Source organism: Nafulsella turpanensis ZLM-10 (assembly GCF_000346615.1).
GTDB lineage: Bacteria > Bacteroidota > Bacteroidia > Cytophagales > Cyclobacteriaceae > Nafulsella > Nafulsella turpanensis.
In genome coordinates, this window is the sequence record NZ_ANNU01000008.1 from 173015 (window position 1) to 216299 (window position 43285).

Annotated in this window: 35 protein-coding genes (1 of these 35 only partly in view); 19 read left to right on the top strand and 16 right to left on the bottom strand. The window is 46.0% G+C overall.

The features are described 5' to 3' along the window. From F752_RS0104560 to F752_RS0104580, 5 genes are all read left to right on the top strand, one after another. Positions 1-677, top strand: partial view of an MOSC domain-containing protein gene (locus F752_RS0104560; protein WP_017730551.1) — the 3' portion only. Its footprint begins 166 nt before the window's first position; only the last 677 of its 843 coding nucleotides appear in the window; its start codon lies beyond the left edge, outside the window; it ends in the stop codon at positions 675-677. A 27-nt stretch (positions 678-704) separates the two neighbouring features. Continuing rightward, entirely contained in the window at positions 705-1250 is a 546-nt protein-coding gene (locus F752_RS0104565; RefSeq protein ID WP_017730552.1) for a GNAT family N-acetyltransferase, read from the top strand. Between the two features lie 146 nt (positions 1251-1396). Beyond that, positions 1397-1939 (top strand): CopD family protein, encoded by a 543-nt coding sequence (locus tag F752_RS0104570; protein WP_017730553.1) that lies wholly within the window; start codon positions 1397-1399, stop codon positions 1937-1939. 190 nt (positions 1940-2129) lie between these two features. Beyond that, positions 2130-2798, top strand: a complete 669-nt coding sequence (locus F752_RS0104575; RefSeq protein ID WP_017730554.1) for an SCO family protein — start codon at positions 2130-2132, stop codon at positions 2796-2798. Next, the gene (locus tag F752_RS0104580) at positions 2791-3264 is read left to right on the top strand and encodes a c-type cytochrome (RefSeq protein WP_017730555.1); all 474 of its coding nucleotides are present in this window, start codon (positions 2791-2793) and stop codon (positions 3262-3264) included. Before F752_RS0104575 ends, F752_RS0104580 begins: the two co-directional genes overlap by 8 nt. 7 nt (positions 3265-3271) lie before the next feature. Here the strand turns inward: F752_RS0104580 and F752_RS0104585 are convergent, their stop codons facing one another. Continuing rightward, on the bottom strand, positions 3272-3709 hold the full coding sequence (locus F752_RS0104585) for a hypothetical protein (protein WP_017730556.1): 438 nt from the start codon (positions 3707-3709) through the stop codon (positions 3272-3274). A gap of 73 nt (positions 3710-3782) precedes the next feature. Further along, complete coding sequence (locus tag F752_RS0104590) at positions 3783-4277, bottom strand: hypothetical protein (protein ID WP_152425027.1); 495 nt, start codon at positions 4275-4277, stop codon at positions 3783-3785. A 424-nt stretch (positions 4278-4701) separates the two neighbouring features. Here F752_RS0104590 and F752_RS26195 point away from each other — a divergent pair, with 424 nt between their 5' ends. After that, positions 4702-4872, top strand: coding sequence for a hypothetical protein (locus F752_RS26195; protein WP_017730559.1), 171 nt, complete (start codon positions 4702-4704; stop codon positions 4870-4872). Between the two features lie 114 nt (positions 4873-4986). Then, positions 4987-6351, top strand: coding sequence for a tetratricopeptide repeat protein (locus tag F752_RS0104605; RefSeq protein WP_081604510.1), 1365 nt, complete (start codon positions 4987-4989; stop codon positions 6349-6351). Between the two features lie 71 nt (positions 6352-6422). Here the strand turns inward: F752_RS0104605 and F752_RS0104610 are convergent, their stop codons facing one another. Both F752_RS0104610 and F752_RS0104615 read right to left on the bottom strand, forming a co-directional pair. Then, complete coding sequence (locus F752_RS0104610) at positions 6423-6887, bottom strand: hypothetical protein (RefSeq protein WP_040664189.1); 465 nt, start codon at positions 6885-6887, stop codon at positions 6423-6425. Between the two features lie 125 nt (positions 6888-7012). Beyond that, positions 7013-7582, bottom strand: a complete 570-nt coding sequence (locus F752_RS0104615) for a helix-turn-helix domain-containing protein (RefSeq protein ID WP_017730562.1) — start codon at positions 7580-7582, stop codon at positions 7013-7015. 312 nt (positions 7583-7894) lie between these two features. Between F752_RS0104615 and F752_RS0104620 the strand changes: the two genes are divergently transcribed. The 3 genes from F752_RS0104620 (at position 7895) to F752_RS0104630 (ending at position 10822) form a co-directional block, all read left to right on the top strand. Next, the gene (locus F752_RS0104620) at positions 7895-8332 is read left to right on the top strand and encodes a hypothetical protein (RefSeq protein ID WP_017730563.1); all 438 of its coding nucleotides are present in this window, start codon (positions 7895-7897) and stop codon (positions 8330-8332) included. A gap of 71 nt (positions 8333-8403) precedes the next feature. Next, positions 8404-9792 (top strand): M28 family peptidase, encoded by a 1389-nt coding sequence (locus tag F752_RS0104625; RefSeq protein ID WP_026135519.1) that lies wholly within the window; start codon positions 8404-8406, stop codon positions 9790-9792. A gap of 4 nt (positions 9793-9796) precedes the next feature. After that, entirely contained in the window at positions 9797-10822 is a 1026-nt protein-coding gene (locus F752_RS0104630; protein WP_017730565.1) for a metal-dependent hydrolase, read from the top strand. A 147-nt stretch (positions 10823-10969) separates the two neighbouring features. Here F752_RS0104630 and F752_RS0104635 read toward each other — a convergent pair whose 3' ends face one another. Then, complete coding sequence (locus F752_RS0104635) at positions 10970-11224, bottom strand: hypothetical protein (protein WP_017730566.1); 255 nt, start codon at positions 11222-11224, stop codon at positions 10970-10972. Between the two features lie 119 nt (positions 11225-11343). On the opposite strand from F752_RS0104635, the gene F752_RS0104640 reads away from it, so the two are divergent. After that, positions 11344-12237, top strand: coding sequence for a LysR family transcriptional regulator (locus tag F752_RS0104640; RefSeq protein WP_017730567.1), 894 nt, complete (start codon positions 11344-11346; stop codon positions 12235-12237). Between the two features lie 86 nt (positions 12238-12323). On the opposite strand, the gene F752_RS0104645 is transcribed toward F752_RS0104640, so the two are convergent. The 6 genes from F752_RS0104645 to F752_RS0104680 form a co-directional block, all read right to left on the bottom strand. Beyond that, positions 12324-13265 (bottom strand): ribose-phosphate diphosphokinase, encoded by a 942-nt coding sequence (locus tag F752_RS0104645; RefSeq protein WP_017730568.1) that lies wholly within the window; start codon positions 13263-13265, stop codon positions 12324-12326. A gap of 480 nt (positions 13266-13745) precedes the next feature. Then, entirely contained in the window at positions 13746-14312 is a 567-nt protein-coding gene (locus tag F752_RS0104655; RefSeq protein ID WP_017730569.1) for a CAP domain-containing protein, read from the bottom strand. 124 nt (positions 14313-14436) lie between these two features. Beyond that, the gene (locus tag F752_RS0104660) at positions 14437-14985 is read right to left on the bottom strand and encodes a hypothetical protein (RefSeq protein WP_017730570.1); all 549 of its coding nucleotides are present in this window, start codon (positions 14983-14985) and stop codon (positions 14437-14439) included. Positions 14986-15040: 55 nt separating this feature from the next. Then, positions 15041-16705 carry an FAD-dependent oxidoreductase gene (locus tag F752_RS0104665; protein WP_017730571.1) on the bottom strand — a complete coding sequence of 555 codons (1665 nt, stop codon included), beginning with the start codon at positions 16703-16705 and terminating at the stop codon, positions 15041-15043. 128 nt (positions 16706-16833) lie between these two features. Continuing rightward, positions 16834-17373, bottom strand: a complete 540-nt coding sequence (locus tag F752_RS23460; RefSeq protein ID WP_017730573.1) for a flavin reductase family protein — start codon at positions 17371-17373, stop codon at positions 16834-16836. Positions 17374-17531: 158 nt separating this feature from the next. Further along, positions 17532-19751 (bottom strand): TonB-dependent receptor, encoded by a 2220-nt coding sequence (locus F752_RS0104680; protein WP_017730574.1) that lies wholly within the window; start codon positions 19749-19751, stop codon positions 17532-17534. A gap of 551 nt (positions 19752-20302) precedes the next feature. Here F752_RS0104680 and uvsE point away from each other — a divergent pair. The 4 genes from uvsE to F752_RS25185 all read left to right on the top strand — a co-directional run bounded on the left by uvsE (position 20303) and on the right by F752_RS25185 (position 28325). After that, positions 20303-21250 (top strand): UV DNA damage repair endonuclease UvsE, encoded by a 948-nt coding sequence (gene uvsE, locus F752_RS23465; protein ID WP_017730576.1) that lies wholly within the window; start codon positions 20303-20305, stop codon positions 21248-21250. A gap of 462 nt (positions 21251-21712) precedes the next feature. After that, the gene (locus F752_RS0104695; RefSeq protein WP_017730577.1) at positions 21713-23065 is read left to right on the top strand and encodes a sigma-54-dependent transcriptional regulator; all 1353 of its coding nucleotides are present in this window, start codon (positions 21713-21715) and stop codon (positions 23063-23065) included. Between the two features lie 174 nt (positions 23066-23239). Then, on the top strand, positions 23240-23797 hold the full coding sequence (locus F752_RS0104700) for a heme NO-binding domain-containing protein (protein ID WP_017730578.1): 558 nt from the start codon (positions 23240-23242) through the stop codon (positions 23795-23797). Next, positions 23784-28325: a PAS domain S-box protein gene (locus F752_RS25185; protein ID WP_017730579.1), complete on the top strand. Its 4542-nt coding sequence runs from the start codon at positions 23784-23786 to the stop codon at positions 28323-28325. Before F752_RS0104700 ends, F752_RS25185 begins: the two co-directional genes overlap by 14 nt. A gap of 84 nt (positions 28326-28409) precedes the next feature. Here the strand turns inward: F752_RS25185 and F752_RS0104710 are convergent, their stop codons facing one another. After that, on the bottom strand, positions 28410-31115 hold the full coding sequence (locus tag F752_RS0104710; protein ID WP_017730580.1) for an alpha-L-rhamnosidase-related protein: 2706 nt from the start codon (positions 31113-31115) through the stop codon (positions 28410-28412). Between the two features lie 194 nt (positions 31116-31309). Between F752_RS0104710 and F752_RS0104720 the strand changes: the two genes are divergently transcribed. Continuing rightward, a complete protein-coding gene (locus tag F752_RS0104720; protein ID WP_017730581.1) occupies positions 31310-33130 on the top strand; it encodes a M2 family metallopeptidase in 1821 nt (606 codons plus the stop codon). 50 nt (positions 33131-33180) lie between these two features. Here the strand turns inward: F752_RS0104720 and F752_RS0104725 are convergent, their stop codons facing one another. Then, positions 33181-33831, bottom strand: a complete 651-nt coding sequence (locus F752_RS0104725; protein WP_152425028.1) for a hypothetical protein — start codon at positions 33829-33831, stop codon at positions 33181-33183. Positions 33832-34020: 189 nt separating this feature from the next. On the opposite strand from F752_RS0104725, the gene F752_RS0104730 reads away from it, so the two are divergent. Both F752_RS0104730 and F752_RS0104735 read left to right on the top strand, forming a co-directional pair. Next, on the top strand, positions 34021-35508 hold the full coding sequence (locus F752_RS0104730; RefSeq protein WP_017730583.1) for a M28 family peptidase: 1488 nt from the start codon (positions 34021-34023) through the stop codon (positions 35506-35508). A 233-nt stretch (positions 35509-35741) separates the two neighbouring features. Next, on the top strand, positions 35742-38327 hold the full coding sequence (locus F752_RS0104735) for an ATP-binding protein (protein WP_017730584.1): 2586 nt from the start codon (positions 35742-35744) through the stop codon (positions 38325-38327). Between the two features lie 2 nt (positions 38328-38329). On the opposite strand, the gene F752_RS0104740 is transcribed toward F752_RS0104735, so the two are convergent. The 3 genes from F752_RS0104740 to F752_RS0104750 form a co-directional block, all read right to left on the bottom strand. Then, complete coding sequence (locus F752_RS0104740) at positions 38330-39700, bottom strand: sigma-54-dependent transcriptional regulator (protein ID WP_026135522.1); 1371 nt, start codon at positions 39698-39700, stop codon at positions 38330-38332. Between the two features lie 246 nt (positions 39701-39946). Then, positions 39947-40408, bottom strand: coding sequence for a hypothetical protein (locus F752_RS0104745; RefSeq protein ID WP_017730586.1), 462 nt, complete (start codon positions 40406-40408; stop codon positions 39947-39949). A gap of 418 nt (positions 40409-40826) precedes the next feature. Continuing rightward, complete coding sequence (locus F752_RS0104750; RefSeq protein ID WP_017730587.1) at positions 40827-42116, bottom strand: aminopeptidase P family protein; 1290 nt, start codon at positions 42114-42116, stop codon at positions 40827-40829. A 196-nt stretch (positions 42117-42312) separates the two neighbouring features. Between F752_RS0104750 and F752_RS0104760 the strand changes: the two genes are divergently transcribed. Then, the gene (locus tag F752_RS0104760) at positions 42313-43155 is read left to right on the top strand and encodes a DUF1206 domain-containing protein (protein ID WP_017730589.1); all 843 of its coding nucleotides are present in this window, start codon (positions 42313-42315) and stop codon (positions 43153-43155) included. The last annotated feature ends 130 nt before the right edge of the window (positions 43156-43285 follow it).

Genomic DNA, 43285 nt, shown 5'->3' on the forward strand with positions numbered 1-43285 from the left:
CCTCCATGGCTCTGCTCGATGTAAGCCTGCAATCGCAACACCTGGAGGTCCGTCACCGGACCAAAAACCTTCCGCCGCTGAATATTCCGCTACAGGTGGATCCACTGTCAGCCCAGATTCAGGCTCCCATCTGGGATGATACCAGCAAAGCACTTTTCGCTGGCCAGGAAAGCAGCGAATGGTTTAGCGAAGCTCTTGAACAGCGCTGCCAGCTGGTTTTTATGCCGGAAGATGCCGAACGGCTTACCAGAGGCAAAATAAGCGGAAGGGTGCAAAAGGTAAGCTTTGCCGATGAGTACCCGATCCTGCTGATTGGCCAGTCTTCACTCGACGAGCTCAACCGCCGGCTTGAGGAGCCTGTTTCCATGAACCGTTTCCGCCCTAACCTGGTATTCTCCGGAGGCAAACCCTTCGAGGAGGATGGCTGGCATGCATTTGCTATTGGCGAAACCCGCTTCTGGGCCGAAAAGCCCTGTGCACGTTGTGTAGTAACCACCATTGATCAGTTGACTGGTGAAAAAGTAAATAAGGAACCACTGGCTACCCTTGCCCAATTCCGGAAATGGAACCAGAAACTACTCTTCGGCCAGAACTTACTATTTGAAGGAGAAGGACTGCTTAGAGTCGGTGACCGCATACAGGTAAAAAGCCACAAAGAATCACCACTGCCGCTGTGATATTTTCTTCCTCTAAATACTTCACCTATGCATCTCATAACCCGCCACCTGTCTCTGGAAGAATTAAAGCCCGGTGATATAGCTGATGTCCATCAACTACATTCCCTGCCTGAAACAGATCATTTTAACACCCTGGGAATACCTGCTGGCATTGAAGAAACTCAACAACTGGTAGAGCAGTGGTTGAAGCTACAGCAGGAGGAGCCACAACAATCGTATGTATTCTGCCTGAAGGAAAAAGAAAAGCAGACTTTTGCAGGCCTTGGAGCTATCACCCTAGGAAAACCTAAGTACAGGATAGGTGAAATTTGGTACAAGGTTCACCCTAACTTCTGGGGCCGGGGCTATGCCACAGAAACCGCCTTTGCCCTCCTGAACTTTGGCTTTAACACCCTCCGCTTACATAGGATAGAGGCCGGCTGTGCCGTAGAAAATGTTGCTTCAGCACGGGTACTGGAAAAAGCAGGAATGCTTTGCGAAGGCAGCAAAAGAAAGGTTTTGCCGATTCGTGGGCAGTGGGTGGATAATTATGAGTATGCTATTCTGGAAGAGGATTTCCGCCAACAGGAATAGCTGCGATTGTATTTCAGCTTTTTCATCAAATCATATTCATCTACCAGGGATTACATTTCCTGAATACTCCCTGTAAGTGCGTAAAGAAGAGGAATTAGTTCGCTAATTCGCGCCTCCTTCGTAACTTCGCAGCAAATGAGTGACATATGCCCTTCCTCTACCTGAAAGCCCTGCACATCATCTTTATCGTTACCTGGTTTGCCGGACTTTTCTACATCGTCAGGCTCTTTATTTATATGATGGAGGCCCACGAAAAGGAAGCAGAGCCGGCAAAGTCTATACTGTTAAAGCAGTACCAAATTATGTCGAAAAGGCTGTGGTATGGCATTACCTGGCCATCGGCCGTCCTTACACTACTAATGGGCCTGAGCCTGCTCTTTAGCTTTGGCTATCAAAATGCCATGCCTGACTGGCTTTGGATAAAGCTGGCCTTTGTAGTTGGCTTGTATGTTTACCACTTTGTATGTCACCAGCAATTCAAAAAACTGCAGCGGGGCCTTACCATCTGGAGGTCACAGAAATTAAGGATATGGAATGAAGTAGCAACTCTTTTCCTCATCTCCATCGTATTTCTGGTTGTGCTACGAAGCACCCTTAGTATGGTGTATGGAATTATAGGTCTTATTCTGTTTTCTGTCCTGTTAATGGTAGCCATCAGGATATACAAGCAATTGAGAGAAAGCAAATAAATTAAAATTATGTAATTACGGAATTGTGCACAGAAAAGCGGAACAGTGACGGATGGCAGGACGTTTTTTCGAAAGGAGGTAACCGGACAAGCCCCAGCCGAACAGATATCGCGCTCCTTGCTTCCAAAAATAACGGGTTCTAATCGGCCATTTTAAAACCTGCACAATTCCTGTTTAATCATTAAATAGTATGAAATATATACACCCACTCCTGCTTATTTTCTTTTTGGCTGTTTTTACAGCCTGCCAGCCAGGTGATGAAGAGGCTGAGAGAGAGTTACCCATTATGGGGCACACCACTTACGAAGAAAAGGTGGTAAACGGAGAAACTATTACCGACACAATTTACCATACCATCGACAGCTTTGTTTTTTACGACCAGGACAGTAACCGTGTTACCCGCGAAACAGTTGAAGGTAAAGTATATGTGGCGGATTTCTTTTTCACCACCTGCCCATCTATTTGCCCGGTAATGGCCAAGCAAATGCTGAGAGTACATGAGAAGTTTAAAGGAGAAGAAGATTTTATGATTCTATCGCACAGCATCGACCCGGAGTATGATACTGTAGCGCTGCTAAACGATTATGCCGAACGACTCGGGGTAGAAGAAGGCAGCAACTGGCGTTTCCTCACCGGCACGGAAACCGATGTGTATGAGTTAGGCGAAGGTGAATACTATGCCACCACCCAGCAGGACTCCACTGCCCCGGGAGGCTTTTTACATAGCGGGGCCTTTTTGCTGGTGGACCGGGAAGGACGCATTCGCGGCCATTACGATGGAACCGTACCCACAGAGGTCGATAAGCTGATGAATGACATTGAGCTGCTTTTATATAAAGGGAGAGATACAAATGAATAAATTAAAATTGCGCCCCCTGCTCTTACTTTTCACACTCCCACTCCTCCTTAACTGCCAGGGACAGGAACAGCCTGCAGAAGGAAGCTTTACAGTGCCCGAAGAACTCGATAGCAAAGCGGCGCTAAAATTCAGGCAGTACGCAGTACAGGGCCAGATTCTGTATCAGCAACATTGTACTAACTGCCACCAGCAAGATGGTAGTGGATTAGGAGAGCTCATCCCTCCTCTAGCTCAGTCGGATTTCCTGCTGAATAATAAAGGACATGCTTTGTGCATCATTCGCCATGGAATGGAAGGACCGGTAGTGGTAAACGGGGTACAATACAACCAGCCAATGCCGGCCAATCCAGCACTTACCGATATTGAAATAGCCGAAATTGCCACTTATATTTTAAATAGCTGGGGCAATGAAGGTGGTTTTGTGAGTGTACAGGAAGCTGAGGAACGGCTCAACCAGTGTAAGTAGGGCAGGTTTATTCCTTAGCGGTCGCAACCTCTGCCTGTTCAATAGCCCTTCTGATATCCATTCGGATTAACTCTGCCTTTTTCTCTTCCTGCTCATAAAAATCCATAGCCTGCTCATGCTCCATCCCCTCGGGCTCATAGGTAATCTCCTCCTTCCAGGCCTGGTAGGCTGCTTCCGTCTCCTCCAGCTCAGTTAACAGGAGGCGATATTGATCTATTTGTACCAGCTTACTGCTATCAGTCCCGGCCGACCAGTCAGCAATACTGTCGCGCAATTGCATCTTAAGCTCACCGACTCTAAGAAGTATGCCATCCATTTCCTCGCTAAGCTCCTGAAGCTCCTGCTGCCGGGCGTCTTCAATCTCCTGCTGCTCATTACCGCCACAACCAGAAAGTAAAAGGATTAAAACAGCTACTACAAGAGGATATTTATACTTTTTAGTCATAATTCAAATCCAATAAAAAAAAGCAAAGAACATTTTCATTCTTTGCTTTCTCAACTGCCTTTTCATGAAAAGGTTATTCCTTCAATACCTTCCTTGCCTCTGCAATGGCCGCATCCATCTGTCGGGCCACTTCCTGCATGACCGCCTTTTCTTCCTTCAGGTAATTTATACGCTCTTCGCCCTCCAGGCCTTCTCCTTCTTTACCAAATTGCCTCATCCACACGCGCATGGCTCCGTCTGCATCTTTCAGCTCTTTAAGCCTGTTCCGGTAAATGTTGATCATTTCTTCCTGCTCCATGGGGTTCGCATTCGTATTTTCAATACTGTCCTTGAGTTGCTGGCTCAGCCTGCGAATTTCTCCCATCTTAGCCATGGCATCGTCATGAATAACCATTACCTCATTATACAAAGCCTCCTCCTCAGACAGCACCTCCGGAACCGGAACCTCCGGAACCACCTCTACTGGTGGAGGTGGTTCAGCCACATTTTCCTGTTTCTGATCGCAGGACATGAGCATCAGGCAAAGCAGTGCCGGTAAGAAAAGTGGAAGTAAGTTCTTTTTTTCCATGCGCAATTTTACACTTTTTAGATTTAAGAGTAAAGTTCAGGAAAAAGAAGGAAAGGATTTAGGCTATTTCTAATTTTTATATAACTTGATTAAGAGGAAAGAAGTAGCTAGGGGACCACCAAAAGCTTCACAAGTTAGCTTCTCCTGCCTAACAGAGAAGCAATTCATGTAATATTTATAATAAATATTAACTTTTATGGATATTTAGCTACACTCTGACACTAAACAATACACCCCTTTTTTCCTTTAAAACAACCCAATTACATGAAACAGGAACTGCCTTCTGGCGGAACAAATACTTATTAAATGGCAAAAAAGAGAAATATTACAGAGGTAGGGAGATCTTTAATATACCACCATTATTGTGTGAAATTGTATTTAATATTACATCATATTAAAATCACAACCAAACCAATATTAAGATATGAAAAGATTTTTCCTTTCCCTTTGCTGTGTAGCCCTTTTAAGTGTTGGCCTTTCTTCCTGTGCAGATGAAGCCGCCGAAATCACTCCGGACACTGAAATATCTTCTCCCCAGTTCGAAACTGATGATGTAGACACAGATAGAACTGGAACAAAGAAGCCTGGAGCCTAACGCCCTCAACAGATATAACATTGTTAATGTAATAAATTATTTGGTTTTTATTGGGAAAGCCGCAGTTATTTCTTCAAATTCACATATTGTTGAAATAATACTGCGGCTTTAACCATGAGAACCCTTCTCCTCCTCTTCGTCTTGCTTAGCTCCCTTTGCTCTTGCCTTCCGGAAGACGAATCTACTCCTGAACCTAAATTAGCTAATATAGAAGCTCAATTAGACTATTACTGGGTGCTCTATGAAAGCCATTTAGAGTCTTCTAATCCAGATAGTGCTCTTTATTTTATGCAGGAATTAAAGAAATTAGCAGAAGCCTCTTCTAAAAGAGAGTGGCAGGCTGCAGCCTATGGAGCAATGGCTGATATCCGTTATATTCAAGGATATTTAGGAGAGGCTGTATATCTTTATGTAGAAGCTACCAACTTTTTTGAAAAAGAAGGTATGCTACCACAATTAGCAAATGCTTATAATAGCATTGGAGACATTTATGCCGCTACAAAAGATTACAAAACTGCACTTTCTTATCTCTCTAAAGCAAAGGATATTTTAATCTATGAGGGTTCCTCTAAGGAAAAGGCGATGATTTATCGCAATATAGCTGTCTGCTACAGTGAGTTAGACCAATTTGCAGAGGCACAAGATGCACTTCAGCTTGCCATGAAAGAAGCTTTGGCAGAGGGAGATTATAAAATGGTAAGCAGGGTTCACAATTTATATGGAGCAGTTCAATTAGAGCAGAGAAATTATGAAAAAGCCCGAGAAAATTACCTTTTAGCTATTGAAAGTTCAAAAAGTTTAGATAGCGGCATCAAATTAGAAGCAGGAGCCATCAATAATATAGGCGAAGCTTATTTAAGAGAAGGAAACTTTAAAGAAGCTGAAGAGTGGCTTAACAGAGCTCTTGCACTCAAGAAAGAAATTAATGATCCTACCTTTACCCAGAGTACTCTGAATACGCTGGGCGAGTTACATATTGAACAGGAGCAATATGCCGAAGCGATTGCCCTCCTGGATGCAGGACTAAAAGAAGCAGATCTTAGCATTGTGGAAGAATCTACAGAAACCGGTTTAGCGCTGATGATTGAAGCTTTGATTAAGGCCAGCGCTAAGGGCAATGGACCTAACGAACTTGCCTCTCTTAATAAACGGTTCTCTACCTACAGCAGCAAGTTGAGCACCTATAACCGTAAACTCTCCGATTTACAGGAAGAGCTGGAGACAAGCAGCAAACAGCAGGCCGTACAGCTGGCAACAGAAAAATACTCAGCAGCGAGCAGGCTAGAAGCCTCCGAAGAAAGAAGCCAGCACATTAAGTTGATAGCAGCCCTTCTGCTGCTTGGTGCCGCATATACCATCTTCTGGCACACCCGCCAGAGAAAGCGCACCCGAAAGATGATCGATGCCATTGACGATGTTCTTAACAGGCGCCCAAACCCGCTCGTTCAGCAGATTCAAGGCAAGTTACCTAAAATTTAAGTTACACCTGAAGAGGCATCAGTAGATGGAAGTAATTCCTCAGGAGTACGCAGGAGAGGAATTATTTCTATCTACTCATCGGCATAACTTACAAAAGCAGCCTCTTCCAGTACATACATTAGCTCACCCAGGTTATCCTTATTAATTTTAAACTTACCCTTTATCTTCACTGGCCGGGCGGTAAATTCTATTTCTTCCTCCAGGAAAACCTCTGCCACTGTTTCCGGTCCTCCTCCACCGCAAAAGAAACAGGCATCTATTGGCAAAGAAGAAAGAATCAGGTGCTCCGGCTTAAACATCCCTTCAAACGGAATAATAAAACCCTGCAGGGTTACTTCTTTACCTTCCAGTGCTTTTATCTTTTCCGAAAACTCCGGCACGTACAACTCCCCATATTCATCTTCCTCTACTTTATACGTTACTTCCGAGAGGATATTCCAGTAATTAGGCTTTCCTCCCTGGGCCAGCACTCCTATAGCGCCAAAGCTCATAAAGAATAAGACTAAGCCTGCAATTACTGATAAATTCGTCTTCATGTCCACTCCGTTTCTTTTGCTGTAAAACTACAAGGATCCTGCCATACCACAAAAATCCTCCTCCCAATAACAAAAAAGGCTGCCCGGACATTCCGAAGCAGCCATTCTTTTAAATATTTTTATCTCTAACTATTCAGGCTCATCATAAAAGCCATTCTTTCCTTATTGCGAAAGTCGTATATCGAATAGCCTGTATGCTCCTTAAAAACACGAGCCAGGGAGCGGGCGCTACTGTAATGAAGCCGAGCTGAAATTTCCGAAACACTCATACTACTGGAATTAAGCAGGTGTTTTACGTACTCCATCTTTAAGCTGATATAATAATTTTCAATGGTCCGGCCTTCTATTTTACGGAAACGCTTACTTACTGATGAGAAGGGCTTTTTCATCTGCTCTTCCAGAAAATCAGATAGATTCGGCACAGCACCTTTCTCTCTGAGCATAGCCAGGTAGTTTCCCAGCAGAAACTTTACCTCTTCCGTAAGCTCCTTATCCTGCTTTTGCAACACTCTGAAACCTATCTTTTCCAGTGCTACTGCCAGATCCTTTGCTTTGATATTTACTGAATTAACAAAGGCTGCTGTTCCCAGCTCAATTTCCTTTACTTTCAGCCCTATACGCTCCAGTTCATTACTCACCGAAAGAATATCCCTCGGCGAAGTCATATTATGAATATAAATTAGTTCTTCCTGCATACCTCACTCTTAAATAAAATATAATATAAAAAAATGACAATTGTTTTGGCAGAACAGCCCTGATGAGGAAATAATTTAACTTCTGGAAAAAGAGAGGTAATAGACTCCCCATCAAATGACTGCACCTGCAAAAAATTGAAAACAGGGGGTAGCAGCAGAGGCTGTCCTTACCAGATGTTTTTCTTTCTTTTAACGCTCCTGGGAGGCAAAATTGTACAGGGGCCGTTTTAATTCTACCTTAAAATTAACTATTATTAGTGTTTCAACAATTAAATCCTTGTTTTTGCAGATTTTACCTGTTAGGCAACAGAAATGGTTAAAAAAATCATACTATTCATCTTCTTTTCAGGCTACTGCCTGAGCGCTTCGGCACAAAAAGAGAATATTTGGAAGCAACTGGAAGCGGTGAAATTCTCCACTGTTAATACAGAAGATGGCTTTCCTATGGATGTACCTACCTTTGGCCCGGAAGTAAAGGCCCTGGAAGGGAAAACCATTCGCCTGAAGGGATACATTATTCCCCTTAAAGAGCTGCAGGGACAGAATTACTTTGTTTTTTCCCGCTACCCGTTTAATCTTTGCTACTTTTGCGGAGCTGCAGGCCCGGAAACAATTATTGAAGTAAACAGTGCAGAGGAAATTCCTTTTACTGAAGACCTGATAGAACTGGAGGGACGCTTTGAGCTCAATGCCAGCGATCCTGACCATATGATGTACCTACTGAATGAGGCCCGCCAGCTTAATCCTTAGCAGTTTTGGCCCTGCTCTACAGGGCGAAGGTAAAGCAGGCAAGTATGAAAATAATTAAAAATTTAACACCCATGAAGTTATCTCTTTTTAAAAAGCTCCTCCTTGGCTCCTTTTTCCTCTATGCCGCGCAGCCGCTAATGGCACAAACAAAGGATGAGGCGATGCTGAAAGACATTTATAAGTACTCCCTCACCAAGGGCGAGAGCTATGAAATGCTGCGGGACCTCACCAAAAATATTGGTGCCCGCCTCAGTGGCTCCCCACAGGCGGCAGCTGCAGTGGAATGGGGCCGCCAGCTGATGGAGACCTACAACTTCGATACTGTTTGGCTGCAACCTGTAATGGTTCCCCGCTGGGTAAGAGGAGGGGAAGATATTGCCCGTGTACTCAATAGCAGCACGCACGGCACACAGGAACTCACCGTTACTGCACTTGGCAACACCACCGGCACAGGCCCTGATGGGCTGAAAGCAGAAGTAATTGAAGTGAAACACTTTGAAGAGCTGGAAGCGCTGGGCGAAAAAGGGGTGAAAGGCAAGATCGTATTTTTCAACTATCCTATGAAATCAGAGTACCTGCAGACCTTCCAGGCCTATGGCGATGCAGCGAAATACCGTACCTCAGGCCCTTCGGAGGCGGCTCAATTAGGGGCTGTTGGGGCTGTTGTTCGTTCGCTTACGACCAGTCTGGATGATGTGCCGCATACCGGTACCACCCGCTTCGGGCTTAATGTGCCGCAAATTCCGGCGATTGCCGTTAGTACACAGGATGCAGAAATGCTCAGCGAAATGCTGCAGAAGGATAAAAACTTAAAAATGTATATGGAAACGCACGGCAAGATGCTGGATGATGTGCTTTCCTACAACGTCATCGGCGAAATCCGCGGCAGCGAGAAACCTGATGAATACATTGTAGTGGGCGGACACCTCGACTCCTGGGATTTAGCCGAGGGCGCTCATGACGATGGCACTGGTATTGTGCAGTCGGTCGACGCCCTTCGGATACTGGATGCGCTGGGCTATCAGCCACGCCATACCCTGCGGGCAGTAATGTTCATGAACGAAGAAAATGGCCTCGCCGGTGGTCGCGAATATGCCGAGCAGGCAGAAGAAAAGGGAGAAAAGCATGTTGCTGCCCTGGAATCGGATAGCGGTGGCTTTACACCCATTGGCTTTAGCGTCGACAGCGGAGAAGGAACACTGGCGAAAGTACAGAGCTGGAAGCCTCTGTTTGAGCCTTACCAGCTGCATGAAATAAAAGCCGGCTATGGCGGGGCAGACATTAGTCCCTTAAAAAATCAGGGAACTCCCCTATTCGCATTCCGCCCTGACTCACAACGTTACTTCGACTACCACCATACACCCAATGATGTATTCGAAAATGTAAATAAGCGCGAGCTTGAACTAGGCACTGCCGCAATGGCTTCTCTGCTCTACCTCATCGACCAACACGGTCTGTAAGCAGGTGGATAGTCTTACCCAAATAGTTTTAGGGGCTGCGGTAGGCGAGGCAGTAGCCGGCAAAAAGCTGGGCAACAAAGCCATGTTCTGGGGTGCAGTAGCAGGCACCATTCCCGATCTGGATGTATTACTCAACCCCTGGCTGGATGTGGTAGAAGAGCTGAGCTGGCACCGCAGCCTCACGCATTCCCTGCTATTCGCAGTTATAGCCGCCCCACTGCTGGCCCTGCTGCTACGGAAGCTATACCCAAAAAGCCCGGCCGGTTTTAAAGACTGGCTGTGGCTCTTCCTGCTGGGCTTTGTCACCCATTCTGTACTCGACTCTTTTACCACCTGGGGCACGCAGCTCTTCTGGCCTTTCAGCGATTATGGAGTGGCCTTTTACAATGTTTTTGTGATCGACCCATTCTATACGCTCCCCTTTCTGATATTCCTGATATGGGCAGCCACCAAAAACAGGAAGGACCCGGCCCGGCAGCGCCTGAATACCACAGGCCTTGTAGTAAGCTCCGCATACCTCCTCTTTACTTTTGTAGCGCAGTCGGCCGTGGAAGGGGTGGTGGAGAGAAACCTGGAGGAGCAGCAAATAGATTATGAGGAACACATCGTAAAGGCCACACCTTTTAATGCCATACTTTGGGCAATAGTTGTTAAAACAGAGGAAGGATACTACAACGGCTTTTATTCGCTGCTGGACGATACAGATAATATTAACTTCCAATACTTTCCGAAGAACGAGGAATTGCTCTCTCCTTACCTCCCTCACCCTAAGCTGGCAAAGCTCCTGGAAATTACCAAGGGCTACTATTCTGTTAAGCCTGGCGAAGACGAGCTGCTGATTCGCGACCTGCGCTTCGGACAATTTAACGGCTGGCAGGACGAGGGCGGCGAATTTGTTTTCACCTACACACTGGAAGAGAAAGAAGGAGAACTCCAGATTGGGCAAAAAGAATTTAGCTTCCGTCCGGACGGTGATTATCTGGATGCTTTCCTAAGTCGAATAGCAGGAAAGCCGGCAGTTGTGGATTAAGCAAAGGGTCCCTTACTTGATCCACAGCACACCCCATTATTGTACAGCTGCATTTCAACAATCTTTTTGTAAGGCTAAAAATAGTAGCTTCCCTTCCATCTGTTCCATCACTTTAATAAACTACCTGACGCTTTCTTTACAACGCGACTAGCTTATCAGGTAGACTTTAACTAAAGCAATAACAGCTACCAACAAAAAGATGACGTTAAGCACCCAGCTTGCTGGTGCTTTCTTTGATACACCGTAAAAGGCCATTAAAAGACAGCCAAAGCTATACATCCCCAGGTACAGGAGTGACTGACTGCTAATAACATTAAAACTGTTCAGGCTGAAGGCCAGAAGTGCAAAGACTGCGCCTACCCAACCTACTACTTCCCACACATATTTTCGAAATTGCACCATTGCCTTATTTATTAAGCTTTACAGGTTTATAACTCTTTATTACTGCAAAGTAAGCGTAGGCAGATGGACTTAAAAATGCTAATATTGAGTTGACTATTGCGAAAACTGAATCAGTATAAATGGAACTTCAGCAGATAAAACACTTTCTGGCACTATCCCAGGAACTGCACTTCTGGAAAACGGCCGAGCGGATGTTCATTACCCAGTCCGCACTCAGCAGGCAGATTAAAGCCCTGGAAGATGAACTCGGTGTACAGTTATTCGAGAGAAGCAAGCGAACGGTGAGGCTCACGGAGGCTGGTTCCTTTTTAAGAGACCAGTGGTTACCCATGCTCGATGAGATAAATCGTATCCACATGCAGGCCAGGAAGATTCATGAGGGGGCTTCCGGCTTTGTTAGAATTGGTTACCCGGGTTCCATCGCCTACAGTTTTATGCCTGAGCTACTGACCAGCATATCCCGCATCCAACCTGAGCTCAAGATAGAATTAGTGGAGCCAACTGACACCAGCTTTGAGCAGCTATTACTGAATTATCAGGTGGACATGGCTTTCAGGCGTGATCCTGCTGAAAACCCCTCCCTGCAGTCGAGCTGCCTGTATTCAGAACCATTTGCACTTGTTGTGCCCCTGAACCATCCCCTGGATGAACAGAATTTTACAGGCCTACACGATTTGAAGAACGAGAAGTTCATCCTGTCTAACCTGGCGCAAACAACCTTCTATACCTCAAGCCTTCGGCAGATGTTAGAGGAGTACGAATTTACTCCCAACGTTTACATTGAAACAGACTTTGGTGGAATGAGTCTTGCGCTGGTCTCAAGGGGGCTGGGCGTTACCATCCTGCCCTATTCCTATTCTTTCAGCGCATTACCTAATGTACGCTTCATCCCGTTACCCTACAAAATGAACCTCTATGTGACATGGCGAAAAAACGACCACAGTCCTGTCCTCAGGAACATTCTACGTCAGGTTACGGAAACGGCCGGCAGATACATAGCGGAAGGAAATTAAAACAGTTTTTGTGGCACGGCGCCATAAGGCACTTTTTCAAAAGTGTAGCTGCACCGGCCAGGTAACCGCGGCCACTCAAAACCACGTTATTGCAAGCGGTGCTCTTCGATTTTTTTAAAGCTCTGGTTAGAGAGCAGGTTTTGAATGGCAGCCGCCAACAGTTTTGCACAGCTAATTACTTCTATTTTGGGGCTGGTAGCCGCATAGCTGAGGGTATTAGAAATGTATACCTGCTTAAGAGACGATTTCTCTATCTTCTCCCGGGCACCAGCGCTCAGGATGGCATGGGTACAATACGCACGAACAGACAAGGCGCCCTGCTCAGTCAGCAGATCTGCTGCTTTACAAAGGGTGCCCGCGGTATCGATCATATCATCAATAATAATTACATTCTTTCCTTTTGGATCGCCAATCGTTTCCATATGGCTCACCTGGTTTGGCTTCAGTCTTTCCTTATGAATTACGGCCATATCGCAATTAAGCCTATCTTTATAAATCTTTATTCTCTTCAAACCTCCAAAGTCCGGACTGCACAGGCACAGGTTCTCCAGTTTTAAGCTCTTAATGTGCTGTACATATATCTGGCTCATATACAGGTGGTCGACCGGCACCTTGTAAAAACCCTCAATAGAATCGGAGTGCAAATCAATGGTAATCACCCTGTCTGCCCCCGACTGCTGCAACAGGTCAGCTATCAGGCGGGAGGCAATTGCCGTACGAATATTTCCCTTGCGCTCCTGCCGGCTGTGAGGCAGGTAAGGTAAAATACAAATCACCTGTTCGGCAGAAGCCCGGCGGGCAGCATCAATGGCGAGGAAAAGCTCAAAAATATTCTCATAAGGCATATTAATTTGTGCCACCAGAAAAACGATATGCCCGCGTACACTTTCCTGAAAACTCACAAACTTCTCCCCGTCTGAGAAAGTCTCTGTTTGCAAAGAGCCCATTTCTTTATTCAGCTCCTGTGCTATGGAGTATCCCAGTTCTGTAGCGCTGGAAGTAGCAAAAAGTTTGTACGGTTTATTCATAAGGAAAGTGTTCAAAAATCACCATCATCTTTTCAAAATTAAACTAAAAAGCCCGAAGAATAAATATTTCGGTAAGGAATCCATAACCCCTCAACCGCTCAGCTGGCATTACAGAACGAATAGACAAAAGGTTTTTGCCACGAATACTATTCTAAGTATCTGCCTTTAAAGGAAAGTTAAAAGAGATGAAAAAGAATTTGGAAAAAAAATAATCGATTTCGGAACTCATTTACAGAATTATCGTTAATGACTATACAAACTCGATAAGAAATAATTTATCGAATAAGAATCTTTGGTTGAGGAGAGAGAGGAAGGCTATATGGAATATTATCTTCGGATAATAGGAAATATAGCCTTTTCTTCTTTTGTGTCTTTAGCTCATCAACCTCTTATTCCTCCCTCCTACTGCTTTCCGGCTTTTAACCCAAAAAAGGACCTGAATCGCTTCAAGTCCTTTTTTACTCACCATATTTTTTTAGCCTATTGCGCTAATGGCTCCGGAGAAAACACCTGAACGGCATATATTCTTTTTGTCTTTGGGTCAAGATTAACTGCTATTCCGCTTCGGCTAAACTCTTCTTTCACCAGGTTTTTAAAGTGCATAGGGGAATGCACCCATTGCTGTATAAACAGCAGGGCAGATTGCTCATATGTTTCTACGCGGTTAACGGTATAGCCTTTCTTTTGCACAAGAAGCACCTGAACCGGGTGTTCCGCGGCATTTTCGCCAGTCTGGTAACCTATCCCGCCGAAGAATTCTACCCTGTCCTGCGGGTCGTACTTCTTCTTATTTCCCTCCTGAAAGTGGGAAAGCATTCCTTTCTTTGCCAGATAAAGAGCATGATCTACAGCAGCCTGCTGCAATATTGCATCTGCTGCTAATGGCTGCTTTTTGTGAGACTGCCGCACACTATCTACCTTTTCTGCAATAAGCGTCTGCAGAAGGGTCGCATCAAAACTTTGTACATCAATAGGGGTTTGGGCAGGCAGGCGCAGGGCCAGCAACAGCAGGCAGCCTGCTACTATCAGTCCGGATATTTTTCTCATATAGATTCATTTCCTGTGCTAACACAACGGCTGGAATAAAAATTCGTGGAGGTAAGGATAGAGGATAGGTGCGCCTGGCACTCATCCTTTTTCCTTTGTGCCAGCAAATGGACTGATTTTAATTTTATTCGCTAATGATGGTTTCTACCTCTTCCATCTTTTTCTCGCTGTACGCTCCGGAGGTAGCATAAACAATCTTCCCTTCCTTATCCAGTACAAAAAAGTAAGGCTGGTCCCGCTCTTCCAGCTTAAGGGCATCACGATAGCTGTTTATTTCCCCTACATAAAACATAATATGGGGGTGTAGCCGCTCATCAACTTTTTTCAGAGCCTTTCTTTTAGCCGTGCCCGCAGCAGCTTTCTTTAGTCCACTAAACATAGGCACGAAGTATACATTAACATCGTAGGCAAAGTCAGCAAAAAGGCCTGCATTGCCTGCATCCTGCAAAAAGCGGGTATACACAGGGTTAAACCAGCTCTCCAGCTCATCGTCGCTTTTCTTGGAAAAAGCCATACCTACGAGGGTATACTTGCCCTTGGTATCTTCCGGAATACTTAGCGCCTGTTTATCGATGGTCTCCCCTTCTATCGACGGAAAGCTTTGGCCTGTCTGAGCGATTAAATCAAGGCCAAGAAAGCTCAGCAGACCTATGAAAACTATTTTTTTAATCATGGTGCAATAGATTTTTTACTTTAACGGCTTCTTTTCCCGGAAGGTATACAAAGCTTTAGTTTTCTGCCAGATACTGATGCACAAATTTAATGGCCATTGCACCTTCGCCTACCGCCGATGCAACCCTGTTCATGGCCCCTGCCCGAACATCGCCGGCTGCAAATATTCCTGCACCACAGGTTTCGAGCAGGTAAGGCTCACGTTTAAGTTTCCAGAATTTGGAGTAATCGGGGTACCGGACCAGGTCCCGCCCTGTTTCAATATACCCTTTTTTATTGGTGATGATGTTAAAGGGCAACCAGTGGGTGCAGGGCTTTGCCCCAATAAAAATAAATAGAGCACCTACCTCTTCTTCTGTCCAGTGCCGGTCTTCCTGGTTATTGACCAGCTTCAGGCCTTCGAGCTTCTCTTCACCAAGGGCTCCTTCCACTTCTGTATTTCCCCACACTTCAATATTAGGAGTACCCTCTATCTGGTCGATCAGGTACCGCGACATACTGGAACCAAGGTTTTCTTTCCGGATAAGGATAACGACTTTTCTGGCATACTGCGATAAATACATCGCCGCCTGCCCTGCGGAATTTCCACCGCCCACAATAAAGATATTTTTTTGCCGGCACATGGGCGCCTCTGCCATTGACCCGCCATAGTATATTCCTGCGCCGTTAAAGCCATTTAATCCATCAACCTTAAGCTTTCGGTAATTAACGCCTGTGGCAATGATAATGCTGCGCGTTTTTACCACCGTTTCATCGGAGAGCGTAATGAGCTTGTAATTTCCCTTAATCTCCACATCTTTCACCTCCTGCGGAGCAAGTATTTCCACACCAAAACGGCTTACCTGCGAAAGGGCCCTGCGGGTAAGCTCTGCCCCGCTTACTCCCCGTGGAAAGCCAAGGTAATTTTCGATACGGCTGCTACTGCCGGCCTGCCCCCCTGGCGAATGCTTCTCCACTACAAGGGTTCGGAGCCCTTCGGATCCACCATAAACCGCCGCTGCCAGTCCTGCAGGGCCGGCGCCAATAATTACCACATCGTACAGGCTTTCCGAAGCATTCAACTGCAGCCCTATTTTACGGGCGAGCTCCTGCAGATCAGGGTTACACAGGGCGCTGCCATCTTCAAAAATGATAAGCGGGAGATCCTGCTCGGAACACTCATATTCCTCCTGTAGTTCTCCTGCTGCCTTGTGTGACTGCATATCGAGCCACTGGTAAGGAATAAGGTTACTGGCCAGGAAGTTCTTTATCTCGTGCGAGCGGGGCGAAAACTGGTAGCCAATTACCTTAATTCCTTCGAACTCCTGCGTGTGGGTTGCCTGCCAGTCGGCCAGCAGCCCTTCCAGTACCGGGTACAGTTTTTCTTCCGGCGGGTCCCAGGGTTTTACAAAATAATAATCGAGTTGTACGTCATTGATGGCTTTAATGGCCGCTTCGGTATCGGAATAGGCGGTTAACAGCACCCGCCGGGCTTCCGGAAACTTCTTGAGTGCCTTGCCAAGAAACTCCACTCCATCCATTTCGGGCATCCGCTGGTCTGCTACAAAGAGAGCCACCGTTTCCTTTTTATTTTTAATATCCCCAAGGGCATCAAGTGCCTCCTGTGGATCTGTGGTGCTTATTATGCGGTATTTTTCTCCATATTCTGACCGGAGATCTCGAGTAACAGATTCTAACACCTGCTGATCGTCATCAACAGCAATTATATAGGGTAGCTTCATAAATCAAAAAAAAAAGAGGTCTTAGATAAAAAGATTTCCAAGCCTCTTTGTTTTTCCTCTCCTCATGGAGAAGGGTATTTTAATTTCTTTTTCTGTTCTGCTCCATCCATAAACGGAGCCTGCCAGCATTATCCGCCGTAGTGGTACTCTGTTTCCCACTCCATAAGAGGCTCGGCTACTGGATTTCGCATGCCAGTATTCACTACCTTCCCTATGAACAGTACATGGTCGGCTTCACTTTCCACCACTTCTTCCACATGGCATTCTATAAAAGCGGGTACATCGTTTAACAATGGACAGCCGGTTTCTCCTTCTGTATACTTGTAGCCGTTCAGGCGGCCTTCTTCCACTTTGGTATCCTTACTAAAAGGGCTAATCATAGGCTTATCGGCTTTTCCTAAAATATTCAAAGCAAAGACTTTGCTCCTGCGAATCGTCTCATTGAGATCGCTTTGCTTCTGCACAGCAACCAGCACCATAGGCGGGTCGAAAGAACACTGACTTACCCACGACACAAGGCCAGCCGCAAAATAATCCTTATCCCGTTCCTGAATGTCATTTGCATTGGCTTTGGTGGTGAGCACATAAAAGCCGTAGCTAATTTTTTTAAGTGTTTGCGTTAGTTCGCTACTATCTGTTACCAGTCTGTTATCGCTATCTCTTTTCATATTTATATCTTTTTGGTTCTTAGGGATTTAACGAACTGCACCCATCAAGGTTTGGCCGACTTTTATGGTAATGTCTGTAAAAATAGAAGAGGGCGCTCGCCTGCAACAGACCAACGCCCTCCCTTATCGGTTTATCACCTGTTAAATGAGGCTGCTCTTTAAAATTCCAATGCAACACGCCCTTTTATAAAAAAGGGAGTCCCTGGTGTAAAGTGAATCTCCGATACAGACTCCTCTTCGTAAGCCAGCCTTGTTTCGGTATTAAATTGTGTTTCATTCCATTCGGTATTGAACAGATTTTCGATAACCAGTCCATAGGTAAAGTTTCGGTAAGTATGGCTCAGGTTCATATCGACAACAAAATAGCCCTCGGCCACCACTGAATTATCTTCATTGGCAGGCCTGTCGGCCAGGTAACGGCCCCTCAGGCCGCCGTTCAGGCCCGATTTTCCGGTAACAGAAAAACCACCACTTGCGGTAAAGGCTGGCGCCAGTGGTATATAATTCTGGCCGTTGTCTTCTTCCAAGGCCCGGGCATGTGCATAGCTTAGTTCCGTATCGAAGAACAGCCAATTGAGGGCCTGATAGTGGATGCCAAGGTCAACCCCCATTCGCCGGGTTTTACCACTTGGCTCTACAACCCCTTCGTCGCCCACATATACAAACTCCTGTTCGAGAAATAAATGCCAGAGGGCAGCATTCATTAGCAGGCGGCCGGAAGGCTTCCAGTTAAGCCCTAAATCGGTACCATACGCAGCCGGCAAAATTTGCCTGCCCTGCCGGGCAACTACCACTCGGGTATCGTTCGAGTGGAATCCTATCCCATTTTTTAAATACAGCTGCAGATAAGGAGTGGGCGAATAACTGATATTCAGCTTCGGACTGGCAAATACCTCATTTTCTGACTGGCTAATGTATTGTAGAGAAAGATGGTCGATATAGAGAAAGTCAAAATAATCGAGACGAATAGCAGGATTTACTAGCCATTCGCCCAGTTCTATTTCTGCATCCAGGTAAGTATAAAAATTAGTTTCAATTATGTCGCCCAGACTGATCGCATCCAGAGTGGTTCGTCGGTTAAGTGTGTGGCTAAGCTCAATATCCTCCACCATATCGCTACGAAAGCCTATTCCGGCCTTAATATCGGCTCCGGTATTGAGCAGGTCCAACCTCTTATTGAACTCGCTTTCCACACCATATATGCTCCTGTTTTCCTGTTGCCTGATCTGGTCGCCGAATACCGGATCATTTAAAAAGAAGGTGAAGTTGGAATACAGTTTGAAATCATAGGCACTGAAGAAAAGTTTGTTTCGCACAAAAGTTTGGGGATCGATGATGTGGTCGAGCCGGGCAAGCAGGTTTACACGGCTGGTACTCCCGCCCTCTGTATCGTCTATTGCACCAAAGCGGCTTATTAGGTCACTTTCCACAGCCCTAAGCGGAATTTGTCCGGAGGCATCCCAGCGGCTCTGAAACAAGGACGCCTGCAGGCTCAGCTTGTCGGCCGCCGAAACCCAGCCGGTATACTTGGCCATCAGGTTAAGCCGGTTAAAATTCTGTGGCGACTCGAATGGACCATCGGTAAGGTAATATTCACTGGCAAGATAAGCATTATGCCTGGGGCTACCGTTAATCAGTTTAAGCAGGCCCACAGCACGGAGGGTATTGAAATCTCCATATTCTACAGCCACCCTGCTTTGGTCTATTTTGTCGTAAGTCTGCAGGTTTACATAACCCGCGGTAGCAAAGTTGCCTTTGTCGGCATAATACGGTCCTTTGCCAAAATCTACCTTTTCAATGGTTTCCGGAATTAAAAAGTGAAGGTCGGCATAGCCCTGCCCGTGGGCGTGGGACACCATATTTACCGGAATTCCATCCGCGCTAATACTTATGTCCGTTCCGTGGTCAATATCGAAGCCCCGCAGGAAAATCTGCTCAGCCTTGCCTCCTCCGGCATGCTGCCCAATTACAAGCCCCGGTACCACTCTTAAAATTTCCTGTGAACTTTTTACCGGGTTTAAGTTCAGGTTAACAGCCGAAATGGTATTGAGCGATTTCAGTTCAGGGGTAATTACAACCTGTTCCAACTCAAACGGAGCTTCCTGTAAAACAACTTCAACCGGATAATCCTGTACAACCACCAGCCTGTTTTTGTAGCCTATAAGGTTTAGCAGCAGCGTGTCTCCCGTTATCGTCTGTCCCAGAATAAATAAACCTTTTGTATTGCTGTGCGCATGAGAGCCAGTACGCTGATTATAGATATAGGCACTTTCAATGGCATCTCCCTTCGAATCAGTTATACGTCCTTCTATTTCCTGGGCAAATGCAGTGGCACAAAAAAGGAGTAGAATAGCCGTACAGAGGAGGGTATTTTTCATAATCAACCTGGTGGGTTTTGTCAGGCGGCAAAAATACTGACATAAACCCAAAGTGAAAATACAAATGAAAGTAAATGGTAACAGAGCTACCCCAATAAAATGCTGTTCGCGTATTGGCAAAGAACTAAGCCGCAGCAACCTTTATAGCTTATACAGTTTATTTCCCCGGAAAACAGGAGCAGAAGGAGAAGGTTTCTTAAAAGACAAAAAGGAGGCTGCCTGGTTAAAGACAGCCTCCTTTTTTTAATGCTAAAAAATTTTGGTTTAGTGGCTAACGCACTCCTTACTAAACACACTTACTCATTTCAAGTTTAAAAAATATATTGCCTTCGTTAAAAAAATAATGAGTCTAAAAAAATAAGGCAACTCAAACAACAGGTAAAAAAATTATCAAGAGTCTAAAAAATCTGCGTCTCCTTCCTAGTAAGGTTCCGCCTTGCTTTCGACTCATTATACTGGAGGAACGAGTTAAAGGTTGCGGAAATTTTTAAAAAAGTTGAAATATTTTTCAAAACCCTACACCTCAATCAGTTACATCTAAAAACAAACATATGCGGATAGGATATGCCTGCCTGAACACTGCCCTGGCCGAAGAAAAAATTTCGGTTAACCGCGGAATGATTCGTAAAACATTTTTAGAAAAAGGACTCTCCTATACAGGTGAGCTCATCATCCGAAATTTGCAGGACCTGCTACTGGTTTTGCGCTGGAACCAGGAGCATGATATTCTTTTCTATCGTCTTTCGAGCAGCATGTTTCCCTGGATGAGTGAATATGAGCTGGAGGAGCTACCTCAGTTCTCACAAATTGCAGCCCTTCTGAAGGAGGCAGGTGAATTCGCCAGCTCCAGCCATATGCGCCTTTCCTTTCATCCTGGTCCTTTTAACGTTCTCGCATCTGAAAAGCCGGATGTGGTACAGAAAACCGTTAAGGAGCTCGACCAGCATGCGGCCATTATGAACCTGATGCAGCTGAGTGCTACGCCATTTCATAAAATAAATATTCATGTTGGGAGCAGCCTGCAAGGCAATAAAGAGCAGGCTCTTCAAAATTTTTGCAAAAACTATCAGCGCCTTCAGTCTTCCACCAAAGCAAGACTTACGGTCGAAAATGACGACAAACCTAATATGTTCAGCACAGGAGAACTGTACGAAGGTATTCATAAAAAAATAGGCATACCGCTGGTGTTTGACTATCACCACCATTTTTGTCATCCGGGTGGGCAATCGCAGGAAGAGGCTCTCATGCAGGCATTAGGCAGCTGGCCGGAAGGAATAAGACCTATTGTTCATTATTCTGAACCTAAATCGCTAAAAGACCGGAAACTTCTCCGAGCCCATTCAGACTATATCGAAAGGCGCATTCCCTCTTACGGGCGGGAGTTTGATATTATGATTGAGGCCAAGCAAAAAGAGGAAGCCCTGCTCAGGTACCGGGAACTGCAGAAAAATGGTATGCTTAAAGAACCGCTGCCACCTTTGCCTGTAGAAACCAAATAACCCTAAAACACCAAGGACCGCATAAGCGGCCCTTGGTAAATTGGTGAGGCAGCAATTAATTGCTGCTCTCAGCTCAATCATCTCGTTTTCATTAAGTTATAAAATAATTAAAATAATTACAAGAAATTAAATTCTTTTTTGAGAGCCGGAAGACAAATTTAAATGGACAGCTAATTTTACCCCCTACTGCTAAACAGTCCTTTCTTTCGCAGGTATGCAGCCACAGGAGCTGTAAAACATTACGTCCCGGGGCCCTTATACTGAAGCCTACCCTCGGCGATAACCAAACTCTTTCAATGTTTTATTTTAAAACCTCACTTAATGGAAAGAGGTCCTCAGCTCGCCCCCCTTTCTATTAATGGGACAAAATACCACAGGTGACATATTTTCCCATTTTGAAACAAGTTTTTTCCTGTCCATTATGTTATTTTTGTATAGGCCATCTGCGCCAGGAGGGGAATTATGAAAAAGAAACAGGAATCGTTAAAAATATTTGTCGTTGAGGATGATATCTGGTACAGCGAACTCCTGTCTTACCACCTCTCCCTCAACCCGGAGTATGAGGTGGCTCGTTTCCACACGGGTAAGGATTGCATGGCTAACCTCTACCTTAACCCGGATGTTATCTGCCTTGACTATACCCTGCCCGATATTACGGGTGAAGAAGTGCTCAGGAAAATCAAGCAGCTCAACCCCGACATTCATGTGGTGATAATTTCCGGGCAGGAAAATATAAAAACGGCCGTAGACCTGCTCAAGCTGGGTGCCTACGATTACATTGTAAAAGATGAGGACACCAAAGATCGCCTCTGGATCACGATCAGCAATATTCGCCAAAACATAGGCCTGCGGGAGGAGATAAATTACCTGAAGGAGGAAATAGGAAAAAAATACGACTTCGAGAATATCATTGGTAATAGCGAAGCAATCAAAAAAACTTTCTCGGTAATTGAAAAGGCTGCAAAGAGTAAAATAACGGTTTCCATTAGCGGCGAAACAGGTACCGGTAAAGAAGTGGTAGCCAAGGCCATTCATTACAACTCGGCCCGCCGGAATAAACCATTTATGGCCGTCAATATTACGGCCATTCCAAAAGAACTAATGGAGAGTGAGCTTTTTGGACACGAAAAAGGCGCTTTTACCGGAGCCCAAACCCGCCGTATTGGCCTTTTTGAAGAAGCCGATAAAGGAACCATTTTTCTCGATGAGATAGGCGAAATGGATATTAACCTGCAGGCAAAACTCCTGAGAGTACTGCAGGAAATGGAAGTAAAAAGAGTGGGTGGCAATAAGCCTGTTCCGATTGATGTACGTATTATCGTCGCCACCCATAAAAATCTGGCAGAAGAGGTAAAGAACGGGAATTTTCGGGAGGACCTGTATTACCGCCTGCTGGGTCTCCCTATTCAGCTTCCTCCCCTGCGCGAGAGAGGTAACGACATTTTGCTGATTTCCAAGCACTATATCGACCTCTACTGCAAAGAGAACAAGATTAAGAAACTAAGCCTCAGCGCAAAATCGCAGACCAAATTGCTGGAGTACCCATTCCCCGGTAATATTCGTGAACTTAAAGCCATTATTGAACTGGCCTGCGTAATGGCCGAGGACGAAACCATTCAGGAAGAAAATATCATCTTTAATTCTACCTCCAGTATGGCCGATATTCTGGCGCAGGAATTAACCATGAAAGAATATAATCTTCGAATAATTCAGAGCTATCTGGAAAAGTACGACAGAAATGTGCTGCTGGTGGCTAAAAAACTTGGAATTGGTAAATCTACCATTTATCGTTTACTCCAGTCAAATAAGATTTAAGCTCCTACTACCGGAAATTCATTCCCACAGAAGGAATGCTTTCCTTAATCATCAACCTTATACCCCCACATTCACCGAAAAGAAAATGAATAAACCAAAGAGGCACAGTTTTAGCTGCATTTTCTCATTCGCCCGTTTGAACTTTGCTTTTTTATTTTAAAAATTTTTATTCTCATGAAAGGGATTTTATTTACTGAGCTTATCGAATTAATTGAAGACCTTATGGGCCTGGAGTTTACCAACAGGGTAATTGAAGACGCCGGGCTCGAAAATGAAGGTGCTTTTACAGCTGTAGGTAATTATCCTTACCGGGAACTGGTAAAGCTTCTCGAGAGCCTGAGCAATCATGCACAAAATCCGAAGGGAGTCCTTTTAAAGGGATATGGAGAATGCCTGTTCCATCGGCTTAGTCCTAACTATTCCGTGGAGCTCAGCCAGTTTCCCGATACTTTTAGCCTTTTAAGTCAATTAGAGAGTATCATGAAATTTGAGATTTACAAACTCAATCCGGAAGCCAGTATTCCCAAGGTAACGGCGGCGCTCCGCAGCCCTACTCTTATGGAGGTACATTATGTTTCCGAGAAAAGGCTAAGTGAGCTGGTAGAAGGCCTTATTGTGGGTTGTATCAACTATTTCGACGAGCCCATTGAACTTCAGCGCGAAGATCTTAGCCCTGACCGCAAAAAGGTTCGTTTCCTTTTGCATAAAAAAGTGGCGTATGAACGAAATTGAAGAATTAAAGAAAGCCCTGGCACGGGAGCGGAAAGCCCGGAAGGAAGCAGAGAAAATTATTGAAGTAAAATCTGCCGAGCTCTACCTCTCAAACCAGGAACTTAAACGTTTTAACAGCGACCTTGAGAAGGAAATCGCCCGCCGCACGCAGGAAGTAAAGGTGCTCGCCTTATTTCCGGAGGAAATCCCCGACCCGGTACTAAGAATTTCAAAATCAGGAGACATTGTTTATGCCAACCCGGCAAGCCAGCAAAGCCTGCTCCGCTACTTTGGACTTAAAATAGGCGATGCCTACCCATCTCTTTTTGCTCCCGCCTTCAATAATGCCATTCAAACAGGTGAGCCGCAGAGCCAGGAATATACTATTAACGGATCCTGTTATTTAATCCATTTTTCAGGCCGCCAGGACTTAAACTACATAAACCTGCTGGCCCGCGATATTACCGACATCAAAAAAGCCCAGGCAGAACTTAGCCTGAGCGAAAAGCGCTATCGCCAAATCATCGAATCGGCCAGCGATATTATTTACAGAATCAATACCAAGGGGCTGCTTACCTATGTAAACCCTGTAGCCAGCCGCCTGCTGCACTACAGCGAGGAAGAGCTCTTGAAAATGCACTTACAGGAGTTTGTTCCGGCCAGCCACCGGCAGAAAGTAGTTGATTTTTATGCACGGCAGTTCGAAAGCCGCACCCAAACAACCTACCTGGAGTTTCCAATACTGCTCAAAACCGGGAAGACCATTTGGATTGGCCAGAATGTACAACTTACCAAAACGGAGGGCAAAGCTGAGGAGTTTACTGCCCTGGCGCGTGATATTACAGATCGGAAGAAGGCTGAAGAAGCTCTCTACCTCACTTCCAGCAGGCTTTCTACCCTTATACGTAACCTGCATACCGGCATACTGGTGGAAGATGAGAATAACAAAATTGTACATGTAAACGAGCGATTCTGTAAAATTTTTGGCCTGGCGGAGGAAGCCGAATTTCTTGGAGAAGACAGCCTAAAACTGGCGGAGGGAGTAAAACAAAAGTTTGCCACGCCCGATGCTATGGTGCAGGAAATTCAGCAGCTCCAGAAAAAAAGAAAACTACTGGCAGGCCAGGAGGTAAAATTAGCCGATGGTCGAATTATGGAGCGCGACTATGTACCTATTTTAGCCGGCAGGGAAACATTAGGTCACCTTTGGCAATTCCGTGATGTTACAGAAAAGAAAAAATCGGAAGCGAAGTTGATGGAAAGCCAGGCGGCTCTGCTGGAGGCACAGGAGCTGGCAAACCTTGGCCACTGGGAGTTTAATTTACAAACTAAAAAACTTTCCCTCTCCAGGCAAATTTATCGCCAGCTCAATATTCCCGAAAAGGGCTTTCTTACCGAACAGGAGGCGCGTAAATTCACCCATCCTGCCGACCAGGAAAAGCTTGAACAGGAAGTACAAAAGTCCGTTAAAGAAGGTTTCTGTAGTTTCGAGTACAGAATTAAAAGATACGGCGGCGAAATCCGCTATCTGCAGCTCACTATAAAACCGGAAAGGGACGAAAACGGCGAGCTTAAATATTTTTATGGTACCTCACTTGATATTACAGACCTCCGCAAAACCGAAGCACAGTTAAAAGAAAGTGAGGAACGCTTTAACCTGGCAGTACAGGGCAGTAATGATGGCATCTGGGACTGGGATGTAGAGGAGCAGACAATTTACCTTTCGCCCCAGTGGAAAAAAATGTTCGGCTATCAGGAAGATGAGCTGCCCAGCACTTACGAAACCTGGGTGAGTCTTCTCCACCCGGCAGAAAAAGAGCAGGTACTGGGGAGGCTGCAGGAATATATGAAAGGAAGTATACCCCAGCTACAATTTGAGTCGCGTATGCGGCATAAAGATGGTTCCTACCGTACAATCCGTACCCGGGGAATTATGCTCAAAGATGCCAAAGGAAAGCCGGTACGCATAGTAGGCAGCAATACGGATATCACAGAACAGAAGAATACCGAGCGGCACCTGCACAAAAACCTAAAGCAACAGAAGCTGCTATCCGACATTTCCTTTCTCTTCAGCTCTGTAATGGAAGACCTGCATGACCCTATCAATCTTGCACTGGAAAAGTTAGGCAGGCATACCGATGTAAGCAGGGTATACATTTTTGAAGACAGCCTCGACGGGGTTTTTACCACCAACACCTTTGAATGGTGCAGCAGAAATGTACAACCCCAGATTGAGAATATGCAAAACATCCCTTACTCTGTTATCCCTTCTTTTAAGCGCAGGACCCTCAGAGGAGGCCTTATATGCAACGACATCAGGCAGCTGCCCGAAGACATGCAGGAGATTCTGGAGCCGCAGGAAATAAAATCTATCATGGCTTTCCCCATTTTTGTAAAGAAGAAATATCGTGGCTTTGTAGGCTTCGATAACTGCCGCCAGTACAGGGAATGGGAAGAGTCGGAAGTCCAGCTGCTCAAGACGTTCACCCACCTGCTGGGCAATGTTTTTGAACGTCAGGAGGCCGAAGGGCAGATACTAGCCAGCGAAGAAAAGTATCGTTCGGCCGTCGATAATCTTACTGAGGTTATATTCCAGACAGATGAAAAGAGTTTTCTTACCTTCCTCAACCCTGCCTGGACGGATATTACTGGATTTGCCATGGAGGAAAGCCTGGGCCATAACCTGCTGGATTATATCCATATAGAAGATCGCATCGAAATGGATGAGCTCTACGATCTGCTTATGGAGCAGAAAATTGACTTCTGCCGACAGATGCTGCGGCTAATTACTAAAACCGGGGAAATCCGCTGGATTGAGGTGTATGCCCGTGTAACGCTCGACCAGTTTAACCAGATGGAAGGAATTTCCGGTACACTCAATGACGTTACCGACCGTAAACTGGCCGAAGAAGCCCTGATACTGGCAAAAGAACAGGCCGAGCAGGCCTCGCAGGCTAAAGCGCAGTTCCTTTCGACCATGAGCCACGAAATTCGCACGCCTATGAACGGCGTTATCGGTATCACCAACCTGCTACTGAAAGAACAGCCACGGCCTGATCAGCTAAGGAACCTGAAACTTCTGAAATTTTCAGGCGAAAACCTGCTCTACCTGCTCAACGACATACTCGATTTCAGCAAAATAGAAGCAGGAAAGGTTACTTTCGAAGAGGTAGACTTCAATATTAAAACCCTGCTTAGCGGCATTAAGCAATCGCTGGGTACACGTGCCAATGAAGACAAGGACATCAGGCTCAGAATGCTTACTGATGATGAAATGCCTGAAATGTTGCTGGGCGATCCTACCCGCCTTTCCCAGATACTTAATAACCTCATTGGTAATGCCATTAAGTTTACTGAAAAAGGAAGTGTTACTTTAACGGTAGATGTGCTGGAGAAAAATAAGCAGGAGGTGGTACTGGAGTTTTCGGTACGCGATACCGGCATTGGAATTCCGCAGGAGAAGCTGGAGCATATTTTCGACAGCTTCTCCCAGGCAAGCTCCGATACAACGCGTAAATATGGTGGTACCGGTTTAGGCCTGGCAATCACCAAAAAGCTGTTAGAGCTGCAGGGCAGCAAGATTAGGGTAGAAAGTGAACTGGGAGTCGGCAGCAAGTTCTACTTCCAGCTAAGTTTTAAACAAAGCAAGACAAAACCTGAGGAAGAAAGCCTGTATCAGCCGGTAAGTAATGGAACCCACAGCCTTCAGGGCCAGCAGATTTTACTCGTAGAGGATAACCCGGTTAATGTAGTCGTAGCGTCCCAGTTTCTGGGAGACTGGGGTGCCCGGATAGTAGTAGCGGAAAATGGTGAGCAGGCCCTGCAGCATATCGAGCAGGAATCTTTTTGCCTGGTCCTCATGGACCTGCAGATGCCTGTAATGGATGGATATGAAGCCACCCGCCATATCCGGAAAAAGTACAGCAGCGAAGAACTTCCTATTATTGCCCTTACCGCCGATGCCATGCAGGGAGTAAGAGAGCAGATTTTCGCCAACGGCATGAATGACTATGTAAGTAAGCCTTTTACACCCGATGATTTACATAAAAAAATAGTCAAACACATGAAATGGCGTGTAAATCCGGAGCAGGAAGGCAGTCCGCTTTGCTCCACTCCTGTAACAGAGCCTGCTATGGCAGTTAAACCTGCTTTAGCCGAAACAGCTACAGAAGTGCCAGAAACTATTCCGGCAGTGACCGAAAAAGAACCGAAGCTCTACAGCCTCGACAAACTATATGAGCAGACAGGCGGCAACAGTGAATTCGTAAAAAGAATGGTTACCATCTTTGTAGAAACAAGTCCGGCAATGCTGGACGAAATGCTGGGGATTTCCGGAGAAAGGGAGCTTAAAACGACCCGGGCTCTGGCTCATAAACTCAAACCCTCTATCGATATGCTCGGAATAGAAAAAGAAAGAGAGCGGGTAAGGGCTATAGAAAAAATGGAGTACAACACTTTCCGGTCAGACGAAGGGAAAGAAACCATTCAGCAGTTTACCGATACCATTCGGGAAGTACTAAGGCAATTGAAGGAAAATGAGAATTTATAAACTACTGTTTCCGCTAAAAAAGAGGCCCCACCGAAGAAATAGTGAGGCCTCTTTATATGAATTGTCGCTTCTCTGTAAGTGAATCTACTCCTCAAGTTTAATGACTCTCAGCTGGTCCAGCATGGCACGGTTTACATCAACATTCATGTTTTCGTTGAAGGGTTCAAATACCAGGCTAAGCTCATTTACACCTTCCTTCAGTTCCGCCTCCACTGCATTACTCCACCCCCAGTTCGACCACTCATCGGTTCCACGCTGCGGAAATACTACGGTCGATACATATTCGCCATTGAGCAGCAAGGTGCGGATAGCCGCTTTATTGTCGGTATTGATGGGTCCGCTGCCGTTGCTGTAGCGGAAATCCAACAGGTAAGTTCCTGCTTCCGGTACTTTTATTCTTAAAGGAATATGTAGGTTCTCCTGTTTGCTGATTTCCACAAAGCCTTCTCCACTGAAACCTGCCAAATCAAGTCCTGCCCGAGGGGCGAAATTTTCCAGCTCGAATGTCAGCACTTCTGTTTTATCGGTTACCACCACCGGCTCACTTAAAAAGGAAGCCACTCCATTTTCATCAACCGCGGCTACCTGCAGCTCGGCATAGGCAGGCAGCGAAGAAGGAGAAAGGTAGGTTTCCTCAGTAGCCTCTACCTCTTTCCCATTTACCCATACCTGGTACTGGCTAGCATTTTCAATTGCCTTCCACTGCAGCTTTCCTTCTTGCCATACAGCAATGGGTGTTTCGGGTGCGGTATAGTTTTCCCGGAGGTTAAACTCCTCCTCCTCAAAACCTCCATTTACCAGGGTAATGGCAATGGTATGGTTCCCTTCCAAATCAGCCGGTATAAAAGGCTCCTCCAGCGGCTCCCCGTCAAGGTAAATACTGTGGATACTGTTACCCCAGCCCTCAAGCTGAATTTCAAGTACAGCATTACGGTAGCGGAAATTGCTCAGCAGCCGCTCTCCCGCATAGGATTCAGGCACTGCAGGCTCAAAATATATACCATCGGGTTCGAACCGCATGCCGTAAAACACCCGGTATACCATGGCGAGATTCCCTGCCACGCTCCATAACTGACGATCGGAATTGATTTCGGTTCCTTTAAAATCACCGGTCTCGACCACCATATTTTCCTTGTTAGTCAGGAAAAGAGCAGCCGCACGATAGAGGGCAGCCAGCCCCTGCTCCAGGGCCGCTTCGTTACCAACTTTCGCTGCGGCCCAGTTCCAGTAGGCCTGCACGAAAGGCCAGATGCCATTATTGTGGTAAGGCGGTATTCCCGGAATCTGCGGGAAAATACTGGGGACACCAAAAGGAACTACCGGCGTGTTTTCCACTACCTCTTCTCTTCTTTCCTCATCGCCCACCTCAAACAGTACACTTAAAGATTCTCCCAATGCTTCAGCCCTTGGCGACAGGGCCAGGTAATGGTTTCCGTACAGGTATTGGCCATAATACCCTTTATCCTCTACCCATAGGTATTTATTGATGCCTTCTTTTACCCCTTCTGCAATCTTCTGGTATTTCTCCCCATCTTCACCTAAAATCTCAGCCATTTGTGCCAGAATACGGTAAGTCTGGTAATGTACAACATTGGTGCCCAGGTTCTCGCTTTTATAAATATCAATGGGTTCCATCCAGCGGGGGTAACTCTGCTTACGCCAGTCGAGGAAGCTCGACTCCCCCAGGAACAGCCCTGTTTCTTCATCATAAGCAACCTTCAGGTCATCTTCGGCCGAATTTCGGATTATTTCATATGCCTGCCGGAGCCACTCCTCATCGCCGGTAACTTTGTATACCTCCCATGCCGCAAGGGCCCAGGTGGTACGGTCGGTCGATACAGGCCATGAACCACCGGTACCGGTATCCTGAATAATACGGTTGCGATTGACCTTCCGCATCAGGCTGTTCCTGCTCACTTCCGGCTCAATAGCTGCCAGGGCCAGCAAAATACTGTAGCTGATGTCGCGGGTCCATACGCCATTCCACTGTTCACCCGCCATAAAGGTATTGTCGGGCCGTATGTCCAGCTTCAGTTCCTCCAGCGAAAGGTTGTACAGGGCATCAAGCAGCAACTGTTCGGAGCGGTACTGTGGATACTCCGATACATCTTCCTGCAACTCCCATCGCTTGGCTGTAAAGTTCTCCGGATTATATTGATTGAGTGTAAGGGTGGTTTCATAAATACCATCACCGTCATGGTCGGTTAGCTGCATCCCCTCGCGGCTGGGAAGATTTTCGAAGTCCCAGCTCAAGGGTTCGGCATTTCCGGCTACATAAACACCCTTAAAGTCTTCCTTATACACCCGCTCACCCGCGTAGGTTTCGTAATACCCCTGCTTTTCAAACGCCTCCAGCACAGGACTCATGTCGAGCCTGATTCTAAACCTGGTATTCGGTTCCAGGAAGCTGTCCTGCGGCACTGCAGTGGTATCCACATATCTTTCACCAAAGCGGATAACAGGCGTAACAGCCCCTCCCTGTTCAGGATAAAGGACCATAAAATGGTCGCTGCCGGGCGGCAATTCATTATCCTTTCCGTTGATGCTGAATTTGAACATAACGCCCCGGCTATGCCTTTCATTGGCCGGGCTCTGGTAGTTCGATATCATGGAGGTAGGGCTAATCGCCGCGGCCTCAAACAGCCCCTGCGTTACCCGGTCTGCATACACATCATATATTTCAGACTCATATAATACCTGATCACTCATGGTTTCGCTGTTTTCGTTTCCAACCTTTGTACAGCTAACTAAGCTCACCAATAAAATGGTTGTGAGTTTTTGTATTTTCATTCGTTACAACTTATAAAAATTTACCGGACTGCTAATATAGCACATCTGATACAGAAAAGTTTTAGGTATCCGGGAAGCGTTTCTGCTATTCAACAGCTGTTGAAGGAAGTTATCCCTCTAAATCGTTAAATTTCTTTATTTTTATTAAATTACCCTGCCAGCGTACCATTTTTACATCTAAATAAAAGAGAGACATGAAGAAACTTTTTCCTTTCTGCCTGATTCTGATTTTTGCGGCAGCATGTTCCAGTAACCCTCGGGAAACAACCACAGAGGATAATGAGATTGTAGAAGAAGCCCAAACCTTTATTGAAGGTTATACCGAACAGTTTGTGAAACTATACTATGAATCGGCACTGGCTGAATGGGCCGCCAATACCCGTATTGTAGAAGGTGATACCACCAACAGCTGGCGGGTACAGCAGGCGAATGAAGCCCTTGCCGAATTCACGGGTAGTGAAGAGAATATTAACCGGGCCCGCACCCTGCTTGAGCAGGAAGAGGAACTGGAGCCCTTACAGGTAAAGCAGCTACAAACCATCCTCTATGCAGCTGCTAATAACCCTGCCATTGTAAAAGACCTGGTAAAGGAGCGTATTAAAGCCGAAGCTGCCCAGAACGAGCTGCTGTTTGGGTATGATTTCCAGATAGATGGGGAATCGGTATCGACTAATGAAATTGATGAAATACTGAAAGGAACCTATAACCTCGACAGCCGCCTGGCAGCCTGGCAAAGCAGCAAGGAAGTAGGCACCGTATTGCGCGAGGGGCTTCTCGACCTGCGCCGCCTCCGCAACGAAACGGTGCAGGCACTGGGCTATGATAACTACTTTGCCTATCAGGTGTCGGACTATGGCATGACAGCCGAAGAGATGGTAGAGCTGAACGAGCAGCTAATCGAGGATATCTGGCCGCTGTACCGCGAGCTGCACACTTATGCCCGTTATGAGCTGGCCGAACAGTATAATACCGAAGTACCGGAAATGCTGCCTGCCCACTGGCTGCCCAACCGCTGGGGCCAGGACTGGTCGCCCATGGTGGAGGTAGAAGGGCTGGACCTGGACCCGGTGCTGGAAGAAAAAGGACCCGAATGGCTCGTTGAACAAAGTGAACGTTTTTACATCAGCCTCGGCTTCGATTCCCTGCCCCAAAGCTTTTATGAGCTGAGCAGCCTCTACCCTGTCCCTGAAGGTGCCGATTATAAAAAGAATAATCATGCCTCTGCCTGGCATATGGACCTGCAGGATGATGTGCGGGCCCTGATGAGTGTCATTCCAACGGAAGAATGGTATGAAACCACTCACCACGAGCTGGGCCATATCTACTACTACCTTAGCTATACTAACCCTGATGTGCCGCCACTACTCCGTGGTGGGGCTAACCGGGGCTTCCACGAAGCCGTTGGCAGCCTCATGGGACTGGCTGCCATGCAAAAGCCTTTTATTGCCGGCCTCGGCCTGGTTGATCCGGATGCAGAGACTGATGAAACCAAAACTTTATTAAAGGAAGCGCTGAACTATATTGTATTTTTGCCCTTCTCTGCCGGGGTAATGACACACTTCGAGCAGGATTTGTATTCCGGTGAGCTGGAAGAAGGAGAACTGAATAAACGCTGGTGGGAGCTGGTTCGCCAGTACCAGGGCATTGTACCGCCTTCTCCACGCGGAGAAGAGTATACGGACGCGGCCTCTAAAACTCATATTAATAACGACCCTGCGCAATACTACGACTATGCCATCAGCTACGCCCTCCTGTTCCAGCTGCACAACCACATTGCTAAAAACATCCTGAATCAGGACCCTCGCGCGACCAATTATTATGGCAGCAAAGAGGTGGGCGATTTCCTGAAGGAAATACTCGAACCCGGTGCCACCCGCGACTGGCGTGAGCTGCTAAAGGAAACTACCGGCGAAGAACTCAGCGCCAAAGCAATGCTCGAATATTTCGACCCGCTTATGGCTTACCTGAAAGAGGTGAACAAAGGCCGGGAATATACCCTGCCGGAGACGATATAGAATAGCCAACTCACAAGTTGCCCCGGATGACTTTAGCATTCGGGGCTTTTTTAAAGCTTTACAAAAAGTCCAAAGCGGGTATGGAGCTGCTCAAAAGGTTTTACATAAAGCTCATTATTCCAGTTTCTCCAGTATTTTAGAGGTAGTGCAGGGTTTTCTATCTTGTCAAAATTGAATTTGTGTACTACTGCATTCAGTATTATTGAAACATCCACACCAACTCTCTCTGACAACCTCCACCGGAATCCAGGTATCAGCTCAAGGGCATTTGTATTCCGCACCTGGCTGGAAGGAAATTTCATTAAAGTCATAGGTTTAAAGGTATGGCTGTACCAAATAGTCGATATAGCCCCGCCAATGAAGGGACTTATCCTTTTTTCTGCAGAAAACATATGGGTATATTGATAACGCAGCCCTCCATTATACCTCAGGTGAATATTTTTGAAGACTTTGCCTTGCGAATTTGTATCCTCCTCTAAATCTCTTGATAAGCTAAACCAGCTCAGTTCAAATTCATGTAGCTTCCCTGCTCTGTTTTCCATTATAAAAACCGGTGCTAAATTACCCAGGCCCAAATGGTTTGCTTTTAGCAGCAAGGGCACATTCAGCTTCACTTCTTTTTGAAATCGCGGAACTTCTTTCTGGGCATAAGATGAAAAGCGCAGTAATAGAATCAGAAGAATAAGCAGCTTTTTTTTCATAAGGAGTAGAGGAGTAATAACCGCTAATAATACCAAATCATATTTTGAAATCAAACTGAAGAAGTACCTACTCCCGTGGCTTTAGAATTTCATCAGAAAAAATCTCTACCCTTATTGCTGCCCGCATAGGAAATTGCTACTTTAAGCGTTTCTTCTTTTTCAACTTGTTAACATATTTACTATATCTATATGAACAAAAATATTTTTCTTCCCCTGGCCCTGTTTTTTACCGCCAGCTTTGCCAGCGCCCAGCAGGAGCCTGTGGAGCTTATTAAAGAAACCATTACCGAGCCACAGGTCGAATTCCATATCCGCTTTCTGGCCTCCGACGAGCTTCAGGGGCGCGATGTGGGGAGTCCGGGTATACAAATCGCCGCCCGCTACATAGCCGATTATTTTATCTCCCATAATGTTCGCCCACTGGAAAGCCTGGGCAGCTATTTCCAGGAAGTGCCGCTCGAAAAAACCACTGCCCACCAGGATGGAACACTCCGCCTTGGAAAGCATGAATACACTTTAGCAAATGATTTCCTGCCTTTAGCAGGAGAAAATGCCCAACTCTCGGGTCCAGTGGTTTACCTTAACTACGGCACGGAAGAGGAGCTAGAAAAAGCAAAAGTAGAAGGAAAGATCGTTCTGCTCAAAGCAGGGCTACCTGGTGAGGATTCTCCACAGGCATGGTTTTCGGCCGCCCGCCAAAAACGACAGCTACTAACGGAAAAAGGGGCCAAAGCGTTAATAGAGCTATACAACCATCCGCAGCTGGAGTGGAGCCGGCTCCAGCGCTACCTGGGAGGTGAGGAAATGGGGCTCGCTGAGAGAGGAGCCGAAGGCACTACAATACCCCACCTCTGGTTGCTGGATGTGGACAATCAAAAACTTGAGCAGCTGAGCAAAAGCAAAAAATTAAATGGACAAATAGAGCTGAGCGGTAAAGAAGTAAGCTCTATCCCCGCCCATAATGTACTGGGCTTTATCGAAGGCACCAATCCTGAGCTGAAAGACGAATACCTTCTCCTCGCTGCCCACTTCGACCATGAAGGCACTACCTCCGGCGCTGCTGGGGCAGATACTATTTACAATGGTGCCCGCGATAACGCAGTAGGAGTAGCGGCTGTTTTAATGGCAGCCAAATACTTTAACCTCTATCCGCCGGAGCGCTCTATTATCTTCGCTGCCTGGACGGCCGAGGAAAAAGGACTGCTGGGCAGTGCCTGGTATGCTCAACATCCGGCTGTTCCGCTTGAGCAAACAGTTTTTAACCTCAATATCGATGGAGCCGGTTATAATGATACGACCAAAGTAACCATCATCGGGCTGGGCCGTACCACGGCCGATGAGGCACTCAAAACAGCTGTTAATGCTTTTGGGCTGGAAGCAATTCCAGACCCGGTGCCGCAGCAAAACCTTTTCGACCGTTCCGATAACGTCAATTTTGCCAGAAAAGGCATCCCCGCCCCTACCTTTAGCCCCGGCTTTACGGCCTTCGATGCAGAGGTACTGAAATATTACCACCAGGTGATAGATAACCCTGAAACCCTCGATTTCGATTACCTCACCAATTACTGCCGTGCCTATACGCTTGCCGTACAAAAGATAGCCGCTGCAGCAGAGGCTCCTTACTGGATAGAGGGCGATAAGTATGAAGAGGCCGCAGAGATTTTATATTCAGAATAATAATTTCCACCTTAATTTATCGCATAGAAGCAGGTAATAAGTCTTCACCTGCGAAAAATGTAGCTGCAAAATCCATAAAAAAGCTACCGGATATTTTTAATTACTTCAGCCTCTGCTTCCCCGCGGAGGCTGTTCTTTTTTGTACTCAAAGAAGACGAAAGTTTTAACAATAATCAGGTTCAACAATACTTTTTGTATCTTTATTGTTGTAAGAGAAAGATGTAGAGTAAGGCATGAGTACAAAAATATTTTCTTCCACCAAATTTAAAGTCATTACGGCCTTTAGCCTGTTGGCAATAGGTTTGATAACGGCCATTTATTTTTCTGTTAGCAGCTTTAAGCAAATCTCTGCTTCGGTGGAGACCCTGGCAAAGCCAAATGCAAAATCGGCCAAGCTTAACCAGCTATTAACAGACGTTTCCGAGGCCGAAAGCCAGATTCGCGCCTACACTCTTACGCAGGAACAACCTTACCTTATTAATTATGAAACCAGCCTGAACAGGGTTTTCAATAAGATTGATACTTTGCGCCTGCTTACCTCCCGACAGCCGGGCCAGCGAAAAAGGATTGATTCCATTGCCATGCTCATGCAGCAAAAAATAAAAGGCCTTAACCAGTTTATGGAACTGAAGGCCATGACCGACCAGCAAAGCTTTTCCGATAAGGCTTTAAGCCGGCTGAGCAAGCGTAGCGGAACTTCCGTAAAAGTAAAAACAGCGCTTAAGACTACCCAAAAGAAAGTAGAAGAAACTGTTTCGACCCTGCCGCGGGTAAGCATTGAGCCGGTCGAGAAAAAAGGGTTCTTCAGCCGCATATTCGGAAGCAAAGAAAAGCCAAACATAATGATTGCAGGAGGCGACAGCACGGTTACCACTACCCGCACCGAGGTAAGCATCGATACCATTGCGCTAAACCTGCAGGCTCCCGATACGGTACTGGGCAATGTGCGAAAAATTTTAAAAGAACTGCAGGAGGAAGAGCACAGCTATCGCCGGCAGCTGACCAGCCAGGAACTGGAATTATTAGAGAAAGACCAGGCCATAATGGACCAGATTCGCCAGATGATACGCGAACTGGAGCGGGAGGAAGCGCAGCTTTCGGCCGCCAATGCAAGGGAAGCCACCAGGGTAGCAAACCAGGCCTCTTTTATTATTTTCATGATTAGCTGTGCCGGACTCCTGTCGAGCCTGGTTTTCATGATCCTGATAGTAAAAGATATTACCCGGAGCAACTACTATAAAAAGAGTCTTGAGCTGGCCCGCCAGCGTTCTGAAAGACTCCGCCATATTAAAGAACAATTCCTGGCAAACATGAGCCACGAAATCCGCACCCCACTTAATGCCATTATCGGCTTTACAGAACAGCTACGTAAGGCAAGGCTTCCGGAACCGCAACAGTCCCAGATAAAGGCCATTAGCTCTTCTTCTGAATTCCTGCTGGCCATTGTTACCGATATACTTGATTTATCTAAAATAGAAGCAGGCCAGCTTCGCTTCGAAAAAAAGGACTTCGAGCTAAGGAATCTTATCGAAGAGACCTGCTATGTGGTTGAAAATAAGGCGCAGGTTAAAGACATTCTCCTCCAAAAGGATTTTCCCGAAGGGCCCTTCTACCTGCAGGGCGATTCCTTCCGCCTTCAGCAAATTCTTTTTAACCTGCTTAGCAATGCCATTAAGTTTACGGAAGAAGGCAGTGTTCGTATTCGTTTCGATGCGAATGACAATGGTTTCAGTAAGTATGTGGTTACGATAGAGGTACAGGACACCGGTATTGGCATTAGCCCTGAACACCTGCCCTATATCTTCGAAAACTTTAGTCAGGCCGATGATACCATTACCCGCAAGTATGGTGGCACCGGTTTAGGTCTTGCCATTACCAAAAAACTGGTGGAGCTCCAGGGAGGACAAATAAGTGTAGAAAGCGAAAAAGGAAAAGGATCGCTGTTTAAAGTAAGCATTCCGTTTGCCAAAGGGCAGGAGCACGTAGCTACGGAACCTGCCGATATTGCCATTGTACAGGAAGAGGGATGGTCAGGCAAAAAGGTGCTCCTGGTGGAGGATGATACGTTTAATGCTATGCTACTGAGGACGATCCTCCGGAAGTGGGGCATTGATTCTGATGAAGCCAGCAGCGGTTTTCAGGCACTCGAAAAAATTAAGCAACGTACTTACGACCTGGTTCTAACCGATATCAATATGCCCGGTATGAGTGGCATGCAACTGCTAAAGGAACTCCGCCAACTTCCTGATGGCCGCTCCGATACGCCTGTGGTAGCAGTTACCGCCAACGCCATGCCGCACGACCTTAATAATTACCTGAAGCAGGGCATGGATGCTTACCTGCTAAAGCCTTATTCGGAAAAAGATCTGGGACACCTGCTGGCCAGCATATGGGAAAACAATAAAGTGGAACAGGAGGCTCCGGAAGAAGAGCAGGCGATAGAACAGCAGGAGGAGGAATCCCTTAGTCTGGAGGTTTTTAACCAGTTTGCCTCCGGAGATCCGCAGGCATTTCTTCTTCTTTTGCAATCCTTCCTCGAAAATACTTCCGATAATATCCGGCAGTTAAAGCAACTGCAGCAGGCGAAGGATTATGTCAACCTTTCTGAACTGGCACATAAAATGTATCCGACCTTCAAGCATTTAAGAGCAGAAAGAGCGGCCGCTATTCTAAAGCAAATGGAGCTCACCAACCAAAAGGAGGCCGAAAATGAATTCGACCAACTAATAGAGGAGCTCCAGCAAAAGATAGAGGAGGTTGTAGATTTTGTGGAAGAAAAGGTCCGGCAGCTAAGTAAAAGTGAGGTAGTCAATCCTTAATCTTAACCATCGATGCTGTAAAGCTTTAACTTATTATAAAGCGTTTTGCGGTCGATGTTAAGAATACGGGCTGCCTTACTTTTATTGAAGTTCGTCTGGATTAGCACCTGCCGGATAAGCTCCTTTTCGTTCTTCTCATGAACGGCTTTAATATCCGTATGGTGGCTATTTACCCCGTTTTCTTCCAGCTTGTGTGCCTGCCGAACCAAATCCTCTGGCAGGTCTGGTAAATCGATGTGGCTGTTCCTTGCCAGCAGCGTACTCCTTTTTACGATATTCTTCAGTTCGCGGAGATTACCGGGCCAATTGTACTTCAGGAAAACGGTAAGGGCTTCGTGGGTAAATCCCCTTACATCTTTTTCCAGCTCCTCATTGGCCTGCTTCAGAAAATACTCGGCAAAGGTCACAATATCATCTTTCCGTTCACGAAGAGGCGTAACCCCTATACTAAACTCGTTAAGGCGGTGGTAAAGGTCTTCGCGAAAGCGTCCTTCATCAACAGCATTTTGAAGGTCTTCGTTGGTGGCAGCAATTATTCGCACATTTACCTCAATATCTACATTGCCGCCAATCTGCCTTACTTTCTTTTCCTGCAGGGCCCGCAGCAGCTTCACCTGCACCTCATAGGGCAGGTTCCCTATTTCATCTAGAAAGAGTGTGCCACCATCTGCTTCCTGAAACTGCCCTTTTTTGTCATTTAAGGCACCGGTAAAGGCGCCTTTCACATGGCCAAACAGCTCGCTCCCGGCTAAATCGTTGGAGAGTGTACCACAATCGACTGCCACAAATGGCTCTTCGCTGCGCTTACTCTTCTGGTGAATCATTTTTGCTACAAACTCCTTACCCGTTCCGCTTTCGCCCTGTATCAAAACCGACATACGGGTAGGCGCTACCAGAGAAATAAACTCTCTGATACGGCCGGCCTCTTCGGTGTTACCTTCCACATACTCGAAGTCCTGGAAACTACCATTCCCTCCATTCTCGTCTCCGGCAGGCGAATGCTGTGCACTCCGCTTAAGAGCACCCCGAATGTTCATCAGTATTTCATCCGGATTAACAGGCTTGGTCACGTATTCGTACGCACCGAGCTTCATGGCTTTAACAGCCGATTTTATGTCGCCAAAGCTGGTCATGAGAATCACCGGCACCTGGCTGTTCTTCTCAGAGTCCTTAACTTCTTTTAACAGGTCGAGCCCGGTGGTATCAGGCAACCGTAAATCGGTAAGAACAATATCGAACTCATCGGCCTTAATTTTTTTAAGACACTCTTTTCCATTAGAAGCTTCTGTAATATCGTAATTGTTCTTTAAAAGGAATGTCCGAAGCATGACCCTGAACATGGGGTCATCATCAACTATCAGTATCTTAGTCATATACAGCAAAAAATCATTGCAATGGTAACGCCATTAAAGGAGCGTCTTATATATAAAGGTACTCTTTTTAAAGCCTAACAAAAAAAGCGAAGCATAGTTATATGCTTCGCTTAGTTGGTTGAAACGGAAAAATCAGTTTAAAAAATAATTTGAGCCTGAAAAAACTGGGTATAAGTCACTTAACTTAATCCGCAGGCAGTGACAATGAGCGATCTTTGTCCAAAAAATTTACAGCTGTCAGCGGAATTACTCTACTTCCGGCTGCTCTTCTTCTATTAGCTGACCATTCTGGTCGAACACTATAATTAACTCTGGCTCTGGCTGAACGGCACTTACATTTTCTTTCTCAATTCCTTCCATTCCGGCTTCTGTTACTTCACCTTCCCCGGCGGCTGCATCAGCGTTGAGCGGAGCCAGTTCAAATTCATACACCACTCCTGCTACGGCTGGATCTTCTTCAGCACCTGCAGGCACTTCATAAATAGCCAATACTTCTCTGTCCTTATACTGTCCGTTTTTAAAGGCATCCTGCACAGCTACCGGTAACTCTACCATTTCTATCAGTACCCGGGCATCGTCCTGGTACATGGCATCTGTCTGCTCTATTACTTCTGCTTCATTCTGTGTTTCTTCTACCGGAGTTACCTGTGCAAAAGAAACTGATACACCAAAACCAACAGCTACAAAAGTTAAAAATGTCTTCTTCATCTTTAGAAAAATTTAAAATTCGGTTTATAAAAAATTTGTCTCTATTTTTTTATTTCTGTTAACCATACTGAAAGAACTGTGCCAGAAAAATCAAAATTGCGTAATTCGCTCACACTCTTACTTTTATCAAAAAGTTTCAAAAAATGACCTGCCATAAACTGTGTCCTTTTTCTACACAATGTGGAATTTATCCACAGCAAAAGTGGGGAACGAGGGCGTAACATTATTCTTTATCCTCATAAAAGCAGTTTTTCCACCGCTCTTCAGTAGCAGGCTTACCTTACTTAGTAGCTTTTATCCGACAAAAAGCCACTAAATATTACAATCACCTTATTTACAGGGCACTCTCGAAATAGAGCAACAAAAAAGGCTACCCCACATAAGCAAGGCAGCCTTCCGTTATTTATTTAAAAGAGGATTAGCGATTCATCAGCTCCTCAATTTCGTCGGCTTCAATAGGGATATTCCGCATCAGGTCAAAAAGACCATCTTCAGTAATGACCACATCATTCTCCAGGCGAACACCAATACTTTCGTTTTGAATGTAAATGCCTGGCTCTACGGTAAAGACCATTCCTGGCTCGAACTTCCGGTAAATATTTCCTACATCGTGCACATCGAGTCCAATGTGGTGAGAAGTTCCATGCATAAAGTATTTTTTATAGGCAGGGTTCTCCGGGTTCTGGTTTTTTACATCTGTTTTGTCGAGAAGGCCCAGCTTAAGCAGTTGCTCGGTCATGAGCTTCCCTACCTGTTTGTGGTATTCCGGTATGGTATTGCCCGGGCGCAGCAGTTTAAATGCCTCGCGCTGCACGTGCAATACGGCATTGTATACCTCCTTCTGTCTTTTGGTAAAGCGGCCATTTACCGGAATGGTGCGGCTCATATCGGCATTGTAGTTGGCATATTCGGCCCCAACATCAAAAAGAATAAGGTCGCCATCTTTACACTCGCCCCTGTTCTCGATATAGTGGAGTATACAGGCATTTGCCCCGCTGGCAATAATGGGAGTATAGCCAAAACCGCGGCTGCGGTTACGCACAAACTCATGAATAAACTCTGCCTCTATCTCGTACTCCCTTACCCCGGGCTTTACAAAATCCAGCACCCGCCGGAAACCACCTTCGGTAATATCGCAGGCCTTTTGCAGCAGGTCAATTTCGGGCTGAGATTTAATAGGGCGCAGCTGGGTGGTTAAGGGTGCGGCGCGCTCATATTCGTGTAGCGGATATTTGTCCTGGCACCATTTGGCAAAGCGCATGTCGCGGGTTTCGGTAGTAGAAGCGTTGCGGATATGCTCATTGCTGTTCAGGTACAAATGCGCCGCCTGCGACATTAAGGTATTAAATGTTTGCTCAAACTGCGAAAGCCACATTACGGTACGGATACCGGAGGTTTCATAAGCTTCTTCCTTGGTATATTTATGCCCTTCCCAAACAGCAATATGCTCATTGGTTTCGGTAACAAACAAAACTTCTCTGAACTTCTCATCCGGAAAATCGGGAAACAGCAGCAAAATACTTTCCTCCTGGTCGATGCCGGAAAGGTAAAATAAATCATTATTTTGCCGGAAAGGCATGGTTCCATCGGCATTGGTGGGCATTACATCATTCGAATTAAATACTGCCAGGCTGTTAGGCTTAAGCAGGGCAGAAAAATTTTTTCGGTTGTGTACAAACAGGTCTTTGCCTATTGGTAGGTATTTCATAAAAATAAGGTTTATACAATTACTGAATGATTGCTAAGGTCTTAATTTTTTTTCTGAAATGCTATTTTATCTACCCTCAAAGCCTCTCTACGCCAGTTTCGAAAACAGCCGTAGAAAAAGAACCTTCCGGGCTGCACCTTCGTAATAACAGGCACTCCGGGCTTTACCCTGATTTTTTAACTAAACAATTTTTAAAATGAGCAAAACAGGTATATATGTTCAGCAGCAGGCAAGAAGAAATGCCGCTGACTGGATTGAAACATATGCCCGCATAGGCATTGCCGCCAAAGGGGTTGTATATGTTTTAATTGGTGTACTGGCAGCCATGACTGTTTTTGGCGCTGGTGGCGAAAATAACGGCAAAAACGGGGCTTTCCGGACAATTCTGGAGCAGCCTTTCGGTAAAATTCTGCTAGGTATTGTAATTATTGGCCTGTTGGGTTATGTAGGCTGGCGCATGATACAGGCTTTTAAGGATCCGGAAAGGAACGGCGATGACACAAAAGGTATTACCAAACGAACCGGCTTTTTTATTAGCGGGCTGGTATATCTTTTCCTTGCCTTCTCGGCACTTCGCTTACTGCTCCCCTCCCTCAGCAATGGTAGCAGCGGTGGTGGCCGGCAATTACTGGTGGCGAAAATGCTGCAGCAACCCTTTGGCCAATGGCTGGTAGGCATAGCGGCAGTTATTATTATTGGAAAAGGAATTTTTCAGCTGTACAAAGCCTACACCGGAAAGTTTAAGAATAAAATAAAGAAGCATGAAATGAGCCGGGAAGAAAAAGCCACCTTTATGCGTGCCGGGCGAATTGGCTATACCGCCAGAGGCATTGTGCTGGGTATTATTGGTTACTTTCTGCTCCGTGCCGCTTTACAGTCCGACGCCAGCGAAGCACAGGGAACTGAGGGCGCACTTAACTTCTTAAGTACCACCGGCGGACCTTACCTGATGGCGGCAGTAGCGATAGGGCTTGCCTGCTACGGCATTTTTATGTTCGTTAAATCGAAGTATCGCTATATGCCGGATGTAACTCCATAAAGAATTTAGACTCTTTAGCAGAAAAAGAAGCATGACGAGATTCGTGCTTCTTTTTTTTTGTTTCTGGTGTCCCGTCCTGAAATAGCGATACACAAAAAGAAACGTTATGAGACAAGGAGAAGAGCCAGAG

Excerpts from the sequence above, each read along its gene's own strand:
- F752_RS0104565 (WP_017730552.1), top strand. The coding sequence starts at position 705 with ATGCATCTCATAACCCGCCACCTGTCTCTGGAAGAATTAAAGCCCGGT.
- F752_RS0104570 (WP_017730553.1), top strand. The coding sequence starts at position 1,397 with ATGCCCTTCCTCTACCTGAAAGCCCTGCACATCATCTTTATCGTTACC.
- F752_RS0104575 (WP_017730554.1), top strand. The coding sequence starts at position 2,130 with ATGAAATATATACACCCACTCCTGCTTATTTTCTTTTTGGCTGTTTTT.
- F752_RS0104580 (WP_017730555.1), top strand. The coding sequence starts at position 2,791 with ATGAATAAATTAAAATTGCGCCCCCTGCTCTTACTTTTCACACTCCCA.
- F752_RS0104585 (WP_017730556.1), bottom strand. The coding sequence starts at position 3,709 with ATGACTAAAAAGTATAAATATCCTCTTGTAGTAGCTGTTTTAATCCTT.
- F752_RS0104590 (WP_152425027.1), bottom strand. The coding sequence starts at position 4,277 with ATGGAAAAAAAGAACTTACTTCCACTTTTCTTACCGGCACTGCTTTGC.
- F752_RS26195 (WP_017730559.1), top strand. The coding sequence starts at position 4,702 with ATGAAAAGATTTTTCCTTTCCCTTTGCTGTGTAGCCCTTTTAAGTGTT.
- F752_RS0104605 (WP_081604510.1), top strand. The coding sequence starts at position 4,987 with ATGAGAACCCTTCTCCTCCTCTTCGTCTTGCTTAGCTCCCTTTGCTCT.
- F752_RS0104610 (WP_040664189.1), bottom strand. The coding sequence starts at position 6,887 with ATGAAGACGAATTTATCAGTAATTGCAGGCTTAGTCTTATTCTTTATG.
- F752_RS0104615 (WP_017730562.1), bottom strand. The coding sequence starts at position 7,582 with ATGCAGGAAGAACTAATTTATATTCATAATATGACTTCGCCGAGGGAT.
- F752_RS0104620 (WP_017730563.1), top strand. The coding sequence starts at position 7,895 with ATGGTTAAAAAAATCATACTATTCATCTTCTTTTCAGGCTACTGCCTG.
- F752_RS0104625 (WP_026135519.1), top strand. The coding sequence starts at position 8,404 with ATGAAGTTATCTCTTTTTAAAAAGCTCCTCCTTGGCTCCTTTTTCCTC.
- F752_RS0104635 (WP_017730566.1), bottom strand. The coding sequence starts at position 11,224 with ATGGTGCAATTTCGAAAATATGTGTGGGAAGTAGTAGGTTGGGTAGGC.
- F752_RS0104640 (WP_017730567.1), top strand. The coding sequence starts at position 11,344 with ATGGAACTTCAGCAGATAAAACACTTTCTGGCACTATCCCAGGAACTG.
- F752_RS0104645 (WP_017730568.1), bottom strand. The coding sequence starts at position 13,265 with ATGAATAAACCGTACAAACTTTTTGCTACTTCCAGCGCTACAGAACTG.
- F752_RS0104655 (WP_017730569.1), bottom strand. The coding sequence starts at position 14,312 with ATGAGAAAAATATCCGGACTGATAGTAGCAGGCTGCCTGCTGTTGCTG.
- F752_RS0104660 (WP_017730570.1), bottom strand. The coding sequence starts at position 14,985 with ATGATTAAAAAAATAGTTTTCATAGGTCTGCTGAGCTTTCTTGGCCTT.
- F752_RS0104665 (WP_017730571.1), bottom strand. The coding sequence starts at position 16,705 with ATGAAGCTACCCTATATAATTGCTGTTGATGACGATCAGCAGGTGTTA.
- F752_RS23460 (WP_017730573.1), bottom strand. The coding sequence starts at position 17,373 with ATGAAAAGAGATAGCGATAACAGACTGGTAACAGATAGTAGCGAACTA.
- F752_RS0104680 (WP_017730574.1), bottom strand. The coding sequence starts at position 19,751 with ATGAAAAATACCCTCCTCTGTACGGCTATTCTACTCCTTTTTTGTGCC.
- uvsE (WP_017730576.1), top strand. The coding sequence starts at position 20,303 with ATGCGGATAGGATATGCCTGCCTGAACACTGCCCTGGCCGAAGAAAAA.
- F752_RS0104695 (WP_017730577.1), top strand. The coding sequence starts at position 21,713 with ATGAAAAAGAAACAGGAATCGTTAAAAATATTTGTCGTTGAGGATGAT.
- F752_RS0104700 (WP_017730578.1), top strand. The coding sequence starts at position 23,240 with ATGAAAGGGATTTTATTTACTGAGCTTATCGAATTAATTGAAGACCTT.
- F752_RS25185 (WP_017730579.1), top strand. The coding sequence starts at position 23,784 with ATGAACGAAATTGAAGAATTAAAGAAAGCCCTGGCACGGGAGCGGAAA.
- F752_RS0104710 (WP_017730580.1), bottom strand. The coding sequence starts at position 31,115 with ATGAAAATACAAAAACTCACAACCATTTTATTGGTGAGCTTAGTTAGC.
- F752_RS0104720 (WP_017730581.1), top strand. The coding sequence starts at position 31,310 with ATGAAGAAACTTTTTCCTTTCTGCCTGATTCTGATTTTTGCGGCAGCA.
- F752_RS0104725 (WP_152425028.1), bottom strand. The coding sequence starts at position 33,831 with ATGAAAAAAAAGCTGCTTATTCTTCTGATTCTATTACTGCGCTTTTCA.
- F752_RS0104730 (WP_017730583.1), top strand. The coding sequence starts at position 34,021 with ATGAACAAAAATATTTTTCTTCCCCTGGCCCTGTTTTTTACCGCCAGC.
- F752_RS0104735 (WP_017730584.1), top strand. The coding sequence starts at position 35,742 with ATGAGTACAAAAATATTTTCTTCCACCAAATTTAAAGTCATTACGGCC.
- F752_RS0104740 (WP_026135522.1), bottom strand. The coding sequence starts at position 39,700 with ATGACTAAGATACTGATAGTTGATGATGACCCCATGTTCAGGGTCATG.
- F752_RS0104745 (WP_017730586.1), bottom strand. The coding sequence starts at position 40,408 with ATGAAGAAGACATTTTTAACTTTTGTAGCTGTTGGTTTTGGTGTATCA.
- F752_RS0104750 (WP_017730587.1), bottom strand. The coding sequence starts at position 42,116 with ATGAAATACCTACCAATAGGCAAAGACCTGTTTGTACACAACCGAAAA.
- F752_RS0104760 (WP_017730589.1), top strand. The coding sequence starts at position 42,313 with ATGAGCAAAACAGGTATATATGTTCAGCAGCAGGCAAGAAGAAATGCC.